Below are 56,153 nucleotides of genomic sequence, written 5' to 3'. Positions count from 1 at the left end.
CAGTCGTCTCCGCCGCCGTCCGGTCCGCCGGTCGACAACCCGTACGCGGGCCAGAACCCGTACGCGGGCCAGCCCGGCCAGCCGCCCGCCCCGCAGGACGCGGCCCAGGCCGGCTTCCCGCAGCAGGGCGCGCCCCAGCCCGGCTTCCCGACGGCCCCGGTCGGCGCGGCCGTTCCGGTGCGCGACAACCTCGGCCTGGGCCTCGTGGCCGCCGTCGTTGCCGCCCTGGTCTCGGCGGGCGTCTACGGCGTCATCATCGGCATCACCAAGCACGAGATCGGCTGGGCCGCCGTCGGCGTCGGCTTCCTGATCGGCATCGCCGCCGGTCGCTTCGGCGGCCGCAACCAGATCCTGCCGATCGTCAGCGTCATCCTGTCGGTGGCCTCGGTCTACCTCGGCCAGCTGGTCGGCGAGGCCATGATCGGCGCCAAGGAAATCGGCGTCAGCTTCAACGAGGTCTTCTTCCAGCACTTCAGCGTGGTCCAGGAGGCCTGGAAGGCCGAGGCCGACCCGCTGACCTTCGTCTTCTTCGCGATCGCCGCGTACGTGGCGTTCTCGAGCACCAGGAAGGCCGGTCAGTAACCGGCAAGCGGCGTACGAAAGGGCCCGTCCACCACGTGGTGGACGGGCCCTTCGCTACGTACGGGCTACGGGTCAGCGCTTGTGCTGGGAGTCCGCGACCGTCACCTCGACGCGCTGGAACTCCTTGAGCTCGCTGTAGCCGGTGGTGGCCATGGCGCGGCGGAGGGCGCCGAAGAAGTTCATGGAGCCGTCGGGGGTGTGGGAGGGGCCCGTGAGGACCTCCTCGATGGTGCCGACGGTGCCGAGGTCGACCTTCTTGCCGCGCGGCAGCTCCTCGTTCACCGCCTCCATGCCCCAGTGGTGGCCCTTGCCGGGCGCGTCGGTGGCGCGGGCCAGCGGGGAGCCCATCATCACGGAGTCGGCGCCGCAGGCGATCGCCTTGGGGAGGTCGCCGGACCAGCCGACGCCGCCGTCGGCGATGACGTGCACATAGCGGCCGCCGGACTCGTCCATGTAGTCGCGGCGGGCGGCCGCGACATCCGCCACCGCCGTGGCCATGGGGACCTGGATGCCCAGGACGTTGCGCGTGGTGTGCGCGGCGCCGCCGCCGAAGCCGACGAGGACACCGGCCGCGCCGGTGCGCATCAGGTGCAGGGCGGCGGTGTACGTGGCGCAGCCGCCGACGATGACCGGCACGTCCAGCTCGTAGATGAACTGCTTCAGGTTCAGCGGCTCGGAGGCGCCCGAGACGTGCTCCGCCGACACCGTCGTACCGCGGATGACGAAGATGTCCACGCCCGCGTCCACGACGGCCTTGGAGAACTGCGCCGTGCGCTGCGGGGACAGGGCCGCGGCGGTGACCACGCCCGAGTCGCGCACCTCCTTGATGCGCTGCCCGATCAGCTCCTCCTTGATGGGAGCCGCGTAGATCTCCTGGAGGCGGCGGGTCGCGCTGTCCGCGTCCAGCTCGGCGATCTCGTCGAGCAGCGGCTGCGGGTCCTCGTACCGCGTCCACAGACCTTCGAGGTTCAGGACGCCCAGGCCGCCCAGCTCGCCGATGCGGATCGCGGTGGCCGGGGAGACGACCGAGTCCATGGGGGCGGCCAGGAACGGCAGCTCGAAGCGGTAGGCGTCGATCTGCCAGGCGATCGAGACCTCCTTCGGGTCTCGCGTACGGCGGCTCGGGACGACGGCGATGTCGTCGAAGGCGTACGCCCGGCGGCCGCGCTTGCCGCGCCCGATCTCGATCTCAGTCACGTGTGTGGCCTTTCCCTCTTCGCTTCTGCGCCTCCCAGTATCCCCGACACCTACGACAAGGGCGGCCCCGGAACCTCCGGGACCGCCCTGAAGCACTCATCCACGTGCGGCACGCGCGCGTGGACCTCGTTCATGGCTACTCGCCACGGCTGTAGTTCGGTGCCTCGACCGTCATCTGGATGTCGTGCGGGTGGCTCTCCTTGAGACCCGCGGAGGTGATCCGCACGAAGCGGCCCTTGGACTCCATCTCGTCGATGGTGGCGGCGCCCACGTAGCCCATGGTCTGGCGCAGACCGCCGACGAGCTGGTGCAGCACGTTGGCCAGCGGGCCGCGGTAGGGCACCTGGCCCTCGATGCCTTCGGGGACCAGCTTGTCGTCGGAGGCCACGTCGGCCTGGAAGTAGCGGTCCTTCGAGTACGACCTGCCCTGGCCGCGGGACTGCATGGCGCCGAGCGAGCCCATGCCGCGGTACGACTTGAACTGCTTGCCGTTGATGAAGAGCAGCTCGCCGGGCGACTCCTCACAGCCCGCGAGGAGGCTGCCCAGCATCACGGTGTCGGCACCGGCGGCCAGCGCCTTGCCGATGTCGCCGGAGTACTGCAGACCACCGTCGCCGATCACCGGGACGCCCGCGGCACGGGCCGCGAGGGCGGCTTCGTAGATGGCGGTGACCTGCGGGACGCCGATGCCGGCGACGACACGGGTGGTACAGATCGAGCCGGGGCCCACGCCGACCTTGACGCCGTCGACACCGGCGTCGATCAGCGCCTGGGCGCCGTCACGCGTCGCGACGTTGCCGCCGATCACGTCGACGCCCACGCTCGACTTGATCTTCGCCATCCAGTTGAGGGCGTTGCTGTTGTGCCCGTGCGAGGTGTCGACGATCAGGAAGTCCACACCGGCCTCGGCCAGCGCCTGGGCCCGCTCCAGCGCCTCGGGGCTGGCTCCGACGGCGGCACCCACCAGCAGGCGGCCCTCGGCGTCCTTCGCGGCGTTCGGGTACTTCTCGGCCTTCACGAAGTCCTTGACCGTGATGAGGCCCTTGAGGACGCCCGCGTCGTCGACCAGCGGAAGCTTCTCGATCTTGTGGCGGCGCAGCAGCTCCATGGCGTCCGTGCCGGAGATGCCGACCTTGCCGGTGACCAGCGGCATCGGCGTCATGACCTCGCGGACCTGGCGCGAGCGGTCGTTCTCGAAGGCCATGTCGCGGTTGGTGACGATGCCGAGCAGCTTGCCGTTGCCGTCGGTGACCGGGACGCCGCTGATGCGGAACTTCGCGCACAGCGCGTCCGCCTCGGCCAGCGTCGCGTCCGGGTGCACGGTGATCGGGTCGGTGACCATGCCGGACTCGGAGCGCTTGACCAGGTCGACCTGGTTGACCTGGTCCTCGATGGAAAGGTTGCGGTGCAGCACACCGACGCCGCCCTGCCGGGCCATGGCGATCGCCATGCGGGACTCGGTCACCTTGTCCATCGCGGCCGAGAGCAGCGGGATGTTCACACGGACGTTGCGGGAGATGCGGGACGAGGTGTCGACCGCGTTGGGCAGCACTTCGGATGCGCCCGGCAGCAGCAGCACGTCGTCGTAGGTCAGCCCGAGTGTCGCGAATTTAGCGGGCACTCCGTCGACGTTGGCAGTCATGACACCTTCCCCAAATGGCCTTGATCGGTGCGGATGTCCATGCTAACGGGAAGCAAGGCTCTCTCATTCCATGGTTTGGGTTGCCCTGCGGCTTCGTAGGTTCGTACGGGGCGGGTGCTCTGCCTGTTCAAGACCCCTGCCGGAGGGCATCCTGAGGCGTCCTCGGGCCGATCCGCCCGGCACGGGCCCGGCCCCTTGCCGTGCGGCCGCTCGACGTCCGGCCCCACGACGTCCGGCTGCACGCCGTCATGGCGGAGAAAAAACAGCCGTCCCGGCTGAGCTGCGCTCGGCACCGCCGGTCTCCGCCGTCTGACTTGATCGCCGTCACGGCGGGAAAGAATTCGCCGCCCCGGCGAGGAAACTGACGCCCGGCCCAAGCGGTACGACTGACACGCGCCCAAGCGGTACGACCGACGCCCGCCCTAAAGGAGACGAGGGCACCCGCCCCAAAGGAGACGAATCGCACCCGACCACAGAGGGCAGCCGGGCACCCGCCCCCGAAGCTCCGCCAGGGCACCCGCCCCGAATCCCCGCTACTGCTCCGCCAGCGCCCGCAACCGGCTCAGCGCCCTGTGCTGAGCCACTCGGACCGCGCCTGGTGACATTCCCAACATCTGGCCCGTCTCCTCCGCGGTGAGGCCCACCGCGATGCGCAGCAACAGCAGCTCGCGTTGGTTCTCGGGGAGGTTGGCCAGGAGTTTCTTGGCCCATTCGGCGTCGCTGCTGAGCAGGGCGCGCTCCTCGGGGCCGAGGGAGTCGTCGGGGCGCTCGGGCATCTCGTCCGAGGGGACGGCCGTGGACCCGGGGTGGCGCATCGCGGCGCGCTGCAGATCGGCGACCTTGTGCGCGGCGATGGCGAAGACGAACGCTTCGAAGGGACGCCCGGTGTCCTTGTAGCGCGGAAGCGCGAGGAGTACCGCGACGCAGACCTCCTGCGCCAGGTCCTCCACGAAGTGCCGCGCGTCACCCGGAAGTCGGGACAGACGGGTGCGGCAGTAGCGCAACGCCAGCGGGTGGACACGGGCGAGCAGGTCGTGCGTGGCCTGCTCGTCGCCCTCGACCGCGCGATGGACGAGCGCACCGATCACCGTCGTCTCGTCGTCGCGCATCGGTCCATGGTGCCTTGGCGTCGTCCTGTCCGTGGCACTGCGTCCGTTGTTGTGCACCGAAGCGTTATGAGTAGGTGCGCCGGAACTCATCTCCTGCGCCCTCCCCTTCCGCTCGATCGACTCGTCCCCGAGGAACTCCACACCTCAAGGATGCGGCATCCGCGGCGAAACGAGCACCGGGCACCCGGAGAGCCCCTTTGCCACCCCCGCCCACCATGCGGTAGGCGGGGATTCTCGAACCCCCGCGGCGGCTCACCTAGCGAACCAGGCCCCACCGGAAACCGAGCGCCACGGCGTGCGCGCGGTCCGAGGCGCCAAGCTTCTTGAAGAGGCGTCGGGCGTGGGTTTTCACGGTGTCCTCGGAGAGGAACAGCTCACGGCCGATCTCCGCGTTCGAGCGGCCGTGGCTCATGCCTTCCAGGACCTGGATCTCACGCGCGGTGAGCGTGGGCGCGGCGCCCATCTCGGCCGACCGCAGTCTGCGCGGGGCGAGCCGCCAGGTGGGGTCGGCGAGCGCCTGGGTCACCGTGGCCCGCAGCTCAGCGCGGGAGGCGTCCTTGTGGAGATAGCCGCGGGCACCGGCGGCGACGGCGAGCGCCACACCGTCCAGGTCCTCGGCGACGGTGAGCATGATGATGCGCGCACCGGGGTCGGCGGACAGCAGCCGCCTGACCGTCTCCACGCCGCCCAGACCGGGCATGCGTACGTCCATCAGAATCAGGTCCGAGCGGTCGGCACCCCAGCGGCGGAGGACTTCCTCGCCGTTGGCCGCCGTCGTCACGCGCTCGACACCGGGCACGGTCGCGACCGCGCGGCGGAGCGCCTCTCGGGCAAGCGGGGAGTCGTCGCAGACGAGGACGGATGTCATGGCCGCCCTCCGCAGCTGATGCGCGTCACCTTGAGCCTCCAGGCTGGTACGAATCGTCACCTGTGCGGTCGACACTCGCCGACGGCTACTGCCGCCTGCCCGAGCGCTTGTTCCTTCAACCGCCTCCGCCCTCTCAACGATGGTCACTCGAAAGAGTTACGGGGCAGTCGGTCGTCTTCGGCACTCTACGTGAGGGTGCGGACACGGTGCAGACATGCACGCGGACCCTCAACGTTTCATCACAAGCTATGCCCCATTTAGCCTGTTTTCTTCCCATTTGTTGGTGTCTGCGGCTAGATTCGCAATGAGTCATATTTTCATCTCCTTAGATCGTAGATGTACGGTCGGTGGGCACAGAGCAGCCCAGAACGGCAACAAGGGGACACGCAATGGCAGATTTTTCTCGCCTTCCCGGTCCGAACGCGGACCTCTGGGACTGGCAGCTCCTCGCGGCCTGCCGCGGGGTCGACAGCTCGCTCTTCTTCCACCCGGAGGGCGAGCGTGGTGCGGCACGGAGCGCTCGCGAGAACTCGGCCAAAGAGGTCTGCATGAGATGCCCGGTACGCGCTGAGTGCGCGGCGCACGCGTTGGCGGTACGTGAGCCTTACGGCGTGTGGGGCGGGCTGACCGAGGACGAGCGCGAAGAGCTCATGGGGCGGGCGCGCAACCGGCTGGTCTCGGCGTCGGCCACCGGAAGCGGTCACGCTTCGAACAACTGAAGGAACGTTTCTGCATGGCGGGCACGCACCGTCGTGCCCCTCCTCTTCCCGACGCTACCGAGCCGCGGCCCGTGCCAGCCGGTCCAGCGTCGCCGCCACCGCCGGCACCTGCGCCAGGTCCGGCAGCGTGAGCGCGACAATCTCCCGCCGCACCGGCGGTTCCACCGTCACCATGCGGGCTCCCTTGGGACGTACGGACTCGATGGCGAGCTCGGGCAGGACCGCGACCCCGAGACCCGCGCCGACGAGGCCGACCACGGCCGGGTAGTCATCGGTGGCGAAGTCGATGCGCGGCTCGAAGCCCGCACCCCGGCAGACCTCGACCAACTGGCCGCGACAGCGCGGGCAGCCCGCGATCCATGGCTCCGCGGCCAGTTCGCCGATCGCGACCGACTCGGCCCTGGCCAGGCGGTGCCCCTCGGGCACGAGCCCGACGAGCCGGTCCCGCAGCAGGGGCCGTACGACCAGGTCGTCCCACTCCTCGACGCCCGCCGCGCCCTCGTACCGGAACGCGAGCGCGATGTCGCAGTCGCCCTCGCGCAGCATCTCCACCGAGCGCGGCGGTTCGGCCTCCTCCAGGGAGACGCGGGTGCCGGGGTGCGCGGCGCGCAGCGCGGCGAGGGCCGTCGGCACGAGGGTGGAGCTGCCGCTGGGGAACGACACGAGCCGGACCCGGCCCGCGCGCAGGCCCGCGATGGCGGCGACCTCCTCCTCGGCGGCCGTGAGCCCGGCGATGATGCCCGCGGCATGCCGGACCAGCGCCTCACCCGCCTGGGTCAGGCGCATCTCGCGGCCGGTGCGGATCAGCAGCGGTGTGCCCACGGACGACTCGAGCGCCTTCATCTGCTGGCTGACGGCGGGCTGGGTGCAGCCCAGCTCACGCCCCGCCGCCGAGAAGGAGCCGGTGGCGGCGACGGCGCGCAGAACGCGGAGATGACGGGCTTCGATCACGTATTGAGCATAAGTGAGTCTTGGGTACGGCGACGAATATCGCGGTGACGCTTTGGCCCTTATCGCCTAGCGTGGTGCCATGAAGCTTCTGTCTCTGAACCTGGGCCGTCCGCAGGACGTCGCGTACACGGACCAGGCCGAAGGCGTGACCGGCATCGACAAGCGGCCGGTGGACGGGCCCGTGCGGGTGACGGCGCCCGGACCCAAGGGGGTCGGCGCGAGCGGTCTCGCCGGGGACGCGGTGTGCGACACGCGCCATCACGGCGGGGACGACCAGGCGGTGTACGCGGTCGCGCGCGAGGATCTGGACGACTGGAAGCGCGAGCTCGGCCGGACGCTGCCCAACGGGGTGTTCGGCGAGAACCTCACGACGCAGGGGCTCGACGTGTCGGGGGCGCGGATCGGCGAGCGCTGGCGCGTCGGCTCCGAGGTGGTGCTGGAGGTCACCTGCGGCCGCATCCCGTGCAGCACGTTCCAGGCGCATGTCGGCGAGAAGAGCTGGGTGAAGCGCTTCACCCAAAAGGGTGCGCCCGGCGCGTATCTCCGTGTGGTCGAGCCCGGTGAGATCCGCTCCGGCGACCCGATCGAGATCGTGCACCGGCCGGACCACGACGTGACGGTGGCGCTCCAGTTCCGGGCGGTCACGACCGAACGGGAGCTGCTGCCACGCCTGTTGGCCGCCCGCGGGGCACTGCACCCGGAGTCGCTGGCGAAAGCGGAGAAGTACGTGTCCGAGCACGGCGCGTAGCAGCGGACGCGCGCGACGCGTAGCACCCTGCGCAGAACTCGTGGAGTGCGCGCAGGTGTTGGGTGGTGCGCGGCGCCGGATCCCTGGTCAGGTCACTAACCTTGCGCCATGACAACGGCTTTGATTACGGGATCGACCGCGGGCATCGGCGCCGCCTTCGCACGACGGCTGGCGGCCGACGGGCACAACCTCGTGCTGGTGGCGCGCGACACCAAGCGGCTGGGCGAGCAGGCGACCGAGCTGCACGACCGGCACGGCATCGAGGCGGAGGTGCTGACGGCGGATCTGGCGACCGACGACGGCATCGAGGCGGTGGCCACGCGGCTGGGCGACCGCAAGAACCCGGTCGACCTGCTGGTCAACAACGCGGGCTTCGGCAACAAGGGCCGCTACCTCGACGTATCGATGGCCGACGAGCTGAAGATGCTCAAGGTGCACTGCGAGGCGGTGCTCCGGCTGACGTCGGCGGCCACCGAGGCCATGCGGGAGCGCGGCCGGGGCGGGGTCGTCAACGTCGCGTCGGTGGCCGCGTTCGTGCCGCGGGGCACGTACGGGGCGTCCAAGGCGTGGGTCGTGCAGTTCACGCAGGGCGCGGCGCGGGACCTGGCGGGCAGCGGCGTACGGCTGATGGCGCTGGCCCCCGGTTTCGTGCGCACCGAGTTCCACCAGCGCGCGGGCATGGGCACCGACAACATCCCCAAGTGGATGTGGCTCGACGCGGACAAGCTGGTCGCGACGGCGCTCGCGGACCTGGCGCGCGGCAAGTCGCTGTCCATCCCCGATCCGCGCTACAAGGCGCTGATGGGCGTGGTGAAGGTGACCCCGCGGGCGTTGCTGGGCGGGATCTCGTCGAAGACGGGGCGGAAGTACGGCCCCCAGTAACGGCCGCCGTTCAGTAGGTGGTGTCGTCCCTCCGGTGGGAAAATGAGGGTGTTCTACCGGACCCAGGGCCGGAGGCGGCGCCATGACATTCGTACAGCTCATCGACTGCAAGACCAGCCGGTTCGACGAGATGAACCTGCTGATGGACACATGGGTCGAACAGACCAGGGGCAAGCGGACCGCGACGCACAATGTGATCGGCAAGGACCGGTCCGACGAGACCCACTTCATAGAGATCGTGGAGTTCCCGTCGTACGAAGAGGCGATGCGGAACTCGAAACTTCCCGAGACGGACAGGATCTTCCGGGAGATGGTGGCGCTCTGCGACGAGATGCCGACGTTCACGGACCTGGACGTGGTCCGCGACGAGCAGTTGTACGCGGCCAACATCCGCAAGTTCTTCGAGACGGTGGCCGCCAAGGGTGAGCTGTCACCGCTCAACGACCTGCTGGCGGAGAACTACCACGACCACGATCCCGCCAACGAGCAGGACACCATCGGGCTCGACGCGATGCGGCGCGAGATCGGGATGTGGCGAGGCGGGTTCGACTTCGCCTTCACCGTCGACGACCAGCTCACCGAGGGCGATCGCGTTTGCACGCGGTGGACCTGGAACGGCACCCACAACGGCGACTTCATGGGCATTCCGGCGACCGGGCAGCAGGTCGCCATGACCGGAGCGACCATCTTCCGCTGCCAGGAGGACGGGAAGATCGTCGAGGGCTGGTGGCAGTACGACCGGCTGGGGCTGATGGCCCAGCTCGGCGCGCTCGACGCGCTGGAGGGCTAGCACTCAAGGGAGAAGCCCCCGTTCCCTGACCGGGAACGAGGGCTTCTTCAAGCTGTCGGGCCTCAGTGGGAGTGCCCGTGGCCGTGGCCGTGACCGGCGTCGGCCTCTTCCTCGGCCGGCTTCTCGACGACCAGGGTCTCGGTCGTGAGGAGCAGGGAGGCGATGGAGGCGGCGTTCTCCAGGGCGGAGCGGGTGACCTTGACCGGGTCGATGACGCCGGCCTTCACCAGGTCGCCGTACTCGCCGGTGGCGGCGTTGAAGCCCTGGCCCTTGTCGAGCTCGGCGACCTTGGAGGTGATGACGTAACCCTCCAGGCCGGCGTTCTCGGCGATCCAGCGCAGCGGCTCGACGGCGGCGCGGCGGACGACCGCGACACCCGTGGCCTCGTCGCCGGTCTTGCCGAGGTTGTCCTCCAGGACCTTCACGGCGTGGACGAGCGCGGAGCCACCACCGGAGACGATGCCCTCCTCGACCGCGGCGCGGGTCGCGGAGATGGCGTCCTCCAGACGGTGCTTCTTCTCCTTGAGCTCGACCTCGGTCGCGGCGCCGACCTTGATCACGCACACGCCGCCGGCCAGCTTCGCGAGGCGCTCCTGGAGCTTCTCGCGGTCCCAGTCGGAGTCGGTGTTCTCGATCTCGGCCTTGATCTGGTTGACGCGGCCCACGACGGCCTCGTGGTCGCCGCCACCGTCGACGACCGTGGTGTCGTCCTTGGTGACGGTCACGCGGCGGGCGGTGCCCAGCACGTCCAGGCCGACCTGGTCGAGCTTGAGGCCGACCTCCTCGGCGATGACCTGACCGCCGGTGAGAGTGGCGAGGTCGCCCAGCATCGCCTTGCGGCGGTCGCCGAAGCCCGGGGCCTTCACCGCGACGGCGTTGAAGGTGCCACGGATCTTGTTCACGACCAGGGTCGACAGGGCCTCGCCCTCGACGTCCTCGGCGATGATCAGCAGCGGCTTGGAGGCGTTGGACTGGATGACCTTCTCCAGCAGCGGCAGCAGGTCCTGGATGGAGCTGATCTTGCCCTGGTGGATGAGGATGTACGGGTCCTCGAGGACGGCCTCCATGCGCTCCTGGTCCGTCACGAAGTACGGCGACAGGTAGCCCTTGTCGAAGGCCATGCCCTCGGTGAAGTCCAGCTCCAGACCGAAGGTGTTGGACTCCTCGACGGTGATGACACCGTCCTTGCCGACCTTGTCCATCGCCTCGGCGATGAGCTCGCCGACCTGCGGGTCCTGGGCGGACAGACCGGCGACGGCGGCGATGTCGGACTTCTCGTCGATCGGGCGGGCGGTCGCGAGGAGCTCCTCGGACACAGCCTTGACCGCGGCGTCGATGCCCTTCTTGAGCAGGGCGGGGGACGCGCCGGCGGCGACGTTGCGCAGGCCCTCGCGCACGAGCGCCTGGGCGAGCACGGTGGCGGTGGTCGTACCGTCACCCGCGATGTCGTTGGTCTTGGTCGCCACCTCCTTCACCAGCTGGGCACCGAGGTTCTCGAACGGGTCGTCGACCTCGACCTCACGGGCGATGGTGACACCGTCGTTGGTGATGGTGGGGGCGCCGAACTTCTTGTCGATGACGACGTTGCGGCCCTTGGGGCCGATCGTCACCTTGACCGTGTCGGCAAGCTTGTTGACGCCGCGCTCAAGGGCGCGACGGGCGTCCTCGTCGAACTTCAGGATCTTCGCCATGGAGCGATTCAGCCCTCTCGGAAAACTTGGGAGAAACGAACTGCGCCCCCAGCGCCCGGCTTTTTCAGGTGGCGGGGGCCAGGGGCGCAGTTCACTGCAAAACTGGGTGAATTACTTCTCGATGATCGCGAGCACGTCGCGAGCCGAGAGGACGAGGTACTCCTCGCCGTTGTACTTCACCTCGGTGCCGCCGTACTTGCTGTACAGCACGACGTCGCCGACAGTGACGTCGAGCGGAAGACGGTTACCGTCCTCGAAGCGGCCCGGGCCCACAGCGAGGACGACGCCCTCCTGGGGCTTCTCCTTCGCGGTGTCCGGGATGACCAGGCCAGAGGCCGTGGTCTGCTCGGCGTCGAGCGGCTGGACCACAATGCGGTCCTCGAGCGGCTTGATGGCAACCTTGGAGCTGGCGGTCGTCACGATCCGACCTCCCCCTTCGGAGATCTCACGGGGTTAACTGTCTGAGGTGGCGACCAGGTCGATCCGTCGTCGCGGGTGCCGGACCTGCCCGTCGCTATTGGCACTCTCCAGGGGGGAGTGCCAGACCTGAGACTATGACTGCGATTAGCACTCGGTCAAGCGGAGTGCCAAAAGCCTCCGGCGTGGCGCAGGGTTCCGGGCACCCGGCGTGGGTGTGAACGTACCTGGGGACTGCCGCCCCCAGCCCCCCGCTTCGGCCTGCACGGCCTCGTCCTCGAACTCCCCCACTCTCGGCTTCTCCCCCACTCTCGACTTCGCTCGAGCGGGGGACCCCCACGACGGGCCGAAACGTCAGAGGTAGTTTTCAAGGCGCGCAGGCGTGAAGCCCTCCGCCTGGATGCGCCTCAGCAGCCTGGTCGTCGCCTCCGTGAGGTTCGGTTCGCCGAAGCCGGTCAGGATGTCGCCCGGTCGCAGCCGGCGCGCGTCAGCCACCCGCCCCAGCACCACGGCCGCGACCCCGCAGTCGGCGGCGGCGCGGAGCGTGGTGCTGTCGTACCTGCCGTACGGGGGCCGCAGCAGCCGGGGCCGGACGCCGAAGCGCTGCTTGAGCTTGTCCTGCTGGCCGCAGATCTCAGCGCGCTGGCCGACGTACGGGAGGCCCCTCAGGGAGGCGTGGTCGAGGGTGTGGTTCTGGACGCTCGCGCCGACCGCCCGCAGCTGCGCGAAGTGCCCGTACCCCGGCCCGACGACACGGTCCGTGAGGAACACGCTGACCGGCAGCCGCAGTTCACGGACCATGTCGACGAACCGCGGATCGCGCTCGGCTCCGTCGTCGTACGTCAGGAAGACCACCCTGTCGCGGGTGCGGACGTGGTCCACGACGGGCGGCAGTCCGGGCCCCGCGGTGCGCGCGGCGGTCCGGGCGGGCGGTCTCGGCGCCGGGGCGAGCGGGGCGGTGAGCCCCCAGCGGCGGTACGCCGACTCATGCGGCCGTACCTTCTGCGCCGCCTTCTTGCCCAGCCGTTCGATCGGGTCGACGGACTGGGCGCAGCCGGTGAGCAGCACGGCCGCGAGCAGCCCGGCGGCCGGCGCGCGCATCCTCACAGGTAGTCCTCCAGGCGTGCCACCGCGTACCCCTTGTCCGTCACCCTCTTCATGAAACGGCGGACCATGTCGCGCATCGTGCCGTTCCAGTCGTTCTTCCCCCGGAAGTGGGTGAGGACGATGTCGCCGGGGTGCAGGTCGCGGTCGTCGTCCCGGTACTCCCAGTGGTCGACGAAGACCTCCTCGTCCCAGATCGGGGCGTACTTGATGCCGCAGCTCCGGGCGGCGCGCAGGGTGTCCTGGTTGTAGTTGCCGTAGGGCGGCCGGAAGACCGTCGGGCGCTTGCCGAACTGCTCCCTCATCACGTCCTGCATGCCGCAGATCTCGTGCCGCTGCTCCTCATAGGAGAGTCCGGGCAGGTAGGGGTGGTGCAGCGTGTGGTTGTTGAGGGTGACGCCCCGGTCGCGCATCCTCCGGAAGTACGCGTAGTCGTCCTCGACCAGGTAGTTGCTGAGGAAGGCGGTGTACGGGATCTTCAGGTCGCTCATCATCCGCAGGAACTTCGGGTCCTTCTCCTCACCGTCGTCGATGGTGAGGAAGACGACCTTGTCCTTGGTGGGGATGGTCGTGAAGACCGGGGGCAACTCCTCCTGGTCCTCGACCTCGAACCCCGCCCTGGCCTCGATCACCGGCTTCCTGACGGGCGGCGGCGGGGGCGTCAGCGGCGTCTCGTCCAGCCCCCAGCGCTTGGCCGCGGCGACCCGCTCGGCGTGCGCGAGACGGAGTTTGGAGGCGTACGAGTCGAGGGCGCGGGCGGGGGGCGCGTGCAGCGCCGGTGCCGCACCGCCGGAGCCGCCGTCGGAGCAGCCGGACGCGAGGGCGGCGACGGCAAGCACGGCGATTCCGCCACGGACGCCGATTGCTCGACGCATCCCCGTCCCCTTCATGCCGTTTTTATAATTTTGTCGCACTAGTCGCATGGCGCCGGATCCTCCCAGGTCATGGCCCGTACGGGGCCCCGACACCGCGGCCGGACGCGCACCGTCCACCGACTGGCCCACAATGGCCCGGTGAACGACGTCTCCTTCGCCTCCCTCCTCACCCCCGAGGGCCGCGCCCTGCTCGACGAGGTCCGCGACACCCAGCCGGCACAGGAACTGGCCGTCGCCACCCGGCTGCGCCGCGAGCACCCGGCCGAGCTGGTCTCGGCGGCCCTCGGGCAGGCGCGGCTGCGGCAGCGGGCGGCGGCGAAGTTCGGGGCCGAGGACGCGGGGCGGATGTTCTTCACCCCCAACGGGGTCGAGCAGTCGACCCGCACGACGGTCGCCACGCACCGCGCCCGGCGATTCGAGGCGATGGGGGTAAGTTCCGTCGCCGACCTCTGCTGCGGCATCGGCGGCGACGCGATCGCGCTCGCCCGCGCCGGGATCCGGGTCCTCGCCGTCGACCGCGACCCGCTGACGGCGGCGGCGGCACGGGCCAACGCCGACGCGCTGGGCCTCGCGGACCTGATCGAGGTGCGCGAGGCGGACGTCACCGAGGTGGACACGGCGGAGTACGACGCCGTCTTCGTGGATCCGGCGCGGCGGGGCGGGCGGGGCCGGATCTTCGACCCCGAGGCGTACTCACCGCCGCTGTCCTGGGCGACCGAAACGGCGCTCAAAGCCCCCCGGGCCGCCCTGAAGATCGCCCCCGGCATCCCCCACGAGGCGATCCCCGCCGAGGCGGAGGCCGAGTGGATCTCGGACGGCGGCGATGTGAAGGAGGCGGTGCTGTGGTTCGGCACGGAGCCCGGCCTGGTGCGGGCCACACTGCTGCCGGGCCCGCGTGAGCTGCGCGGCCGCGGGCTGCCCGACCCGGCGGTGCGGCCGCTCGGGCGTTACCTGTACGAGCCCGACGGCGCCGTCATCCGCGCGCATCTCGTCGCGGAAGTGGCCGAGGAACTCGACGGCGGGCTGATCGACGAGACCATCGCGTACGTCACGGCGGACGAGCTGCGCCCCACTCCGTATGCCTCCGCGTACGAGATCACCGACCAACTCCCCTTCAACGTCAAGAAGTTGAAGGCGCTGCTGCGGGAGCGCGGAGTCGGTGTGCTGACGGTGAAGAAGCGGGGTTCGGCCGTCGAGCCGGAGGAGCTGCGGCGGAAGGTGAAGCCGCAGGGGCCGGCGTCCGCGACGGTGTTTCTCACCCGGGTGGCGGGCGCCCCCACGATGCTGGTGGGGGCACCCGCGTAGCCGCCTACTGGTGGTGGACCGTCTCAGCGGCAGGCCTCGGCCCGGGTGAGCAGCAGCTCGCGTTCGCGGGCGTTGCGGGCGAGTTCCGCGGCGCGTGTGAACTCCGCCCGCGCCTCCGTCCTGCGCCCGAGCCGGGCGAGGAGATCCCCGCGCACGCTGGGCAGCAAGTGGTAGTCGCGCAGGGCGGGTTCGTCGGCGAGGGCGTCGACGATCTCCAGGGCGGGGCCGGGGCCGTCCGCCATCGAGACGGCGACGGCACGGTTCAACTCGACCACGGGGGAAGGGGACCGGACCGCCAGGAGCCCGTACAGGGTGGCGATCCGGCCCCAGTCCGTGTCCTCGTACGCGTACGCCTGCGCATGGCACGCGGCGATGGCGGCCTGGAGGGCGTACGGGCCGGGGCTGCCGGTGGCCACGGCGTTGGAGCGGCCGAGGGCGGCGAAGCCGCGGCGGATCAGCATGCGGTTCCAGCGGCGGCGGTTCTGGTCCTTGAGGAGGACCGGCTCGCCCGACGGGGCGGTGCGGGCTGCCGCGCGTGACTGCTGGAGCTCCAACAGCGCGGCCAGGCCGTGCACTTCGGGTTCCTTGGGCATCAACTCGGCCAGGACGCGGGCGAGCCGGAGGGCGTCCTCGCACAGCGCGGGGCGCAGCAAATCGTCGCCCGCGGTGGCGGCGTACCCCTCGTTGAAAATCAGGTAGATGACTTCGAGCACGGACCCGAGCCGGGCTTCACGCTCCGGGCCGTACGGCACCTCGAAGGCGACGCCCTTCGTCGCGAGCGTCCGTTTGGCGCGCACGATGCGCTGGGCGATCGTCGCCTCGGGGGCGAGGAAGGCGCGGGCGATCTCGGGGGTGGTCAGGCCGCCGAGCAGCCGCAGCGTGAGTGCGATGCGGGCCTCGGCGGAGAGGACGGGGTGGCAGGCCGTGAAGACGAGGCGCAGCAGGTCGTCGTCGATGTCGTCCGGGTCGGAGGGTTCGTCGAGGTGGTGCGGGGCGGTCACCGAAAGGTCCCGCCCCACCTCCTCCAGCTTGCGCGCGTACCGTTCCCGGCGGCGTACGAGGTCGATCGCGCGGTGCTTGGCCGTGGCCGTCAGCCAGGCGCCGGGGTTGTCCGGCACGCCGTCCCGCGGCCACTGCTCCAGGGCGGCGACCAGGGCGTCCTGCGCCAGCTCCTCGGCGATGCCGACGTCCCGGACGATCCGGGCGACGCCGGCGATGATGCGGGGAGACTCGATACGGAAGATCGTCTCGACGGTCTCGCCGGCACCGGACGCGGGGATGGTGGGCTGCTGTTCCACAACCCACCATCAGACACCCACGGCGCGGCCGGGCCAAGTCGCGACTCAGCCCTCCGCGATCTCCCGCACCTCGCAGGTCACCGTCCAGTGCTCCTCGTGCACCTTCAGGAAACGCTTGGTCCACTCCAGGGCCTCGGCCATGTCCTTGCACTGCATGAGCGCATAGCCGCCGACGACCTCCTTGGACTCGGTGAAGGGCCCGTCGGTGACGGACAGCTGCCCGTCCGCCCAGTGCACCCGCTTGCCCTGGGCGGACGGCGTCAGCCCGGCGGTGTCGAGCATGACCCCCGCCTTGGTGATCTCCTCGAGCAGCTCCCCCATCCGCTGCATCAGCTCGGGGCTGGGGCCCTCGGCGGGCGCGGTGCTCTCGTCGATCTGGACCAGCGACAGGTAGCGCGGCATGGTGACTCCTCGGGTCTTTCGAGTTTCGGAGGCGGGGCTTCTCCCTGCCTCTCACCCCTGCGTCGAACGGGAGACGCTGCTTTCGACACTGCCTCCGGAATTCTTCGAGATTTCTTCCGCGGGGGGCGTATTCGCAGGTCGGGGCGGGTTCCCGTGCAGGACCGCAGTCGCCGGCGACGCGGCGGCGAGCAGCCCCGCCGCCACCCAGTAGGCCGCCGAGAAGGCATGGACCAGCCCCGCGGGCCCCGGCCCGCTCGCGGTCGCGGTCCCGGTCGCAGTCGCAGTCGCAGTCGCACTCGCACTCGCACTCGCACTCGCACTCGCACTCGCACTCGCACTCGCGCTCGCGCTTCCGGCGACGGTGACCAGTACCCCGAGCCCCACCGCCCCGCCCACCTGCCGCGAGCTGTTGAGCAGCCCGGACGCCATCCCGGTCTCCTCCGGCGACACCCCCGTCGTGGCCGATGTACCCAGCGGTACGAAGCCCAGTCGGTGAGCAGTCCGCCCACGAGCATTCCGACTTTATGAACCTCGTCGGGGCTAGCACGGGGTCCGAAGCGCGCGTGTTGACCGAAAGGCCTACACGTCCGGGGCGAGGGTCCTGGACGTGTAGCCCTCGCGGAGGCGGACTGTCAGTCGGCGAAGTCCTGCCGAGCGCGCCGCCTCCGACGACGGCGGCTCAGTGACCGGCACCTCCCCCGCGACGAAGGCGTCCCACCACGCGTCGTCGCGCGCGGTGCGCGAGAAGAAGGTGTGCCACACCCAGCGGGGGCAGCCGTCGACGGTGACCGGGCGGCGTACGCGGCGCAGATGGCCCGCTGCGGAGAGGTTGTTGAGCGCTGTGGCGATGGCGCACTGGCCGTACGAGAGGTGTTTCGCCAGCGTCTTGATGGAGAGATCCGACTCGTCGTCCAGGCGGTCGACGTATGTGGCGATCGACGCCTCGCGGACGGGAAATGCGCGAAGTCCCTGCCCCTACGGGGTTCTTGGTCGGGGGCCGACTTCTTTCCGTAGCCAGGATTGGCCAGGGGGTGGGCGGAGGGGCGCGGGGCAGCACTAAGCTGGGCGGTAGCCATGGATCGAGTCCTTTTCGATCTGGTGGTCAGACCCCCGCGTGGTGCTCTAACACCCACGGGGGTCGATGCTTTCCCGGCGCACGCTACACGTTCGCCACGCTCCGCCGCGACCCGATCACGAAAAGTCATCTCCCCTGGCCCAGGCGGCACTTGGGCCGCCCACAAGGGGAGGGTGGGCGGGTTGAACCACCCACCCATTCCTTGCAAAAGAGTCTCGAACCCCGACTCCCGAAGCTCAAGCTCCGACGTGCGCGACGAACTCCGCCCACGCGGCGGCGGGGACGGTCAACTCGGGGGCATCGCCCGTGGGGTTGAGCTTCGAGTCCCGGATGCGGACGGCGCTGGGTCGGAGGGCAATCTCGACGCAGTTGTCGCCTTCGGTGCCGCTGTAACTCGACTTGAACCAAGCGAGTTTCGTGTTCACCACTGGTCCGCCACCTCTCTGATGAGCCGCGCCGATTCCTCCGTACCGAGGGCCTGCATGCGGATCACGCCAAAGCGCTGCGCGAGCTTGCTGACTGTCTCCGAATCGGCGTGCAGCACACTCATCGCCTGACCCTCCTCGTAGGCGCAATGCTCGTGGTCGGGGCTTTCCAGCAGCACCATGGGGCCGTTGATCCCGGTGTGCGTACCCTGACTGATCGGCATCACTTGACTGTCCACATTGGCAATGCGCCGAGCTCCAGCAGGCGTTCTCGCCACATCTTGAACTGATTCCCGCAGTACCTCCGCGCGGTCGGCGACTGCTCACCCACAGAACCCCACCTCCACCTGCGCACACCACGCTGCGCGCACCACTGGTCACTTCGGGATTACTACAGGTCACCGACGTCCCACAGGCGAACGGTTCCATCGCTTCCGGCGGTGGCGAGCCAGCGTCCGTCCGAGCTGAAGTCGGCGCACAGGACAGAGTCGTTGTGGCCGGTCAGCTTCTTTCCCTTTCGCGGGTCGGAGGGCCCGTCGGTGTGCCAGAGCTGTACGTCGCCCCCGTACAACTCGGCGACGGCGAGGAGCGGTCGAGTCGGGTGAAACACCCCGGTCCTTACCGCACCGAGCTTGAACGGCTCGGGCCCCCAGCTGTCGGGGCCGCGCTCGCCGCCACAGTTCTCCTCCCTTGGGACCGAACAGGGCGAAGCTGTTGTCATAGCGGCTGGCGGCGAGACCTGGGCCGTAGTGGTACAAGGGGTTGTCCCTGCCATTCCAGAGATCCGTTTTCAGCACGGGGGACTTGGGGTTCCCGAACCCAGGCGCTGGGCTCCGCCAGATCCTGCCCTTGTCATCCATGAGTGCCAGACTGCCGTCGATGAGGAAGTCCAGCCCCACGACGTGCCTGTCGCCCTGATCGACGTCGTCGAGGCCGGCTGTCGTGACAAATGTGTACGCGCCTTCGCCGGATTCCTTCCACACACCAGCCCATGACGAGACGCTGCAGGCCAAAAAGCGCCGCGCGCGATGGAAGGCAATGAACCTGAACGGGAATTCACCGCTCTTCTGATTCTGGACAAGCTTGGTACCCCGTGGCCGGACGTGGCGGGGATCCCGGATTTCCGCCCCTCCCCGACTGCTCCGGACGCCCGTACGGCCTCCGGAGATGTCGCTGTCCGACGTACGGAGTGCTGCGGCGCGCCTACTGCCTGGGGCGAGCGTGCGCCAACTCCTCTACTGGCGTTATCTGTTGACGTGCCGGGTCACCTGAGCGACGCCCACAGCTCACTCGCCTCCGGCTCGTTCGCCACCACCCGGTTCGGGTCCGACGGGGCCGTGACCACCGGCATCATGACCGTCTTGACGTCGTCGGAGGGCAGGCCCTTCAGGCTCTGGCCGAGCTTCATCAGCTCGCCCAGCGAGTCGAGTCCCGTGTCGGTGGTGAGGCTGCCGGTCACCGCGTCCGCGACCTTGTAGAGCTTGGTGGGGTTGGTGAGGAGGTCCGTCGAGGAGATCTGCTTCAACAGCGCCTTCACCAGCTTCTGTTGCAGACCTATCCGGCCCAGGTCGCTGCCGTCGCCTATGCCGTGGCGGGTGCGGGCGAGGGCGAGGGCCTTGGTGCCGTTCAAGTGATGGGTACCGGCCGCGAGATGCAGATGGCTCTGGTCGTCGTCGATGTCCTCGTCCGTCGTGACGGTGACGCCGCCGAGTGCGTCCACGAGGTCCGCGAAGCCGGAGAAGTCGATCTCGATGTAGTGGTCCATGCGGACGTCAGTCATGGACTCGACCGTCTTCACCGCGCAGACCGGACCGCCGATCGAATACGCGCTGTTGAACATCGCGTTGTACGCCACCGAGGTCGTCCCCCCGGACGAGGTGGGGCACGACGGGCGGGTCACCAGGGTGTCCCGGGGAATGCTCACCACGGTCGCCTTGGTGCGGCCCTCGTCGATGTGGACGACCATCGCGGTGTCCGAGCGGGCACCCGAGCTGCTGCCGCCGCCGAGCTTCGCGTTCGCCGTGCCGCTGCGCGAGTCGGAGCCGAGGACCAGGATGTTCAGGGCGCCGCTGGGCAGCGGGGAGGCGGAGGCCGACGCGGTGGCGGACGCCGTCGGGGTCGACACCACCTTGGCCGGGCGGTCGTCACCGAGCGCGCTGTTGATGTCGACGCTCTTGATGTTGTGGTTCAGATGCCAGTAGGCCCAGCCCGCCCCCGCGGCGGAGAGCACGAGGGCGCCGGCGAGCACGACGCCGGCGGCCTTCAGCAGACCTCGCCGCCGGCCGCCGCGTCTCGCGGCGCCCTCGTTGTCATCCCCGTGCTCGTCTTCAGAAGTCACGCGGAGGAACGTAAGTCCGAATTATTACGAGCAGGAACCTCTTCTCGGGTTTCCTTCGGAAAATCTCAGACTTCTCAGGCACGGCTCAGTTCGGCACCACGAAAACTCAGCCCAGTGTCACCGTGGGCACCGGATTGCTCCCGCTCCACGACGCGTTGAACCCGAACGTCACCGAGCCGCCGTCCGCGACCGTCCCGTTGTAGGAGGCGTTGACGCAACTCACCGCCGCGCCCGTCTGTGTGCAGGTCGCGTTCCAGGCCTGGGTGATCTGCTGACCGGCGCCGTACGTCCAGCTCACCTTCCACGCCGACAGCGCCGCCCCCGAGCAGGCGATCTTCACCTGGCCCGTGAAGCCGGTGTTCCATTGACTGGTGACGCTGTACGTCGTCGTGCACGCGCCCGTGGGAGGCGGCGTCGACGTCCCCCCGAGCGAGGTCGCGATCGCGTAGTACGCCGGTTTCGGCGCGTAGTTCTCGTCGTACGGGGTCGCCGCGCCGTACCCCGAGAAGACGTCCGGGATCCAGGAGTCGGAGTCGGTGAAGCCCCAGACGGTGACGCCGTAGCACCTGGACACGGCCACACACGCGTCGAACACGGCCTTGTAGTCGGCGGCCTGCTGCGCCAGCTTCGTGCTGTCGGAGGGGAGTTGCATCCGGATGTCCAGCTCGGTGATCGCGACGTCGACGCCGAGGTCGGCGAAGCGCTGGATGTTCTGCTGGAGTGTGGACGGGACCTGGCCGAGAATCAGGTGGGCCTGGAGTCCCACGCCGTCGATCGGGACGCCCCGGTCCTTCAGCGACTTGACCAGGTTGTAGAGGGCGGTGCTCTTCGCGTTGACGCCCTCGACGTTGTAGTCGTTGATGTAGAGCTTGGCGCTCGGGTCGGCCGCGTGCGCCCAGGTCAGGGCCTGGGCGATGTAGTCGGCGCCGAGGCCGTTGTACCAGAGGGTCGAGCGGTAGGTGCCGTCCTCGTTGAAGGGCTCATTCACCACGTCCCAGGCCGCCAGCTTGCCTTTGTAGCGGGTGACTTCGGTGGTGATGTGGTCCTGGAGCAGCGTGCTCAGCTCGGCGGACGTCCAGGTGCCGTTCGTCAGCCAGCTCGGGTTCTGGCTGTGCCAGACCAGGGTGTGGCCGCGCACCTGCTGGTTGTGGGCCTGCGCGAAGGCGACGATCTGGTCGGCCTCGGTCCAGTTGAAGCTGCCCCGGGTGGGCTCGACCGAGCCCCACTTCATGGCGTTTCCGGGGGTCAGCGAGTTGAACTGGGCGCCGGCGATGTCGCCGTACGTGCCGGTGAGCTTGGAGCCGGTGACGGCGGTGCCGATGACCTTGCCCTGGGCGGCGGCGAGGTCGCGGAGAGGGGTGTCCGCCGCGTGGGCCGTCGTACCGGCGGCGAGCAGGGCGCCCACGGCCACGACGCCCGCGAACAGGGCGGACACGCGGGTGCGTAAGGAGGTTCGGGAGGATCTGGAGGTTCTCATTGCGGGTGCCTCCGAAAGTTTCGGTCGTGCAACCGATTGACTTCGGAGGAGTGTGGAGCGGGATGCCCCACTCGTCAATCCCACGCGTCAGTACAGGAACACCAATCCGTCGCGGCACACACGGCGACTCGCCACTACGGGAACACCCATCGGTCGCGACACAGACGGCGACTCGCCACTACGGGAGCACCGATCCGTGCCCTACGCCGGAGGGGCCCCCGTACTGCTGCGCACCACCAGACTCGTGGCCAGCTCCACCCGGGTCGCTGCCGACGCCCCCTCCGCACGCCCCAGTTCGAGCACCAGCTTCGCCGCCGCCTCGGCCATCTCCGTCAGCGGCTGCCGTACGGTCGTCAGCGGCGGCCCGACCCACCGCGCCACCGGCAGATCGTCGAACCCGACGACGCTCAGGTCCTCCGGGATGCGCAGCCCCAGCTCGCGGGCGGCCTCGTACAGGCCGAGGGCCTGGAGGTCGTTGCCCGCGAAGACGGCCGTCGGGCGGTCCGGCGATCGCAACAGTTCGAGCCCCGCCCGGTACCCGCTGTCGTGGTGGAAGTTCCCCGGCCGGATCAGCTCCGGATCGACCGGCAGCCCCGCCGTCTCCAGCGCGGCACGATAGCCGTCGACCCGCGCGCGGCTGCACATCATGCGCGACGGGCCGCTGATCGCACCGATCCGGGTGTGCCCGAGCTCGACGAGATGGCGCGTCGCGGCCAGCCCGCCATGCCAGTTGGTGGCGCCGATGGACGGCACGTCGTCGCCCGGGTCGCCGGCCGGGTCCATCACCACGAAGGGGATGGACCTGCTGGTCAGCAACGCCCGCCCGGACTCGTCGAGCCCGGAGAGCACGAGGATCACGCCGTGCGGGCGGCGGGCGGCGACCTGGTCGGCCCAGGTGCGCCCGGGGGTGAGGCGCCCCGCGCTCTCGGAGAGGACGACGCTCAGGCCCTCGTCCCTGGCGACGTTCTCGACACCTCGGATGACCTCCATCGCCCAGGCGCTCTCCAACTCGTGGAAGACCAGGTCGATGAGGGGGGAACGGGTCGCCTCGGCCCGGCGGCGCCGGTAGCCGTACGAGCGCAGCAGCCCCTCGACGCGGGTGCGGGTCCCCGGGGCGACGTCGGCGCGGCCGTTGAGCACCTTCGAAACAGTCGGTGCCGACACTCCGGCCTCGCGGGCGATCTCGGCGAGCGTCGCGGTCTGCGTCGAGCGCGCTGTCGCCCGCGTTTCCACGGGCGTTGACGGCTTCCTTTCCACGGGCTTGAACGGCTTCGCGGGATTCATGGGCGGGATCGTATCCCCGCTCCCCCTCATACCGGACCCTCTCTGATCCACACGATTCCCAGAACATTCGACATCCGGCGCGAAACATTCGGTGCGCGCTGCCCTCCCCGCCTCCCGGAGGGCAACGCCGGTCTCACTTCACCCGCACCTCGCACCGCATCCGCCGCCCCGGCCCCACCACCCGCTCCGGTCCCGTCAGCGTCACCGGCACCACATGCCGTACGTCCCCTTCGGCGCTGGACACCGCCAGCCGCAGCTCCAGCTCCCCCGGTTCGACGATCCGCTCGCCGTCTGGGCCGGTGTACGCGGCAACGTCCGCCGGGAAGGTGAAGTGGACCTCCGCCGACGCGCCCGCATCCAGCGGCAGCCGCGCGTAGCCCACCAGCCGGGCCACCGGCCGCGCCACCTTGCCCACGGGGTCGTGGAGATAGAGCTGGACGACCTCCGTGCCGGCCCGCTCCCCCGTGTTGCGGACGGTCAGGCGCAGCGTCGTCTCGCCGTCCGTCGGGAACGTGTCGGCGTCGACCGCGGGCGCCTGCCAGTCGTACGTCGTGAAGGACAGCCCGTGCCCGAACGGGAACAGCGGGGTGGGGTCGAGGTTGCTCGCCTCGCCGCGCTGTCCGAGGGGCGGGGCGAGGTACGTCCACGGCTGCCCGGCGGGATCGCGCGGCACGCTGACCGGGAGCCGCCCCGACGGGTTCACCCGCCCCGACAGGACCCCGGCGACCGCGGGGCCGCCTGCCTGGCCCGCGAAGAACGCCTGCACCACCGCCGCGCACCGGTCCGCCCAGCGCCCGAGCGCGTACGGGCGGCCGGAGAGCACGACCAGCACGACCGGCGTCCCGGACGCCAGCGCCTTGTCCACCGACTCGCCCTGCCCCTCGGGGAGTTCTAGATCGGCCGCGTCGCACCCCTCGCCCGAGGTGCCGCGCCCGAACAGCCCCGAGCGGTCGCCGACCACGACCACGCACACCTGGGCCGCCACGGGATCCTCCGTGAACTCCACGTCCGGCAGCTCGGCGTGCAGCGATTCGAGCAGCGTCGGGACGGCGACCCCCATCGGGACCTCCGGGTGGTCCAGGAGGACATGGCGGGGGAAGGTGTAGCAGCCGAGCATCGCGGCCGGGTCGTCGGCGAGCGGGCCGAGTACGGCGATCCGGCGCACCTCGGGCGCGAGCGGAAGCATGCCCCCGTTGGACAGCAGCACGACCGACTCCTCGGCCAGCTGCCGTGCCAGCACCCGCATATGGGGCGGATCGAGGTCGGCCGGGGCCCCGGCGGCGGGCGGCGCCCAGTCGGGATCCAGCAGCCCCAGCTCGCACTTCTGCGTCAGCACCCGCAGCGCCGCCCGGTCCACGAAGTCCGCGTCAAGGGACCCGGCGCCGAAGCACCGCACCGCGGGCAGCTCCACGTCCACGCCCGCCGCGAGCGCGAGCGCCGCCGCCCCGGCCGGGGAGTCGGTGAGCCCGTGTGCCGATTCCAGGAAGGACACGCCGAAGTAGTCGGCGACGACCGTGCCGGTGAACTGCCATTCCTCGCGCAGGAGTTGGGTGAGCAGCCGGTGGTGCGCGTGGGCGGGCAGCCCGTCCAGGTCGTTGTACGCCGCCATCACCGACCGCGCGCCGCCCTCCCGTACGGCCATCTCGAACGGCGGCAGGATGACGTCCGCCAGTTCGCGCGGGCCGATCGAGGCGGGCGCGTGGTTGCGGGCGCCGCGCGAGGCCGAGTACCCGGCGAAGTGTTTGAGCGTGGCGACGACGCCCGCCGACTCCAGGCCCTGGACGTAGGCGGTGCCGACCGTCGCCACGAGGTAGGGGTCCTCGCCGATCGACTCCTCCGTGCGGCCCCAGCGGGGGTCCCGTACGACATCGAGGACGGGGGCGAGGCCCTGGTGCACGCCGACCGAGCGCATCGAGGCGCCGATCGCCGACGCCGTCTCCTGCACCAGGGCGGGGTCGAAGGTCGCACCCCAGGCGAGCGGCGTCGGGAACACCGTGGCCTGCCAGGCCGTGAAGCCGGTGAGGCACTCCTCGTGGGCGAGGGCGGGCAGCCGGAAGCGGTTGGCCGAGCGGATGCGTTCCTGGAGGGAGGCCAGGCGGGCGGCTCCCTCGGCCGGATCGACCGGCGCCGTGCCGAAGGGGCGGGTCAACTGGCCCAGGCCGTGCGGGAGCAGTTCCGACAGGTCGACGTCCTCGGACAGGGCGTGCTGCAGCGGCGCCATGTCCCCGCCCGGCGTCTCGTTCGAGCCGGGCCAGACGCTGTAGAGCTGGGCGATCTTCTCCTGGGGGGTCATACGGGCGAGCAGGTCGGCGGCGCGGACGGCGGCGGGTAGAGCGGGGTCCTGCCAGGGGTGGGTCATGTAACTCCTCACGTGGAGAGGGGGATGGGGCCCCTGAGATGGGTCAGCCCTTCGTCGCGCCGAGCGTGATGCCGCCGATCAGCTGCCGCTCGGCGACCGCGTAGAAGGCGAGGGCGGGCACCATGGCGAGCACCAGATAGGCGAAGATGCGGGCCACGTCGGAGGCGTACTGGCCCTGGAACTGCTGGATGCCGACCGGGATCGTCCACCAGGTGGGTTCGCTGAAGACGAGCAGCGGCAGCAGGAACTGGTTCCAGCTGCTCACGATGGCGAGCACGGAGACGGTACCCAGCGCGGGCCGGGCCAGCGGCAGCAGGATGCGCCAGAAGAACCCGAGGCGGGTGCAGCCGTCGAGCGTCGCCGCCTCCTCCAACTCCCCCGGGATCTCCCGGAAGAAGCCGCGCAGGATGATGATCGTCACCGGCAGTCCGAAGGCCGCCTCGGGCAGGATCACACCCCACGGGTTGTCCAGCAGTCCGAAGGTGCGCAGCAGGATGAACAGCGGCAGGATCGCCACCGCGAAGGGGAACATCAGCCCCATCGTGAACAGGGTGAACATCAACTCCCGCCCACGGAAGGCGAACCGGGCGAGCGCGAACGCCGCCAGGGCCGCCACCGACACCGTGAGCAGGGTGGCACCCACCGCGATCACCGTGCTGCTGCCGATGGACCGCCAGAACGTGCCCGAGCCGAGCAGCGAGGTGTAGTTCGAGGTCACCCACGGCGAGGGCAGCCCGAACGGGTTGGAGGAGAGCTGGTCGGTGGACTTGAAGCCGGAGATCAGGGCGTAGAGGAGTGGGGTGACCATGAAGACGCCGACCACCCAGAGGGTCACGTACACGGGCAGGGTGCGCAGCCGCCGGCGCCGCCTCGCGCGGTTGCGTGTCTCCGTCTCGGCACTCATCGGTTTCCTCGCATGGTGGTGATGGCTCCTTCGGTGTCCCGGCGCAGCACGAAGCGTTGGTAGGCGAGGGCGAAGACCAGGCTGATCAGGAACATCACGACGCTGAGGGCGCTGGCGTAGCCCATCTGATAGCGCTTGAAGCCGTACTGGACCATGCTGATCGCCATGGTCTCGGAGGCGTGGTCGGGGCCGCCGGTGGTGATGACCCAGACCAGGTCGAAGAGCTGGATGGAGTAGACGACGGAGAGGAACGCGCTGATCCGGAGGGTCGGCGCGAGCAGCGGCAGCGTGATGTGCCAGAAGCGCTGCCAGGTGCCGGCGCCGTCGATGCGCGCCGCCTCCTGCAGTTCGGCCGGGATGCCCTGCAGGCCCGCCAGGTAGAGCATCATGTGGAAGCCGAAGTACTTCCAGGTCATGACGATGAAGAGGGTGGGCATGACGCTGTGCTGACCGGCGAACCAGTCGCCGCCCAGCCCGGCGAGCCCGACCTTGTCGAGGACCTTGTCGGCGAGCCCCTCCCCCGGCGCGAAGATCATGCTGAACAGCACGCCGGTGATGACCTCGGACAGGATGTACGGGGCGAAGAACAACATCCGGTACACGGCCCGGCCGCGCAGCTTCTGGTTGAGCAGCACGGCCATGGCGAGCGCGAACGGCAGCTGCACGAGAATGGAGAAGCCGATGAGCAGCGCGCCGCGCCCCAAGTCCCCCAGGAACACCGGGTCCTTGAAGAGCCGCGTGTAGTTGTCGAGGCCGACGCTGTCCGAAGGCGAGCCGAATCCGCCCCAGTTGAAGAAGCTGACGTAGATCGCGTAGCCCATCGGCACCAGCACGAGCAGGCCGAACAGGGCCAGGGCGGGGACCGTGAACACAACGGCCGACAGCCAGTCGCGCACCCGGCGCAGCGGCGACCCGCGGCGCGCCGGGCCGGGGGCGGCCGAGTCCGGACCGTCGTACTTGCCGACATCGGTCACGTACGGCGTCGAACCCGCCGAGGAGGTCGCGGAGGTCGAAGTCGAGTGGGTCATCGGCGGCGCTAGCTCTTCTCGCTCTTGGCGACCTGGGTGACCGAACGTGTCACCTTCTCGGGCGACTTGGAGCCCGCTATGAGCGCGGCGACGCTGTCGTTGATCTCCTGGCCGACGGCGGGGGCGTACGCCTGGTCGAGGTAGAGCTGGAAGCCGGTTGCCTTGTTCAGCATGTCGGAGACGGCGATGAGGTTGGGGTCGGTGAGCGCGCCGGCGGCGTCCTTGGAGACGGGGATCAGGCCGGTCTCCTTGATGAGCTTCTCGGCGAACTCCTTCTCGCCGAAGAACTTCAGGAAGTCCAGGGCCTCCTGCGGCGCGCCCTTGCGCACCGCGTGGCCGCCGCCTCCGCCGAACACCTCGGTGAGCGCACCCTTTCCGCCCTCGACCGTGGGGAAGGAGAAGAAGCCGAGGTCCTTGCCGATGCCCTTGCCGGAGTCGGCCTCGACGATCGGCGCCCACTGGCCCATCAGCTCCATGGCCGCCTTGCCGTTGCCCATCAGGGCGGCCTCGCCGTTGGGGTCGGAGTAGGCCCCGCCGAGGAACCCCTTCTGGAAGGGCTGCAGCGCGACGAGGTCCTTGAGGTGCTGGCCGGCCTTGACGAAGTCGTCGCCGGTGAAGTCGGCGTCGTCGGAGGCCTTCTGCATGGCGTCGAGACCGGCGACGCGCATCGAGAGGTACGCCCAGAAGTACATGCCGGGCCACTTCTCCTTGCCGGCCAGGGCGATGGGCGTGATGCCCTTGCTCTTCAGGGCGCGGATGGCGTCGAGGTAGCCGGACCAGGTGGTGGGCGGGGTGGTGATGCCGGCCTTCTTGAAGAGCGCCTTGTTGTACCAGAAGCCGACGGCGCCGATGTCGAAGGGGACGGCGTACAGCTTGTCGTCGAACTTGTAGGCCGTCATCGAGGCGGGTACGTAGTTTCCGGTCCAGGAGGCGACCTGGTCCGTCAAGTCCTCGACCAGGCCCGCGTCGATCTGCTGCTTGAGGACGCCGCCGCCCCAGGTGTGGAAGATGTCCGGCAGCTTGCCCGAGGCGATCTGCGCGGTCATCTTCGACTTGTACGCCTCGTTCTCCATCGTGACGACCTTGATCTTCACATCCGGGTGCGCGGCCTCGAACTCCTTGGCGCGCTGGGCCCACAGCTTCTTCGCGGGCTGGGTCGTGGTGATGTTCCACCACTCGATCGTCTTCTTGCCCGAGCCGCTGTCGCTGTCCGAGGAGCCGCACGCGCTCAGCCCGGCCGCGCCGAGGCCGGTCGCCGCGGAGGCCGCCAGGAACCCACGGCGAGAGAAGTTGGAGGTCGTACCGAACGGTCGCATCGCACGCCTTCCGGAAGGGAGCCGAAAATTATCGGTCAAGTGCGCACGGAAGCTACGGCCCGACGACAGGTATGTCAACGCTCCTGACAAATACGGGAGTCGACGAGATCCACGAGACGGCGGCCCGGTGGCGAAAGGGCAGGTGGGGCGCGTGAAGCGCACCCGGGCGTCAGACGAGCGGAGCCGTACTCGCCCGCACCACCAGCTCGGTGGCAAGCTCGATCCGGGGGGAGGCGGGCTCCTCGCCGAGCGCGAGCCGCAGCACCGTACGCGTGGCCAGTTTGCCCATGTCCGCCAGGGGCTGGCGCACGGTCGTCAGCGGCGGGGCCGACCAGCGGACCTCGGGCAGGTCGTCGAAGCCGACGACGCTCAGGTCCTCCGGCACCCTGAGGCCCCGGCGGCGCAGCGCCTCGATCGCCCCCAGCGCCATCTGGTCGCTGGCGGCGAACAGCGCGGTCGGCGGTTCGGCCAGGTCGAGCAGGGTGTTGCAGCCGTCGAAGCCGGCGGAGTGGTAGAAGTCGCCGGGCACGATCAGCGCGTCGTCGACGGCGATGCCCGCGCCCTCCAGCGCCGCCCGGTAGCCGTCGAGCCGCGCCCGGGAGCAGAGCAGCCGGGGCGGCCCCGCGATGAACCCGATCCGCCGGTGCCCGAGGCCGAGCAGGTGCTCCGTCGCGGCCATGCCGCCGGCCCAGTTGGTGGCGCCGACGGTCGGCATGTCCAGGGAGGGCGAGCCCGCCGGGTCGACGACGACGAGCGGCACACCGAGCCGCCGCAACTCGTCGTGCAGCCGCGGTTCGAGCACCGAGGTCACCAGGATCACGCCGTCCGAGGCCCGCGCCCGCAGGTTGGTCATCCACTGCCGGGCCGACCCCGACGCCCCGTGGATGGCCGAAACCACCGTGCCCACCCCGGAGGCGTGCGCGACCTCCTCGACCCCGCGGATGATCTCCACGGCCCAGGGGCTGTCGAGATCGTTGAAGACCAGGTCGATGAGGGCGGCCCGGTCGCCCGGGGCGTTCGCCTTGCGCTGGTAGCCGTGGTGGCGCAGCAGGTCCTCGATCCGGGCCCGGGTCTCCGGCGACACGTCGGAGCGGCCGTTGACGACACGGGACACGGTGGGCACCGAGACCCCGGCCTGCCGGGCGATCTCGGTGATCGTCACCTTGTTCCTGATGCTCTCCCGGGCCACACGCCCACCTCCGTTGCCGAAACCTTGCAGGGGCCTTCCGGAATTCCGGGGTCGGCGTGAAGGCTACAGGCAGGGCGCGGGGTCGGCTTCAGCGCGCTCGCGTGCAGGCTTGCGCGACGAACGCGGTCCAGGGGGCAAGGCCGAGGTGGCGGCGGGCGGCGCCTCAGCGCCTCAGCGCGACGAAACGACCTGCCTGAAGAGGCGTACCGGACCGACTGTCCCGCCGCCCAATCTCCCTACGGGCGTACCCAGGGGCAGAGCGACACCGTCCCCGAGCGCACAGCCGAACAGGGCCAGGCCCACCCCCAGCGCGCTGACGCCGGGCAGGACTCCCGTCTGCAGAGAGAAGACGAGAATCGGCAGACAGTTGGAGAGGGCGGCCAGAGTGAGGCTCTTGCGCGAAAGCCTGAAAGACCACACGTAAAGCATTACCGCGAAGGAAATCATCTGCAGGGCGATCACTACGCCGCTGAAGTCGTTCGAGGTGCCGTATCCGAGCTCGTCCCGCGGAGTGAAAACACCGGCCAGGACGAGCACTGAGGCCGCGAGGTAGGACGCGTCGCCGTAACCGATCCTACTGATGCACACTGTCCCCAAAATTGCTCCACAGAGCGAGATCGCCAGCGAGTACGGGAGAATCGGCAGATCCTCGCTGCTAATCGCGACAATTACCGGCACGACGAACAGGAAGGCGATCACATCGCGTACGACGCGTACGCGTCGAGCATAAGGACGACTCAGCATTTCGAGGAATTCCCTGCGCGACTGTGCCGTCCGGGCGCACTTCTGCGCGACGAGAAGCTCCCCTGTCGACGCCACGGCCAGCAACACAGAAAAGAAAAGCAGCACCGCACAGTACAGAAGGAACAAATCCGAATCCATCAGAGGTTCATGGTAGGGGTCGTAATATTCGTATTCCCCATAGAGTAGGTGGTCCTCGTTGGTGGCCATGAACAGCGCCAACAATGCGATCGCCACGGACACGACGAAGTACATCAGCCCCAGGATGATGTCCCCGTACGAGTAGTCCTTCCGACGTCGTGGGGCGAGATTGGCAAGCTGAGCGCCCAGAGTGAGCCGTTCCGCGTCCGGCTTCCAGGGAGTGCCGGCGGGCACGTCGTCCACCATCCGACCCTGAGGGTCCGCACTCTGCGGATCACCGCCCTGCGGCCCCGCTTGCCCAGGGCGAACGCGTTTCGCGAAGGCCAGATCGCCGGATCCGTCGAACTTGCGCCGCGGCACGGGGTGTTCACCCGAAAGACGGGTGGTCATGCGCCTGAACACCTCGTCCAGGCTGACGTCGCCCGAATCATCGAGACTCTCCGCCCCCGCCTCAAGTGCATCCGCCAAGGCCTGCGTGAAGGGGCTGGCCGCTCCCGGGGATTTCGCGTCGGGAGCCACGTCGACCGCACTGGACGCGGTGATGACGTATCTCCCCTTTCCCGCGAGGGAATCCGGGGTGACCTGGGCTCTTCCCTTGAAGGCCCCGCTGTGACAGCAGTCGAGGACAACGACCACGGTGCCTGCCCGAGTCTTCTTCATGATCTTGTTCAGCGAGTCCGCCGAGACCGCGGTGGAGACCATCCGGCTCTGCACCGAGTCCCTGCCGCAGAGAAAGAGCTCCTGCTGCTCTCGAAACCCGTGCCCGCTGTAGTAGAAGAGCAGGGTGTCCCCCGTCTTTCCCTCGGCGAAGAAGTCCTCGGCCAGCTCCATGATCTCTTTCGAGGACCGTTCATAGAAGACTTCCACGTCTTCCGAACGGAACTTTCCCGTTCGCGGGTTCGTGAGCGACGACCAGAGAATCAACCCGTCTTTCCGTGGCCCCTCCAGCCGAGGGAAACGGGAAGGGTCCTCAGGGAAGACGGAGTTGCAGATCACCAATGCGCGGTACACCGCCACCCCCGTTCCGCTATGTTGCCCGTCAAGCAACAAGTAGATCGCCCGCATCGTACTCGGCGATCTCCGCAGGGGAGGTTGGGATGACTGAATCGGTGAAGATCAGAATCCAGACGGGGGTCGCCGGGCTGGCAGCGGATCACCCGGTCGCGCAAGAGGCACTCGACGACTTCGCGAGTGACGCCCGGGAGGTGCCGGGCCTCGCAGTGGAGGAGGGAGGCGCGCCCCGCTCGGGCGAGAAGGGAACTGTTTCCGAACTCCTCCTTGTGCCCGAAGCGTCGTCCGCCGCATGGGCCGTGCTCAAACTCGTCGAACTCTGGCTGCGGCGCGACCGCTCACGCTCCATGACGATCACGGTCCAACGAGACGGCAGCGACGAACTCACCGTGACCGTCTCCGGTGAGAACATCTCCACCCAAGCGCTGGAGGCGGGCGTCGCCAAGGCCTTCGGGGAAACCGAGGACGAAGAGGCCGCCGCGGACACGGAGACCTCCGAGGACACGGACGAGACGTAGACGAGCCCCGGCGACGGAAGAACCCCGTCAGTCTCCGTCCACCGACTCGAACCGCCACCGGTGCACCGACCGGGTCACCAACTCCCCGTCCGGCTCGGGGAGTTCGGAGAGTTCGGCGTCGTAGGGCGCGTCCCACCAGGTGATGACGAGGACGCGGTCCTGGGGGGCCCGCAGGGTCTCCCGGCGCAGCGGGCGCTCGGGGAGGTCCTGCTTCCGTACCCAGGCCAGCAGGTCCGCGCCGCGGCCCTCCCTGGCCCGGGCCTCCCACATCAGCGCGACGGTCACGAGTACAGGTTCTCCTTGCTGACCTCGTGCACATGGTCGTGGGAGTGGCCCGGCACGTGCGGGTCCGTCACCGGGAGCGAGGAGTCGGCCGAGAGGTCCCAGTCCGAGGCGGACCGGTTGCGGGCCACCATCTCGGCGCCCAGCGCGGCGACCATCGCCCCGTTGTCCGTGCACAGCTTGGGGCGCGGTACCCGAAGCCGGATACCGGCGGCCTCGCAGCGCTCCTGGGCGAGCACCCGCAGCCGCGAGTTGGCGGCCACACCGCCGCCGATCATGAGGTGGTCGACACCCTCGTCCTTGCAGGCCCGGACGGCCTTGCGGGTCAGCACGTCCACCACGGCCTCCTGGAAGGACGCGGCCACATCGCGCACCGGCACCTCCTCCCCCGCCGCCCGCTTGGCCTCGATCCAGCGGGCCACGGCGGTCTTGAGACCGGAGAAGGAGAAGTCGTACGCCGGGTCGCGCGGGCCGGTCAGACCGCGCGGGAACGCGATCGCCTTCGGGTCGCCCTCCTTGGCGTACCGGTCGATGACCGGGCCGCCGGGGAAGCCGAGGTTCAGCACGCGCGCGATCTTGTCGAAGGCCTCGCCCGCCGCGTCGTCGATGGTCGCGCCCATGGGACGTACGTCGGAGGTGATGTCGCTCGAAAGGAGCAGGGACGAGTGGCCGCCGGACACCAGCAGCGCCATCGTCGGCTCCGGGAGCGCGCCGTGCTCCAGCTGGTCCACACAGATGTGCGAGGCGAGGTGGTTGACGCCGTACAGCGGCTTGCCCAGCGCGTACGCGTACGCCTTCGCCGCCGAGACGCCGACCAGCAGCGCACCGGCGAGACCGGGCCCGGCGGTGACCGCGATCCCGTCCAGGTCCTTCGCGCTCACCCCCGCCTCCTTCAGCGCCCGGTCGATGGTCGGCACCATCGCCTCCAGGTGCGCGCGGGAGGCGACCTCCGGGACGACCCCGCCGAAGCGGGCGTGCTCGTCGACGCTCGACGCGATCGCGTCCGCGAGCAGGGTGGTGCCGCGGACGATGCCGACGCCGGTCTCGTCGCAGGAGGTCTCGATGCCGAGGACGAGGGGTTCGTCAGCCATTGATCTCGGTTCCTTGTACGGATGTGGAAGGGTCGGTCAGTCGCATCACCAGGGCGTCGACGTTCCCCGGCTGGTAGTAGCCGCGTCTGAAACCGATGGGCTCGAAGCCGAAGCGCTCGTACAGCTTCTGCGCGCGGACGTTGTCCACGCGGCACTCGAGCATCACCTCGGCGCACTCGAACGCGGTCGCGGCCCGCAGCAGCTCGGTGAGCAGCAGCGCCCCGAGCCCGGTGCCCCACTGCTCACGGCGCACGGCGATGGTCTGTACGTCGCCCAGGTCGCCGGAGGCGGCGAGCCCCGCGTACCCGACCAGCCGGTCGCCGTCCAAGGCGACGACGAACCGCCGCGTCGCCTCAGGCCCTCTCGAATGGGCCAGCTCGGACCAGAACATGCCCCGTGACCAGGCGTCCTCGGGGAAGAGGTCCTTCTCCAGCTTCAGTACGGGATCGATGTCCCACCAGCGCATCTCGCGCAGCACGGGGGTCACTTGGGGGTGACCACCTTGTAGTTCTTGGGCACCTGGGCGTCCGGGCGGCGCAGGTAGAGCGGCCGGGGCGCCTCCAGTTCCGCGCCCGCGGCGAGCTTCTCCGCGGCCAGGGCGGCCATTGCGGCGGCCGAGACGTGCTCGGGCGCGCGGGCGTCCGGGAAGGTGTCCGGGTAGAGCAGCGCGCCCGCGCCGACGGCGGGCAGGCCCGCGACGTCTTCGGCGATCTCGGCGGGCCGGTCCACGGCGGGCTCGGACACGCGGGTACGGGGGTCGGCGTACCGCGCCCAGTAGACCTCCTTGCGGCGCGCGTCCGTGGCCACGACGAACGGCCCCTCGATGTCGGCGCCGTCGGCCGCGTACGCGAGCGCGTCGAGGGTGCACAGGCCGTACACGGGCACGCCGAGCGCGAGCCCGAAGGTGTCGGCGGTCATGAGGCCGACGCGCAGCCCGGTGTACGGGCCGGGGCCGACGCCGACCACGATGCCGGTGACGGCGTCGAGCCGCAGATCTGCTGCGGCGAGCACCCGGTCGACGGCCGGCAGCAGCAGCTCTCCGTGCCGGCGCGCGTCCACCTGGCTCGACGAGGCAATGACGGACGTGCCGTCGTGCAGGGCGACGGTCACGGCGGGGGTGGCGGTATCCAGAGCGAGCAAGAGCACGCAAACAGCCTACGGCGCCCGAGGCCGGGGCACGGTCGCCCGGGAGTCCCGCTCCCCTGCTGCTACCGTCACAGCAAAGACGTACGAAGTACGAGAGGTGGGCACACAAGGTGGCTAGGAGCAGCTCGGGATTCGTGGCCGGGCTCACCGTGGCGGCGGTCGCCGCGGTCAGCTTCCTCGCCTACCAGGCGTCCGCGAACGTGCCGGACAATCTCGGCAAACCGCACACGAACGCGTCGCCCAAGGCCTCCGCCTCGAAGGCCCCCCGGAACAAGAAGAACCCGGCGGCGCTGCCCGCCCAGTCCGGCGCCGGTGAGCGGGTCGTCTACTCGATCGACGACGACCGCGTCTGGCTGGTCGCCGCGAACAACAAGGTCCAGCGCACCTTCAAGGTCACGCCGGGCACGGTGGACCCGGCCGTCGGCCCCTACGCCGTCACGACGCGTGCCAACGCGGTCACCGGGTCCGACGGGGTGCAGATCGAGCACGTCGTACGGTTCACGCTGGTCGACGGCGTCGCGATCGGCTTCAGCGCGGCGCTGAACGGCTCGACGGCCGCCCCGGACTCCTCGATGAAGCTCGGCGGCATCCGCGAGTCCCGCGCGGACGGCAGGGCGATGTGGGAGTTCGCGACGATCGGCGTGAAGGTCGTCGTCATCCAGTAGCCCGGCAGGCGGCGCTACGCGGCCTTGCGGGGCTGCTCGGCCGCGGGCGCGGGCGCCTCGGGCAGGGGCTCGCGCGGCGGCCTGGAAACCTCGGCGGCCGCGGCGCACGACGCCAGCAGGTCTCGCATCGACACCCCGGCAACTCCGCACGGCTGCGCCGGCACGTCACGTTCTGAAGCCGACATGGACGCCTCCTGGGGCTTCGGGGGCAAGCGTGGTTAGGTACACCTAACTACGGACTGATATCCATGTGACCACGGCGGGGACGCCGGGCGCAATATCTTGCCGACGTCTTGTCGGAACGTTCATTGAATCTGCGGCCCGAAGGGCCTCGTCGAGGAGTGGTGGTCGGGCGACGGGCGGGCATACGAACGGTGGGTGCGGCTGGGCTGCGAAAAGCAGCCTGGTCAGGCCGCGAGCACACTCAGATCCACCGTCGCCCAGCGCTCTCCCAGCCCGGTGACCGTCACGTGCCGTACCTCGTCGGTCGTGTCGCCGACGGCCCGGTGGATGACGACGTGCAGGCGGTCGTCGGTCAGCTCCTCGACCTTGCCCTCGCCCCACTCCACGACGATCACCGAGTCGGACAGCGAGACGTCGAGGTCGAGGTCCTCCATCTCGTCGAGCCCGCCGCCGAGGCGGTACGCGTCCACGTGCACGAGCGGCGGGCCGTCCCCGAGGGAGGGATGCACGCGCGCGATGACGAAGGTCGGGGAGGTGACCGCGCCCCTCACCCCGAGCCCCTCGCCGAGCCCGCGGGTCAGCGTCGTCTTGCCCGCACCGAGCTCGCCGTTCAGCATCGCGAGGTCGCCCGCGCGCAGCAGTTTGGCCAGGCGTCGGCCCAACTCCCGCATCTGTTCGGGGGAGGTGACGGTGATCTGCGCGCTGACGCCGGCCACGGTGGGCTCAGCCGGGTTGTGCGGTGCTGCTGGTGCTTCCATAGCCACCCACGGTAGCCCCTGCCGGGACGGCTCCCGCGCGCATGAGGAGGTCGGCGAGGCGGTCTATGACGACCTCGGGGTGCTCCAGCATGACGAGGTGTCCGGCGTCGGGGACGAGCACCAGCTCGGCGTCCGGCAGCAGGTCCGCGATGGCCTCGCTGTGCTCGCTCGGCGTCACCAGGTCCTTGACCCCGGCGAGGACGAGGACGGGCAGGTCGGCGAAGTGGGCGAGCGCCGTGGTCTTGTCGTGCTCGGTGAACGCCGGGTAGAACTCGGCGACCACGTCGATCGGTGTGCCCTCGATCATCCGCTCGGCGAACCGCTCGACCGCGGGGTCGACGTCCCGGGTCGCGAACGAGTACCGCTTGATGACCCCGGCGAACAGATCGGCCGTGGCCCGCCGCCCCCGCTCCACCAGGTCGGCCTGCTGCCCGAGCGCCTTCAGCACACCGGGCAGCACCCGCCGCACGGCGTTGACGCCTGCGACGGGCAGCCCGAAGTTGACCTCACCGAGCCGCCCGGACGACGTACCGACGAAGGCGACGGCGACGACCCGGTCGCGGATCAGCTCGGGGTAGTGGTCGGCGAGGGCCATGACGGTCATGCCGCCCATGGAGTGTCCGACGAGCACGATCGGCCCCTCGGGCACGGCCGCGTCGATGACGGCCTTCAGGTCACGGCCGAGCTGGTCGATGGTGACCGGCGTCCCGTCCTCGTGCTGGGCCACGCCCCGTCCGGACCGTCCGTGGCTGCGCTGGTCCCAGTGCACGGTCCGTACGACACCCCGCAGCGCGGCCCGCTGGAAGTGCCAGGAGTCCTGGTTGAGGCAGTAGCCGTGGCTGAAGACGAGGGTGACGGGGGCCGGGGCCTTGCGGCCGAAGAGCCGGCGGCGGCGCGGGGCGAGCGGGGCCTCCGGCTCGGCGTCGTCGACCTCGTAGTACAACTCGGTGCCGTCGTCGGCGTACGCCTTGCCCGGGGTGCCGCGCAGTGAGCCGTAGGGTCCCGCAGAGTCGAGCGCGAGGCGGGCCTTCTGGCGCATGCCGCGGCCGACCGTGAGCCGCTCTATGGCGACTCCGGCGGCGGCGCCCGCGGCCACGACGCCTATCGCGGCGCCCACGACTCCGGCCTTGCGCCAGTTCCCGGCGGAGGCGGCGACCGCCGAGGCCGCACTCGCGACGGCCTCCGCGCTGCTCTCGCTCACGTCCCGCTCCTCTTCGCCGGATGCTGCTCTGTTCGGGTGGTGGTACTGGCTTACCGGGGTCGCACACTCCTGCGTATGCGGTGTTACCCGTCTTGTTCCTCATTCACCTTCACGTAGACGCGGGGGACGCGGGTTCCGATCCGGGTGACGATTTCGTACGCGATCGTGCCCGCCGCCCGCGCCCAGTCCTCGGCGGTCGGCTCACCGCGGTCGCCGGGGCCGAACAGCACCGCCTCCGCGCCGGGCTCCGGCTCGTCCCCGCCCAGGTCGACGACGAACTGGTCCATCGCGACCCGGCCCGCGACCGTGCGCCACTTGCCGCCGATCAGGACGGGGCCGGTGCCGGAGGCGTGGCGCGGTATGCCGTCCGCGTAGCCGACCGGCACGAGGCCGAGGGTCGTGTCGCCGGGGGTGGTGTAGTGATGCCCGTAACTGACACCGTGCCCCTCCGGAACGTGCTTCACCAGCGCGAGGGACGCGCTCAGCGTCATCACCGGGCGCAGCCCGAAGTCGGCGGAGGTGCCCAGCTCGGGGCTCGGCGAGATGCCGTAGACCGCTATCCCGGTGCGGACGAGGTCGAAGTGGCTCTCGGGGACGGTCAGCGTGGCGGGCGAGTTGGCGATGTGCCGCACCTCGGGGCGGACGCCCTGCTCCTCGGCGTACGTCACCATCTCGCGGAAACGGATGAGTTGGGCCTGGATGGAGGGGTGGCCGGGCTCGTCGGCGCAGGCGAAGTGCGACCAGAGACCGGTGACGGTGATCAGCCCCTCCGTCTCGGCGCGCAGGGCCTCGGTGACGAGCTCGGGCCAGTCCGCGGGCTGGCACCCGTTGCGCCCGAGGCCGGTGTCGGCCTTGAGCTGGACGCGGGCGGCGGTGCCGGTGTCCCTTGCCGCCCGGACGACCTCCCGCAGGGCCCACATCCCGCTCACCGACACGTCGAGGTCGGCCTCGATGGCCTGGGCCCAGGGGCCGCCGGGGGTCCACAGCCAGCACATGATCCGCCCCGGCAGGCCCGCCGCGCGCAGGGCGAGGGCCTCCTCGGGGGTGGCGGTGCCGAGCCAGGTGGCACCCGCCTCGCGCGCCGCGCGGGCACATGGCACCGCCCCGTGGCCGTACGCGTCGGACTTGACCACGGCCATCACGGCGGCGGTCGGCGCGTGGGCGCGCAGGGTCCGCACATTGGCCCGCAGGGCGGACAGATCGATCTCGGCGCGGGCGCGCAGGGGTGCTGTCTCAGTCATGGCGTCCCCAGTGTCTCAGAGGGGTAGGACAGCCCCCCGGGCGCCGGTCCCTGTAGGGCCATCTGCCATCGGGCTGTCTGTCATCGGGCCGATATCCGGTATCGGGCCGATGCCGCATCAGGTCCCGGCCCTGCGTCCCCACACGTACACCCGGTCGCCCGTCTTGAGGACGTTCCACAGCTTGCGGGCGTCGGCGAGGCGCAGATTGACGCAGCCCCACGAGCCGTTGGGGTCGTAGATGCTGCCGTAGATGGCGTGGAAGGCCTCTCCGCCGTCGAAGAACTGGCTGTACGGCATGGGGCTGTTGTACAGCGTCGACCAGTGGTTCTTGTGCTTCCAGTAGATCGCGTGCCACCCGGTCCTGGTCCGGTACCCGGCCCGGCCGCTGCGCATGGGCACCGGGCCCCAGAGCACCTTCTTGCCCTTCTGCACCCAGCTGAGCTGGCGGGTCAGATCTACGCAGGCGACGCGGTACGAGCGGACGGGGCACTTCCCGGCCGCGTTCGGATTCTTCTTCGCCGACAGCAACTGCATGTGGGCCCAGGTGACGGGTCCGGCGAAGCCGGTGTCCGGCTTGATGCCCTGCCGCGTCTGGAACTGGCGGATGGCGAGGCAGTCGGCGGCCGACTGCTTCCCGTCCACCGTCAGCTTCAACCACCGCTCGACCTGCCGCTGGTAGGGACCCGTCAGCTTGCTGCACGCCACGAAGGTGCCGGCGGCGGCGTCGCTGAGCGGGACGTACTCGATGAGCGCGTCCGTTCCCAGGTGCGCGTCCCTCGGCTCCACCACGTCCTCTGCGGCGGTGGGCGTGTACACCTTCGGCGCGAGAACCTGGTCCGGCGTGTCGAACTGCCACGGCTGATGCGGTCCCGGTGCCACACCGGGGACCAGTTCGCTCCTCGGGCCGGGGGCGCGGGCGGGTACGGGTACGGGGGCGCGGGCGGGTACGGGTACGGGGGCGCGGACGGGTACGGGTACGGGGGCGCGGACGGGTACGGGTACGGGGGCGCGGACGGGTACGGGCGGCCATGGTGCGGCCACCCCGCTCCCCACCGGCATCGCGGCCGTCATCGCGAGCACGACCGCGATACCGCGGCACGTCATTCGTCTGCTCATCATGCAATCAGCCATACGCAACGGGGGCGCAGGAGCGGGGGCGCCGCGCGGGGCGGGTCGCCCGTTATGGGCAGTTTTTCGCCCCCGCCGCCCCCAGACCCCACTCCTCGAACGCCGGAGGGGCTGATTCTCAGCCCCTCCGGCGTTCGAGGACGAGGCCGTTCAGGCCGAAGCGGGGGTCTGGGGGCGGCAGCCCCCGGGGACGGGAAGGGCAGGGGCGGCGGGAGCGAAAACCCTTCAGTCCCGCACGTCCCGCCACGCGTCCGGAATCGCGGCAGCGACATCGTGGGCCCCCGCAGGCGCCCCGCCCGCGGCAAAGCGCCCAGCGAGCCCATGGAGATACGCGGCCACACTCCCGGCATCCAGGGCGGACAGCCCCGCCGCAAGCAGCGACCCCGCAAGCCCCGACAGCACATCACCACTCCCGGCGGTGGCCAGCCATGACGTCCCCGTCGGATTCACCCGCACCACCCCACCCCCCGCATCGGCAACCAAGGTCGTCGACCCCTTGAGCAACACCGTCGCCCCATACCGCGCCGCAAGCTCCCGCACGGAAGAAAGCCGAGCCCCCTCGACGGACTCCCGCGAAACCCCGAGCAACGCGGCGGCCTCCCCGGCGTGCGGGGTCATCAACGTGGGCGCGGTACGGGCCCGTACCGCGGACCGGTCGGCAAGCCTCAACCCGTCCGCGTCCACCAGCACCGGCACATCCGCCCGCACCACCTCCGCGACCGCCGACGCGTCGTCCCCGGCCCCGGGCCCCACGACCCACGCCTGGACCCGCCCGGCCCGCGCGGGCCCCCGCTCCGACACGAGCGTCTCGGGAAAGCGGGCGATGACGGCGTCCGCGGCGGGGCCGACGTACCGCACCGCCCCCGCCCCGCCCCGCAGCGCACCGGACACGGCGAGCACGGCGGCCCCGGGATAGCGCGCGGACCCGGCCGCGATCCCGACGACACCGCGCCGGTACTTGTCGCTCTCCGCCCCGGGCACCGGCAGCCGCGCCGCCACATCGGCGTGCTGGAGCGCCTCCAGTTCGGGCTCGTCCGGCAGCTGCAGCCCGATGTCGACGAGCCGTACGGAACCGGCGTACCCACGCGCCGGATCGATGAGCAGCCCCGGCTTGTGCGTCCCGAAGGTCACCGTCAGATCGGCGCGGACCGCGGCCCCGCGCACCTCGCCGGTGTCCGCCTCGACGCCGCTCGGCAGGTCGACGGCGACCACGGCGGCCCGGGACTCGGCGGCGAGCACGGCCAGCGGCACGGCGTCGGGCCGCAGCCCGCCCTTGCCACCGATCCCGACGATGCCGTCGACGACGAGATCGGCCCGCCGGATCACCCGCTCGGCGACACCGTCGAAGTCCGCCCGCCCACTCCCGACACCACCACCACGCGCCACCACACTCCCCCCCGCCCGCCGCAGCGCGGCCAGCCCCCCGGCATGGGTCCGTTCGGGGGCGAGCAGCACCGCGGTGACCCCCGCCCCGCGCCGGGCGAGGCGCGCCCCCGCGTACAGGGCGTCCCCGCCGTTGTCCCCGCTCCCGACCAGCAGCACGACCCGGGCGCCGTACACCCGGCCCAGCAACTCCGCGCAGGCCGCGGCCAGTCCGGCGGCCGCGCGCTGCATCAACGCCCCCTCGGGAAGCCGCGCCATCAGCTCCCGCTCAGCAGTCCTTACGGTCTCCACGCTGTACGCAGTACGCATGGGTCGAGTCTCCCGTACCCGCGCCTGCCGTGCCGCCCGTGACGCCACGCCCGCCCACAGCTACGCCTGGCACCACAGCTACGCCGGCCACCACCGCACCCGGCGCCGCCGCCGAACTACCCCTCCGCCACCACCACCGCCGAAGCCACCCCCGCGTCATGGCTCAGCGACACATGCCACGACCGCACCCCCAACTCGGCCGCCCGGGCCGCGACCGTCCCCTTCACCCGCAGCCGCGGCTGGCCGCTGTCCTCGACGTAGACCTCGGCGTCGGTCCAGTGCAGACCCGCCGGGGCACCCAGCGCCTTGGCCAGCGCCTCCTTCGCGGCGAAGCGGGCGGCCAGGGACGCGATCCCCCTCCGCTCACCGCTCGGCAGGATCAACTCCCGCTCCACAAAGACCCGTTCGGCCAGTCCGGGGGTGCGCTCCAGCGACACCCGGAACCGGTCGATCTCGGCCACGTCGATACCGACCCCGATGATGCTCATGCTCCGCACCCTAAGGGGCCGGGCACCGGCGGCGGTCCGCACGTCCGGCATGTCTCAGCCCCCTGCTAGCCTGCGGCGACTTCACATCGGGCGCACAGGCACGGGGGGCCTGCCGGTGCGCGACACATCCGAGTACGCCATGGGGGCGGAGGCATGACCAGCACGACTGGCGGCGCGGGCGGGATATCGGCGCCGCCCCGTTTCGACCCGTTCGACACCCTGCCCGAGCTCGTCCCGCTGCGCACCGCGGCGACGTACGGCGACTGGCCCGCCACCGCCGCGTTCTTCGCGGGCCTCGGCACGGAGGAGCAACGGTCCTTCGCGTCGGGCCTGCTGGCCGGAATCGACGGCGTGGAGCGGTATCTGGAGCAGGCCGCGACCGCCCTGCCCGGTGACCCGCTGCCCCGTACGCTGCTCGCCGACCGGTATCTCCACATCGGCTGGGACATCCGCAGCGGCGCCCGCGCGCAGCATGTCTCGCGGGACCAGTTCGACCAGTTCCACGCATGGCTGCGGCGGGCCGAGCAGCTGCTGATCGAGGTGTGCGCGGAGCACCCCTCGTATGCCCACGCCTGGACGGTGCGCGTGGTGACCGCGCGCGGTCTGGAGCTCGGGCAGTCCGAGGCACGGCGCCGCTACGACCGGCTCGCCGCCCACCATCCGCACCACTACCCGGCCCAGACGCAGCTGCTCCAGAGCCTGTGCCCCAAGTGGAGCGGCTCCTGGGAGGCGGCGCACGGTTTCGCCCGCGAGTGCGCGGCCGCCGCCCCGGTCGGTTCCCACTCCGGCGCCCTGGTCGCCCTCGCCCACCTGGAGCACTGGCTGGAGCTGGAGAGCATGGAGCGCGCCGCGTACATGCGCGGTCTGACGGTCCGTGACGACCTGCGCTTCGCCGCCCAGGTGTCCGTGCTGCACCCGGACTACCGGCCCGGCTTCCACGGGATCGGCGCGCACAGCGCGTTCGCGCTGGCCTTCTCGCTGGGCGGCCACCACGACGACGCGATCCCCCACTTCCTCGAACTCGAGGACCGGGCCTCGGAGTTCCCGTGGCAGTACATGCCCGACCCGACGGCCGCCTTCATCAAGTACCGCAAGGCCGCGCTGTCGGCAGCCTGGGGGGAGTCGCGATGACCACCGAACTGACCGGCACGGCAGACCTCGCCAAGCTGTCGCACCTCATCGGGCACACCACGACGCAGGGCATCCCCACCCTCTACGCGCCCCGCCAGGGCGAGATCACCGCCGGGCTGTTCTTCCGCGTGGGGCGCGCCGACGAGACCCTGGCCACGGCCGGCATCACCCATCTCGTCGAGCACCTCGCCCTGCACCGCCTGGGCCTGTCCGACCTGCACTACAACGGCGCGACGGCGAACACGTACACCCTCTTCCACGCCACGGGCAGCGAGGAGGAGGTCGTCGCGTACCTCAACAGCGTCTGCGCCGCGCTGCGCGACCTGCCGCTCGACCGGCTGGAGACCGAGAAGGAGATCCTGCGGACGGAGGCGGCGGGCCGCGGGCACGGCCCGCACCACCAGATGCCGCTGTGGCGTTACGGCGCCCAGGGCTACGGCCTGTCCGGCTACAGCGAGCTGGGCACCTGGCGGCTGACCCCGGACGAGGTGCGCCACTGGGCGGGGACCCGGTTCACCCGGGACAACGCGGTGCTGTGGATCACCAGCGACACCGTGCCGACGGGACTCGACCTGACGCTGCCCGCGGGCAGCCGCCTTCCGGCGCCCGTCGCGTCGAACGCGCTCCCCGTCACCCCGGCCTACATCCACGGCGACGACGGCCATGTCGTCTTCAACGCGGTGCTGCGCCGCTCCACCGCCGGCGCCGTCTTCGCCGAGGTCCTGGGCCGCGCCCTCTTCCAGGACCTGCGCCAGGAAGGCGGCTACTCCTACACCGCCGAGTGCGACTACTCACCGCGCGACGCCCACCACGCCACCCTCACCGCGTACGCCGACGCGCTGGCGCAGAAGCAGGACGCGGTGGTCGGCGGCTTCGTGGACGTCCTCGCCCGGCTGCGCGCTGGCCGCATCGAGCAGGCCGAACTGGACTCCGCGCGCGCCAAGGCCCTGAAGATGTACGACACTCCGGAGCTCGGCGCCGCCTCGCTGCCCTCGTACGCCCTCAGCCTGCTCCTCGGCCATCGCATCCTGAGCCCCGAGGAGCACCGGGCCGAGCTGGACGCGCTGACCGTCGAGGATCTGCGCGAGGTCGCCCGCGAGATGTGGTCCACCGGGCTGCTCCAGGTGCCGGGCCGGGGCGCCGACTGGGCGGGCTTCTTCCTCGCCCCGCAGTACTCGACGCACGCGCTGACCGGTACCCGGCACCGCTCCCTGGAGGACGAGCGCGTCACGCTGACGATCGCGGCGGAAGGCGTGTCCCTGACGACTCCGGACGGGCCCGTCACCGTCCGGTACGACTCCTGCGCGGCGATGACCGCCCGTCCCGACGGGGCCCGCACGCTGACCGGCCTTGACGGCTTCTCGGTCACCATCGAGCCGACCCTCTACCAGGGCGTCACGCCCGAGCGGATCGCCGCGGTGGACGCGGCCGTGCCCGCCGCGGCGGTGGTGCGGATGCCGCAGCGCGACCCGTCACGGATCCCGCGGCCCGAGGCGCGCGCGTCGACCGCTCAGCGTTCCCAGGGCGGTGGCGGGAAGGCGGCCTGGGGCTGGACCGCCGCGCTCTGGCTGGTCGGCGTGGTGGCCGCGCTGTTCGGGCTGATCTGCGCGGTCGCCACCGCGCAGGAGGCCGGCAAGGCGAACCCGGATGCCGCGGTCATCATCGCCCTGTGGGTCCTGGAGGTGCCGCTGCTGGCCCTGACCTGGACGCTGCACCGGCTGCGGAAACGCTCCCGCTGAGCCGCCGGGTGTGCCGTCGCCGCACCTCGGGCGACGGCACACCCGCTCACTCCACGGTCACGGACTTGGCCAGATTCCGCGGCTGGTCCACTTCGTTGCCCCGGGCCGTGGCCAGCTCGCAGGCGAACACCTGCAAGGGGACCGTGGACACCAGCGGCTGGAGCAGCGTGGGCGTCGCGGGGATGCGGATCAGATGGTCCGCGTACGGGACCACCGCCTCGTCCCCCTCCTCCGCGATCACGATCGTCCGCGCGCCCCTGGCCCGGATCTCCTGGATGTTGGACACGATCTTGTCGTGCAGGACGGAACGGCCGCGCGGGGACGGCACGACGACCACCACCGGCAGGTCCTCCTCGATCAGCGCGATCGGGCCGTGCTTCAGCTCGCCCGCCGCGAAGCCCTCGGCGTGCATGTACGCCAGTTCCTTCAGCTTCAGGGCGCCTTCGAGCGCCACCGGATAGCCCACGTGCCGTCCCAGGAACAGCACCGTGTTCTTGTCGGCGAGCGAACGCGCCAGCTCCCGGACCGGCTCCATGGTCTCCAGGACCCGCTCGACCTCGCGGGAGATCCGGGACAGCTCGCGGATGACGGCCTGGATCTCGTCGCCCCACTTGGTGCCGCGCACCTGGCCCAGGTACAGCGCCACCAGGTAGCAGGCCACGAGCTGGGTGAGGAACGCCTTCGTCGAGGCGACCGCGACCTCGGGCCCCGCGTGCGTGTACAGCACCGCGTCCGACTCGCGCGGGATCGTCGAGCCGTTCGTGTTGCAGATCGCCAGCACCTTGGAGCCCTGCTCGCGGGCGTGCCGCAGGGCCATCAGCGTGTCCATGGTCTCGCCGGACTGGGAGATCGCGATCACGAGCGTGCGCGGGTCGAGAATCGGATCCCGGTAGCGGAACTCGCTGGCCAGCTCCACCTCGCACGGGATCCGCGTCCAGTGCTCGATGGCGTACTTGGCGATCAGCCCGGCGTGGAAGGCTGTCCCGCACGCCACGATGACGACCTTGTCGACCTCACGGAGGACGGCGGCCGGGATCCGGACCTCGTCGAGCGTCAGCGAGCCGGACGCGTCGATGCGCCCCAGCAGCGTATCGGCGACCGCCTTGGGCTGCTCGGCGATCTCCTTGAGCATGAAGTAGTCATAGCCCCCCTTTTCGGCCGCCGAGACGTCCCAGTCCACATGGAACGAGCGCACGTCGGCGGGTCGGCCGTCGAAGCCGGTGACCGTCACCCCGTCCCGGCGCAGCTCCACCACCTGGTCCTGACCCAGCTCGATCGCCGACCGCGTGTGGGCGATGAACGCGGCGACGTCCGAGGCGAGAAAGGCCTCGCCCTCTCCAACGCCCACCACGAGCGGCGAGTTCCGCCGCGCCCCCACGACCACGTCCGGCTCATCGGCATGCACCGCGACCAGCGTGAACGCGCCCTCCAGGCGCCGGCACACCAGCCGCATCGCCTCCGCCAGGTCCGCACAGGCCGAGAACTCCTCGGCGAGCAGATGCGCGACCACCTCGGTGTCGGTCTCGGAGGCCAGTTCGTGCCCCCGCCCGGCCAACTCGGCGCGCAGGACCGCGAAGTTCTCGATGATGCCGTTGTGAACGACGGCGACCCGGCCCGCGTTGTCCAGGTGCGGATGCGCGTTCGCGTCCGTGGGGCCCCCGTGGGTGGCCCAGCGGGTATGCCCGATCCCGGTCGATCCCGTCGGCAGCGGCCGGCCGACCAGCTCCTTCTCCAGGTTGAGCAGCTTCCCGGCCTTCTTCGCGGCGGCGAGCCCGCCGTCCGCCAGCACGGCGACACCCGCCGAGTCGTATCCCCGGTACTCCAGCCGCTTCAGTCCGGCCATCACCACGTCAAGCGCCGACTGCGACCCCACGTATCCCACGATTCCGCACATGCGCCGCAGCCTACGGGCCGACTCCCGCCCGAACCCGGCACCGCGTGCCCGATATCGGAAATTCCCACCGGCGAACGAAGGCCGCCGCCGGGCTCCCGCCGGGCCGGCACGAAGGCCGCTCACAGGGTCGCGTGACGGACCCCACCTCCCATCCCGTCCATACTCCCGTAACAATGGACTGTGATCTCTCCGGTCTCCTCGTTGCCGCGGAGCGCCCACCGGTCCAAGCCGGAGGCGACTCCCTACGTCGACCTCACCCGTGCCGAGTGGAGCGCGCTGCGCGAAAAGACGCCGCTCCCGCTGAACGCCGAGGAGGTCGAGAAGCTGCGCGGTCTGGGCGATGTCATCGACCTCGACGAGGTGCGGGACATCTATCTACCGCTGTCCCGGCTGCTCAATCTGTACGTCGGCGCCACGGACGGGCTGCGGAGCGCGCTGAACACCTTCCTCGGTGAGAAGGGCTCCCAGTCCGGCACCCCGTTCGTCATAGGGGTCGCCGGGTCCGTGGCCGTCGGCAAGTCCACCGTCGCCCGGCTGCTCCAGGCCCTGCTCTCCCGCTGGCCCGAGCACCCGCGCGTCGAGCTGGTCACCACGGACGGCTTCCTGCTCCCCACCAAGGATCTCGAGGCCCGCGGCCTGATGTCGCGGAAAGGTTTCCCCGAGTCGTACGACCGGCGCGCCCTCACCCGGTTCGTCGCCGACATCAAGGCGGGCAAGGACGAGGTGACGGCCCCCGTCTACTCGCACCTCATCTACGACATCGTCCCCGGCCAGAAGCTCACGGTCCGCCGCCCGGACATCCTCATCGTCGAGGGCCTGAACGTGCTGCAGCCCGCCCTCCCCGGCAAGGACGGCCGCACCCGCGTCGGCCTCGCGGACTACTTCGACTTCAGCGTGTACGTCGACGCCCGCCCCGAGGACATCGAGGCCTGGTATCTCAACCGCTTCCGCAAGCTGCGCGCGACCGCCTTCCAGAACCCCTCCTCGTACTTCCGCAGGTACACCCAGGTCTCCGAGGAGGAGGCGCTCGACTACGCCCGCACGACCTGGCGGACCATCAACAAGGTGAACCTGCTGGAGAATGTGGCCCCCACGCGCGGCCGCGCGACCCTCGTCGTACGCAAGGGCCCCGACCACAAAGTGCAGCGGCTGAGCCTGCGCAAACTGTAGAAAGGCCCGCATGCTGCATCTGCGTCTGATCACTCCGGCGGACCGCACCGATGACGCCGTACGCCTGATCGAGAAGACGGTCGGCACCGCCCATCTCGTGGTCCTCCCGGGCGCCGCCCGCAACCCCGCCGGGGACGTCGTGATGTGCGACGTCGCGCGCGAGGCGGGCGACGAACTGATCGGCGGCCTACGGCAGTTGGGGCTCGACAGGACGGGCTCGATCGCCGTCGAGAACATCGACCTGTCGCTCTCGAAGCGCGCCGACAAGGCGGAGGACGAGGCGCCGGGCGAGGGCGCGGACGCGGTGCTGTGGGAGCACCTGGCGGACGCCTCGCACGAGGAGTCGACGCTCAGCGTCACCTATGTGGCGCTGCTGACGGTCGCGACGATGCTCGCGGCCTGCGGTGTGATGCTCGACAACGCGATCCTGATCGTGGGCGCGATGGCCGTGGGCCCGGAGTTCGGGCCGCTCGCGGGGATCTCCACGGCGCTGGTGCGGCGCGCCCCGCACCTGGTGTGGCGGTCACTGTGGGCGCTGCTCGCCGGGTTCGCGGTGGCGATGGTGCTGACCGCGGGCTTCAGCTGGTTGATGGACGCCTTCGGGCTCTTCGAGAAGTCGATGGTGGAGGCTGCCCGGCCCAACACGGCCTTCATCTGGAAGCCCGACTGGATGTCCTTCGTCGTGGCGTTCCTGGCCGGCATCGCCGGCACCCTGTCGCTCACGTCCGCCAAGTCGGGCGCCCTGATCGGCGTCGCGATCTCGGTGACGACGGTCCCGGCGGCCGCCAACGCCGCCGTGGCCCTCAGCTACACGGAGTACTCCCAGACATGGGGCTCCACTTGGCAGCTGCTGGCCAACCTCGGCGGCATCGTCCTGTCGGGCACGCTCACCCTGCTCGCCCAGAAGTGGTTCTGGGCGAGGCAGCGCGGGCGTACACCCGAACTCGTCTAGCCGAGCGCGGACTTCACGGCGTCCGCGAGGCGTGCGGCCACCGACCGGGCGTGGTCGATGTCGGCGGCCTCGACCATGACGCGGACGAGCGGCTCGGTGCCCGACGGACGGAGCAACACCCGCCCGGTGGAACCGAGTTCGCGCTCGGCGTCGGCCACGGCGGCGGCCAGCTCGGCGGAGGTCTTCACCCGCGACTTGTCGACGTCCGGCACATTGATGAGCACCTGCGGCAGCCGCTCCATGACGGACGCGAGGTCCTGGAGCGTACGACCCGTCTGGGCGACCCGGGCCGCGAGGAGCAGCCCGGTCAGCGTGCCGTCGCCGGTGGTGGCGTGGTCGAGGATGATCACGTGCCCGGACTGCTCGCCGCCGAGCGCGTAGCCGTGCTGCTTCATCTCCTCCAGCACATAGCGGTCACCGACCGCCGTCTGCACCAGTTTCAGCCCCTCGCGCTCCATGGCGAGCTTGAAGCCGAGGTTGGACATGACCGTCGCGACAACGGTGTCGGAGCGCAGCGCGGAACGCTCCCGCATCGCCAGCGCGAGTACGGCCAGGATCTGGTCGCCGTCCACCTCGGCACCCGTGTGGTCCACGGCGAGGCAGCGGTCGGCGTCGCCGTCGTGCGCGATGCCGAGGTCGGCGCCGTGCTCGATGACGGCGGCCTTCAGGAGGTCCAGGTGGGTGGAGCCGCAGCCGTCGTTGATGTTCAGCCCGTCCGGCTCCGCGCCGATCGTGATGATCTCGGCACCGGCACGGGTGAAAGCCTCGGGCGACACCCGGGCGGCGGCACCGTGCGCCTCGTCGAGGACGATCTTCAGGCCGTCGAGACGGTTCGGGAGCACACCGACGAGGTGGGCGACGTACTGGTCGAACCCTTCGTCGTACGAACGCACCCGGCCGACCCCGGCACCGGTGGGCCGGTCCCAGGGAGCGCCGGTGCGGTGCTCCTCGTAGACGGCCTCGATCTTCTCCTCCAGCTCGTCGTCGAGCTTGTGCCCGCCGCGCGCGAGGAACTTGACGCCGTTGTCAGGCATGGCGTTGTGGCTGGCCGAGAGCATCACACCGAGGTCGGCACCCAGCGCACCGGTGAGGTACGCCACCGCGGGGGTGGGCAGCACACCGACGAGCAGGACGTCCACGCCCGCGCTGGCCAGGCCCGCGACCACGGCGGCCTCCAGGAACTCCCCGGACGCGCGCGGGTCCCGCCCGACCACCGCGACTGGCCGGTGACCGGCGAACGTGCCCGCCTCGGCCAGTACGTGCGCCGCCGCCACGGAGAGTCCGAGCGCGAGCTCGGCCGTCAGATCCGCGTTGGCGACACCGCGCACGCCGTCCGTGCCGAAGAGTCGTCCCACTGGTGTCCTCCTGAATGAAGCTCAGTATTCGGAAGTCATCCGATCATGCAAGCCTTTGAGCGCCTTGTGCCGTTATACGCCCTGAGCTGTGATAAACGAACGCCCCGGCGGCACACAGCGTGCCGCCGGGGCGAACGGTCGTACGAATGCGCAGCAGCGAGTGATTAACGCTTGCTGTACTGCGGGGCCTTACGGGCCTTCTTGAGACCGGCCTTCTTGCGCTCGACCGCACGGTCGTCGCGCTTGAGGAAGCCGGCCTTCTTGAGGGCGCCGCGGTTGTTGTCCACGTCGGCCTCGTTCAGCGCACGGGCGACACCGAGACGGAGCGCACCGGCCTGACCGGAGACGCCGCCACCCGAGATGCGGGCGATGACGTCGTAGCGGCCGTCGAGCTCGAGCACCTTGAAGGGCTCGTTGACTTCCTGCTGGTGCACCTTGTTGGGGAAGTAGTCCTCAAGGGTGCGACCGTTGATCTTCCACTTGCCGGTGCCCGGGACGATCCGGACGCGGGCGATGGCGTTCTTGCGACGGCCCAGGCCGGCGGCCGGCTGCGGGTCGCCGAAGCGGCCGGCGAGGGACTCCGAGGTGTACTCGCCCTCGACGGGGACCTCGGACTCGGTGGTGTAGTTCTCGATGTCGACGAGCTCGGTCTCTTCGACCGGCTGCTCAACGGTGGTCTCGGCCACGATTCTCCTCAGATTCTTTTTCGTCTTAGGGGGTGGCCGGAACTACTGCGCGACCTGGGTGATCTCGAACGGCACCGGCTGCTGGGCAGCGTGCGGGTGCTGGTCGCCCGAGTAGACCTTCAGCTTCGAGAGCACCTGACGGCCCAGGGTGTTCTTGGGAACCATGCCCTTGATGGCCTTCTCGACGGCCTTCTCGGGGTTCTTCGCCAGCAGCTCGTCGTAGCGGACGGAGCGCAGACCACCCGGGTAACCGGAGTGGCGGTACGCCAGCTTCTGGGTCTTCTTGTTGCCGGAGAGGTGCACCTTGTCGGCGTTGATGATGATGACGAAGTCACCAGCATCGACGTGGGGCGCATAGATCGGCTTGTGCTTGCCCCGCAGGATGTTCGCGGCAGTGGTCGCCAGACGACCCAGGACGACATCCTGGGCGTCGATGACGTACCACTGGCGAGTGATGTCGCCGGGCTTGGGGCTGTACGTACGCACGGTCGTAGCCTTCGCTTCTTCAGTGAGTGGGTCCTGACATGGCCACCACGGACGATCACGACAGCCCTGACCGCACTGCGGTGACGCATACCGCGTGCTGGTCGCTGGTCATCGGCCCCGGTGGACCGGTGTAAGGGCCCCTCACGTGAGAATGAGCAAGCCAATACACATAACGAGCCGCTATCTTACCTGCGGCGCGTCGGATGGGTCAAAACGCGGGTGGTTGCACCCCGCTCGCCCGTCGTTCTCCTCGCGGAGCGACGAAGCGACCGGGGCCACGGTTCGGCTGGTGCCGGGTGCGGCGCAGAGCCACCGCGGCAGCCATCACACACAGGGTAAGGCAGTCCCGGAAGGCCCGCCGGGTCGCCGGTTCCAGATAGGGCCAGGGGAGGCCGGGCACCTTCGGCACCAGGGCGAGCCAGAACCAGGGGCCGCGGGCCACCGAGTCCGGGTACGGCAGCCCGGCGAGCAGCAGCGGCATCACGACCAGCGGGTAGTGGTCGTACGACGGCCGGGACACCAGGAACGCCGAGAGCATCAGCAGCACCGCGGTCTCGACGAGCCGCAGCGGCCCGGGATCGGCCCGGCACCAGCGCCGGTACGCACACCAGGTGCCGCACCCCGCGGCGGCCAGGGACAGCAGGACCGCCGCCGATGACGGCACCCCGAGCCGAGGCAGCACCGCGACCGGCGATGCTTCGTACAGGCGTACGAAATGGTCCCGTCCCCGGAGCAGATACGGCAGCGTCCGTGTGACGAACCCCGCAGGCTCGGGCATCAGCAGCGCCGCCCCGCCGGAGGCCACCGCGGGCACCAGCAGCACCGCCGCCAGCCCCCGCCAGCGCCGCGCGAAGAGGAAGAGCAGCGCCACCGGCGCGAGCAGCGGCTTCAGGGCGACAGCGGCGCCGATCACCACGCCCGCGGCAACCCACCGCCCCCGCGAGGCCAGCAGCAGCGCCAGCGGCAGGGCGGCCGCGGCCGTCACGGTCCAGTTGCCGAGCACCACCAGATGCCCGAAGGGCGCGAAGCCCAGCGCGAGCCCGGTGAGACCGAGCGCGGCGAGGCGGCTGCGCCACGGGATGTCATGGATCCGCAGGGCGCAACCCCAGGCGACCACCATCAGCCCGGTCACCGTCAGCGGGACGAGCACCCGCAGCACGTACAGCGGGAGCAGCGTCTGCGGCGCCGCCGCGAGCACCGCGCTCGGCAGATAGAGGAAGTGCGGGTCGTCGTAGGGCGAGCCGCCGTCCAGCCAGGTGCGTGCGGCCCGCACCACGATCGCGTTGTCCATCCCGCCGTCGGAGGTCTCCCGCGCGACGCGCACCACCGGGAGACACAGCACCACGCTCAGCGCCGCCCACGCATGCCAGGACGCCCGACGTACCAACCACCCGGAGATGTCACTTTTGCCCATGTCCACTCAGATCACGCTAGGGGCTCAAGTGCCCGGTGATGCGGAACGGCACCCCCCGCGCCCCGTCTAAGATGCGGCGCATGAGTTATGGGCAGGGTGGGCAGGGGCAGCCCCCGTGGGATCCCTGGAAGCCGGGATCTCAGCAGCCCCAGTGGGGGAACCAGAACAGCGACCAGTCTCCGGACTGGGCGGCACTCGCCGAGGCGTCCGAGTCGCGCAACAAGCGCCGCAGGCTGCTGCTGATCGTCGGCGGGGCGCTCGCCACGGTCGCGGTCGGCGCGGCCGTCGCCGTGGCCGTCGTCTCCGCGAACGGCGACAGTCAGGCTTCCAACTCCCCCAGCAATCTCCCCGCCACCGCGGACATCCCGAGCGACACCACCGCGCCGGCCCCGTCGTTCGAGCCGACCTCGGCCCCTCCCCCGCTGGATCCGAAGGACTTCATATCCAGCGCGAAGAAGGACACGGCGCCGCTCAGCCCGGACATCCTCTTCCCCGGTTCGCAGCTGACGATGGGTGACCGCGTCTACCGCAAGGGCCCGACGGCCGACACCAAGAACTGCGCCTCGGCCGTGAAGGGCACGCTCGCGTCGGTGCTCACCAAGAACGACTGCAGGCGCGTCCTGCGCGTCACCTACACCAAGGACGGCATCGCGGTGACGGTCGGCGTGGCCGTCTTCGACACCGAGGCCCAGGCCACACAGGCCAAGGGCCAGGCGGACAGCAAGAGCATCATCAATGCGCTGGCCGGCAACGGCGTCAAGGCCTTCTGCGACTCGGCGGTCTGCCGCTCGACCACCAACTCCTACGGCCGTTACGCCTACTTCACCCTCGCCGGTTTCACCAACGGCAAGGACGTGACGACAAAGGACACCAAGGTCTTCACGACCGGCGACGACCTCGCCGAGTTCGCCTTCCGCCAGATCCGCCGCCGCGGCGAGGCCCAGGCGTCGACGGCGGCCAACGAGTAGGCCGCCGCCCGGACTTCGGCCCGCAGAGCATGTGACGCTCTCCCCCCAATGACGATCAGCCGACCGGCACAGCGATCGGCACAGCGGTTGGCATCACCATCAGCCGGCCGGTGACAGGCCCTTGGGGGGACCAGTCCATGACCACGCAGCACACGCAGCGCACCTTCAGACGCGACCCGAAGCCGTCGCTCCGCTCAGCAACACCCCGCCGACGGCAGCGTCCGCTTGTTCCGCGCCTCCTTGTTGCGCGCGGCGAGCAACTCGTCGGCGGGGTAACCGACTTCCTCCAGGGTCAGCCCGTGCGGCCGTACGACATGCACGGCCGAGTCGCGTACGCCCACGGCCAGCACCTTGCCCGGCCAATCGGGCCCGCGGTGGCCGTCCCCCACGAACAGCAGCGCCCCGATGAGCGAGCGCACCATGTTGTGGCAGAAGGCGTCGGCGCGGACGGTCGCGGTGATGATCCCGTCGTCGCCGCGCACGAGGCTCAGCTCCTGCAAGGTACGAATGGTCGTGGCGCCCTCGCGCTTCTTGCAGTACGCGGCGAAGTCGTGCTCCCCGACGAGGCGCCCGGCCGCTTCGTTCATGGCGTCGACGTCGAGCGGCCAGTCGTGCCACAGGACGTGGCTGCGCAGCAGCGGATCGACGCCACCGGGGTTGTCGGTGACGCGATAGGCGTACCGCCGCCAGATCGCGGAGAACCGGGCGTTGAACCCGCTCGGCGCCTCCGTCAGGGACCACACCCGTACGTCCTTGGACAGCCGTCCGGCCAGCCGCTTCAGCAGCTTCTCCTGATGCTCGGCCCAGAGCTCTGTGGGCAGATCGACATGCGCCACCTGCCCCCGTGCGTGCACCCCGGCATCGGTCCGTCCGGCGACGGTCAGCTCGTACGTGTCCTTCGACCGCGTCACCGTACGGAGGGCATCCTCGATCTCGCCCTGCACGGTCCGCCGCCCCGAGGCCTGCTTGGCCCACCCGGAGAACTGGGCCCCGTCGTACGACAGGTCGAGCCGCACCCGCACGAAGCCGGGCTGTACCTCGTCACTCACACCTAGATCCTCTCAGCGCCAGATCCTCTTCAAAAACGCGAGAGCGGGCCCGCCCCCGAAGGGACGGACCCGCTCACAGCCAGGCAGTGCCTCAGGCGTCCTTCGACTCCTCGGCGGGAGCCTCGGCGGCGTCCTCGACCTTGGCGTCCTCGACGACCTCGGCCGGAGCCTCAGCCTTGACCTCGGCGTTCTTGGCGGCACGCTTGGTGGCCGCCTCGGCCTCACCGGTGGCCTGCTGGGCCACGGTCAGGGCCTCCACCAGCTCGATGACAGCCATGGGCGCGTTGTCGCCACGGCGGTTACCGATCTTGGTGATACGGGTGTAGCCACCCGGGCGGTTCTCGTAGCGGGGGCCGATCTCGGTGAAGAGCGTGTGCACGATGCTCTTGTCCGTGATCACCGCGAGCACCTGACGGCGGTTGTGAAGGTCACCCTTCTTCGCCTTGGTGACCAGACGCTCCGCGTACGGGCGCAGGCGACGGGCCTTCGCCTCGGTGGTGGTGATGCGGCCGTGCTCGAAGAGCGACTTCGCGAGGTTCGCGAGGAGCAGCTTCTCGTGCGCGGCGCTGCCGCCCATACGGGCACCCTTGGTGGGCTTCGGCATGGTGTTTCTCCTAGGTGTCTGCCCCGGCCGTATCAGGTACCGAAGTCAGTGTCCGAGCGGGCGATTGCCCGTCGGAGATCCGGGACCCCGAAGGGTCCCGGAGGAGTGGCTCCCGATCAGTACTGGTCGGTCAGTACTGCTCGGTCTCCACGAAGCCCGCGTCCGCGTCGTCGTCGGCGCCGAAGGCGTCAGCGGCGGCGGTCGGGTCGAATCCGGGCGGGCTGTCCTTGAGGGCCAGGCCCATGCCGGCCAGCTTCGCCTTGACCTCGTCGATCGACTTCGCACCGAAGTTGCGGATGTCGAGCAGGTCGGCCTCGGAGCGGGCAACGAGCTCACCCACCGAGTGGATGCCCTCACGCTTGAGGCAGTTGTACGACCGAACGGTGAGCTCGAGCTCCTCGATCGGCAGGGCGAGATCAGCGGCGAGGGCGGCGTCCGTGGGGG

General features: G+C 70.3%; 56 protein-coding genes and 1 pseudogene (1 of these 57 running past the window's edge). 13 read left to right on the top strand and 44 right to left on the bottom strand.

Annotated elements, in window-relative coordinates:
* Positions 1-582 carry the 3' portion of a hypothetical protein gene (locus ACZ4WS_RS05130; protein WP_467977306.1) on the top strand. Its footprint begins 6 nt before the window's first position, so only the last 582 of its 588 coding nucleotides appear in the window; its start codon lies beyond the left edge, outside the window; it ends in the stop codon at positions 580-582.
* Between the two features lie 72 nt (positions 583-654).
* On the opposite strand, the gene ACZ4WS_RS05125 is transcribed toward ACZ4WS_RS05130, so the two are convergent.
* From ACZ4WS_RS05125 to ACZ4WS_RS05110, 4 genes are all read right to left on the bottom strand, one after another.
* Entirely contained in the window at positions 655-1,779 is a 1,125-nt protein-coding gene (locus ACZ4WS_RS05125) for a GuaB3 family IMP dehydrogenase-related protein (protein WP_467977305.1), read from the bottom strand.
* Between the two features lie 136 nt (positions 1,780-1,915).
* Positions 1,916-3,421 carry an IMP dehydrogenase gene (gene guaB / locus ACZ4WS_RS05120; RefSeq protein ID WP_467977303.1) on the bottom strand — a complete coding sequence of 502 codons (1,506 nt, stop codon included), beginning with the start codon at positions 3,419-3,421 and terminating at the stop codon, positions 1,916-1,918.
* A 533-nt stretch (positions 3,422-3,954) separates the two neighbouring features.
* Complete coding sequence (locus ACZ4WS_RS05115) at positions 3,955-4,530, bottom strand: sigma-70 family RNA polymerase sigma factor (protein ID WP_450464020.1); 576 nt, start codon at positions 4,528-4,530, stop codon at positions 3,955-3,957.
* Positions 4,531-4,786: 256 nt separating this feature from the next.
* A complete protein-coding gene (locus tag ACZ4WS_RS05110; RefSeq protein WP_003948568.1) occupies positions 4,787-5,398 on the bottom strand; it encodes a response regulator transcription factor in 612 nt (203 codons plus the stop codon).
* Between the two features lie 389 nt (positions 5,399-5,787).
* Between ACZ4WS_RS05110 and ACZ4WS_RS05105 the strand changes: the two genes are divergently transcribed.
* Positions 5,788-6,117, top strand: a complete 330-nt coding sequence (locus ACZ4WS_RS05105; protein WP_467977301.1) for a WhiB family transcriptional regulator — start codon at positions 5,788-5,790, stop codon at positions 6,115-6,117.
* A 54-nt stretch (positions 6,118-6,171) separates the two neighbouring features.
* Here ACZ4WS_RS05105 and ACZ4WS_RS05100 read toward each other — a convergent pair whose 3' ends face one another.
* The gene (locus ACZ4WS_RS05100; RefSeq protein ID WP_467977299.1) at positions 6,172-7,068 is read right to left on the bottom strand and encodes a LysR family transcriptional regulator; all 897 of its coding nucleotides are present in this window, start codon (positions 7,066-7,068) and stop codon (positions 6,172-6,174) included.
* Between the two features lie 79 nt (positions 7,069-7,147).
* On the opposite strand from ACZ4WS_RS05100, the gene ACZ4WS_RS05095 reads away from it, so the two are divergent.
* The 3 genes from ACZ4WS_RS05095 (at position 7,148) to ACZ4WS_RS05085 (ending at position 9,488) form a co-directional block, all read left to right on the top strand.
* Positions 7,148-7,816: an MOSC domain-containing protein gene (locus tag ACZ4WS_RS05095; protein ID WP_467977297.1), complete on the top strand. Its 669-nt coding sequence runs from the start codon at positions 7,148-7,150 to the stop codon at positions 7,814-7,816.
* Positions 7,817-7,924: 108 nt separating this feature from the next.
* Entirely contained in the window at positions 7,925-8,698 is a 774-nt protein-coding gene (locus ACZ4WS_RS05090) for an SDR family NAD(P)-dependent oxidoreductase (RefSeq protein WP_467977296.1), read from the top strand.
* An 82-nt stretch (positions 8,699-8,780) separates the two neighbouring features.
* Positions 8,781-9,488: an ester cyclase gene (locus ACZ4WS_RS05085; RefSeq protein ID WP_467977294.1), complete on the top strand. Its 708-nt coding sequence runs from the start codon at positions 8,781-8,783 to the stop codon at positions 9,486-9,488.
* Between the two features lie 62 nt (positions 9,489-9,550).
* Here the strand turns inward: ACZ4WS_RS05085 and groL are convergent, their stop codons facing one another.
* The 4 genes from groL to ACZ4WS_RS05065 all read right to left on the bottom strand — a co-directional run bounded on the left by groL (position 9,551) and on the right by ACZ4WS_RS05065 (position 13,623).
* A complete protein-coding gene (gene groL, locus ACZ4WS_RS05080) occupies positions 9,551-11,179 on the bottom strand; it encodes a chaperonin GroEL (RefSeq protein ID WP_467977292.1) in 1,629 nt (542 codons plus the stop codon).
* 111 nt (positions 11,180-11,290) lie between these two features.
* A complete protein-coding gene (groES, locus tag ACZ4WS_RS05075) occupies positions 11,291-11,599 on the bottom strand; it encodes a co-chaperone GroES (protein WP_077796719.1) in 309 nt (102 codons plus the stop codon).
* Positions 11,600-11,950: 351 nt separating this feature from the next.
* Positions 11,951-12,697 carry a polysaccharide deacetylase family protein gene (locus ACZ4WS_RS05070; protein WP_467977290.1) on the bottom strand — a complete coding sequence of 249 codons (747 nt, stop codon included), beginning with the start codon at positions 12,695-12,697 and terminating at the stop codon, positions 11,951-11,953.
* A 2-nt stretch (positions 12,698-12,699) separates the two neighbouring features.
* Positions 12,700-13,623 (bottom strand): polysaccharide deacetylase family protein, encoded by a 924-nt coding sequence (locus ACZ4WS_RS05065; protein WP_467977288.1) that lies wholly within the window; start codon positions 13,621-13,623, stop codon positions 12,700-12,702.
* A 90-nt stretch (positions 13,624-13,713) separates the two neighbouring features.
* Between ACZ4WS_RS05065 and ACZ4WS_RS05060 the strand changes: the two genes are divergently transcribed.
* Positions 13,714-14,880, top strand: a complete 1,167-nt coding sequence (locus tag ACZ4WS_RS05060) for a THUMP-like domain-containing protein (protein ID WP_467977286.1) — start codon at positions 13,714-13,716, stop codon at positions 14,878-14,880.
* A 23-nt stretch (positions 14,881-14,903) separates the two neighbouring features.
* Here ACZ4WS_RS05060 and ACZ4WS_RS05055 read toward each other — a convergent pair whose 3' ends face one another.
* The 16 genes and pseudogenes from ACZ4WS_RS05055 to ACZ4WS_RS04980 form a co-directional block, all read right to left on the bottom strand.
* Complete coding sequence (locus ACZ4WS_RS05055; RefSeq protein WP_467977284.1) at positions 14,904-16,178, bottom strand: RNA polymerase sigma factor; 1,275 nt, start codon at positions 16,176-16,178, stop codon at positions 14,904-14,906.
* A 45-nt stretch (positions 16,179-16,223) separates the two neighbouring features.
* Positions 16,224-16,580, bottom strand: coding sequence for a YciI family protein (locus ACZ4WS_RS05050; RefSeq protein WP_467977282.1), 357 nt, complete (start codon positions 16,578-16,580; stop codon positions 16,224-16,226).
* Between the two features lie 51 nt (positions 16,581-16,631).
* A pseudogene (locus tag ACZ4WS_RS05045) lies at positions 16,632-17,069 on the bottom strand (hypothetical protein); the annotation flags it as partial.
* Positions 17,070-17,159: 90 nt separating this feature from the next.
* Positions 17,160-17,342 (bottom strand): hypothetical protein, encoded by a 183-nt coding sequence (locus tag ACZ4WS_RS05040; protein ID WP_467977280.1) that lies wholly within the window; start codon positions 17,340-17,342, stop codon positions 17,160-17,162.
* A gap of 549 nt (positions 17,343-17,891) precedes the next feature.
* Positions 17,892-18,080: a DUF397 domain-containing protein gene (locus ACZ4WS_RS05035; RefSeq protein WP_467977278.1), complete on the bottom strand. Its 189-nt coding sequence runs from the start codon at positions 18,078-18,080 to the stop codon at positions 17,892-17,894.
* Positions 18,077-18,304: a Scr1 family TA system antitoxin-like transcriptional regulator gene (locus tag ACZ4WS_RS05030; protein ID WP_467977277.1), complete on the bottom strand. Its 228-nt coding sequence runs from the start codon at positions 18,302-18,304 to the stop codon at positions 18,077-18,079. The genes ACZ4WS_RS05035 and ACZ4WS_RS05030 overlap by 4 nt, the downstream gene beginning before the upstream one ends.
* Positions 18,305-18,471: 167 nt before the next feature.
* Complete coding sequence (locus tag ACZ4WS_RS05025; protein WP_467977275.1) at positions 18,472-18,690, bottom strand: WD40 repeat domain-containing protein; 219 nt, start codon at positions 18,688-18,690, stop codon at positions 18,472-18,474.
* Between the two features lie 654 nt (positions 18,691-19,344).
* Positions 19,345-20,418 (bottom strand): LCP family protein, encoded by a 1,074-nt coding sequence (locus ACZ4WS_RS05020; RefSeq protein ID WP_467977273.1) that lies wholly within the window; start codon positions 20,416-20,418, stop codon positions 19,345-19,347.
* Between the two features lie 106 nt (positions 20,419-20,524).
* A complete protein-coding gene (locus ACZ4WS_RS05015; protein WP_467977272.1) occupies positions 20,525-21,895 on the bottom strand; it encodes an endo-1,4-beta-xylanase in 1,371 nt (456 codons plus the stop codon).
* 201 nt (positions 21,896-22,096) lie between these two features.
* The gene (locus tag ACZ4WS_RS05010) at positions 22,097-23,179 is read right to left on the bottom strand and encodes a LacI family DNA-binding transcriptional regulator (RefSeq protein WP_467977270.1); all 1,083 of its coding nucleotides are present in this window, start codon (positions 23,177-23,179) and stop codon (positions 22,097-22,099) included.
* A gap of 133 nt (positions 23,180-23,312) precedes the next feature.
* The gene (locus ACZ4WS_RS05005; RefSeq protein WP_467977269.1) at positions 23,313-25,538 is read right to left on the bottom strand and encodes a beta-xylosidase/alpha-l-arabinosidase; all 2,226 of its coding nucleotides are present in this window, start codon (positions 25,536-25,538) and stop codon (positions 23,313-23,315) included.
* A gap of 43 nt (positions 25,539-25,581) precedes the next feature.
* A complete protein-coding gene (locus ACZ4WS_RS05000) occupies positions 25,582-26,442 on the bottom strand; it encodes a carbohydrate ABC transporter permease (RefSeq protein WP_467977267.1) in 861 nt (286 codons plus the stop codon).
* The gene (locus tag ACZ4WS_RS04995; RefSeq protein ID WP_467977265.1) at positions 26,439-27,470 is read right to left on the bottom strand and encodes a carbohydrate ABC transporter permease; all 1,032 of its coding nucleotides are present in this window, start codon (positions 27,468-27,470) and stop codon (positions 26,439-26,441) included. Before ACZ4WS_RS04995 ends, ACZ4WS_RS05000 begins: the two co-directional genes overlap by 4 nt.
* An 8-nt stretch (positions 27,471-27,478) precedes the next feature.
* Complete coding sequence (locus ACZ4WS_RS04990) at positions 27,479-28,786, bottom strand: extracellular solute-binding protein (protein WP_467977263.1); 1,308 nt, start codon at positions 28,784-28,786, stop codon at positions 27,479-27,481.
* A gap of 169 nt (positions 28,787-28,955) precedes the next feature.
* Positions 28,956-29,975, bottom strand: a complete 1,020-nt coding sequence (locus tag ACZ4WS_RS04985) for a LacI family DNA-binding transcriptional regulator (protein WP_467977261.1) — start codon at positions 29,973-29,975, stop codon at positions 28,956-28,958.
* A 171-nt stretch (positions 29,976-30,146) separates the two neighbouring features.
* The gene (locus ACZ4WS_RS04980) at positions 30,147-31,874 is read right to left on the bottom strand and encodes a caspase family protein (protein ID WP_467977260.1); all 1,728 of its coding nucleotides are present in this window, start codon (positions 31,872-31,874) and stop codon (positions 30,147-30,149) included.
* An 80-nt stretch (positions 31,875-31,954) separates the two neighbouring features.
* Between ACZ4WS_RS04980 and ACZ4WS_RS04975 the strand changes: the two genes are divergently transcribed.
* Complete coding sequence (locus ACZ4WS_RS04975; RefSeq protein WP_467977258.1) at positions 31,955-32,386, top strand: effector-associated constant component EACC1; 432 nt, start codon at positions 31,955-31,957, stop codon at positions 32,384-32,386.
* Between the two features lie 27 nt (positions 32,387-32,413).
* Here the strand turns inward: ACZ4WS_RS04975 and ACZ4WS_RS04970 are convergent, their stop codons facing one another.
* The 4 genes from ACZ4WS_RS04970 to tsaB are packed head-to-tail and all read right to left on the bottom strand — an operon-like array spanning position 32,414 to position 34,905.
* Positions 32,414-32,671 (bottom strand): hypothetical protein, encoded by a 258-nt coding sequence (locus tag ACZ4WS_RS04970; protein ID WP_467977256.1) that lies wholly within the window; start codon positions 32,669-32,671, stop codon positions 32,414-32,416.
* On the bottom strand, positions 32,668-33,759 hold the full coding sequence (gene tsaD, locus ACZ4WS_RS04965) for a tRNA (adenosine(37)-N6)-threonylcarbamoyltransferase complex transferase subunit TsaD (protein ID WP_467977255.1): 1,092 nt from the start codon (positions 33,757-33,759) through the stop codon (positions 32,668-32,670). The genes ACZ4WS_RS04970 and tsaD overlap by 4 nt, the downstream gene beginning before the upstream one ends.
* The gene (gene rimI, locus ACZ4WS_RS04960; protein WP_467978281.1) at positions 33,752-34,225 is read right to left on the bottom strand and encodes a ribosomal protein S18-alanine N-acetyltransferase; all 474 of its coding nucleotides are present in this window, start codon (positions 34,223-34,225) and stop codon (positions 33,752-33,754) included. The genes tsaD and rimI overlap by 8 nt, the downstream gene beginning before the upstream one ends.
* Before the next feature lie 17 nt (positions 34,226-34,242).
* Positions 34,243-34,905 (bottom strand): tRNA (adenosine(37)-N6)-threonylcarbamoyltransferase complex dimerization subunit type 1 TsaB, encoded by a 663-nt coding sequence (tsaB, locus tag ACZ4WS_RS04955; protein ID WP_467977253.1) that lies wholly within the window; start codon positions 34,903-34,905, stop codon positions 34,243-34,245.
* 110 nt (positions 34,906-35,015) lie between these two features.
* Here tsaB and ACZ4WS_RS04950 point away from each other — a divergent pair, with 110 nt between their 5' ends.
* A complete protein-coding gene (locus ACZ4WS_RS04950) occupies positions 35,016-35,570 on the top strand; it encodes a hypothetical protein (RefSeq protein WP_467977251.1) in 555 nt (184 codons plus the stop codon).
* A gap of 14 nt (positions 35,571-35,584) precedes the next feature.
* On the opposite strand, the gene ACZ4WS_RS04945 is transcribed toward ACZ4WS_RS04950, so the two are convergent.
* The 7 genes from ACZ4WS_RS04945 to ACZ4WS_RS04915 all read right to left on the bottom strand — a co-directional run bounded on the left by ACZ4WS_RS04945 (position 35,585) and on the right by ACZ4WS_RS04915 (position 42,261).
* A complete protein-coding gene (locus tag ACZ4WS_RS04945) occupies positions 35,585-35,755 on the bottom strand; it encodes a hypothetical protein (protein WP_467977249.1) in 171 nt (56 codons plus the stop codon).
* A 222-nt stretch (positions 35,756-35,977) separates the two neighbouring features.
* A complete protein-coding gene (gene tsaE, locus ACZ4WS_RS04940) occupies positions 35,978-36,511 on the bottom strand; it encodes a tRNA (adenosine(37)-N6)-threonylcarbamoyltransferase complex ATPase subunit type 1 TsaE (RefSeq protein WP_467977247.1) in 534 nt (177 codons plus the stop codon).
* Complete coding sequence (locus tag ACZ4WS_RS04935; RefSeq protein WP_467977245.1) at positions 36,477-37,712, bottom strand: alpha/beta fold hydrolase; 1,236 nt, start codon at positions 37,710-37,712, stop codon at positions 36,477-36,479. Before ACZ4WS_RS04935 ends, tsaE begins: the two co-directional genes overlap by 35 nt.
* 83 nt (positions 37,713-37,795) lie before the next feature.
* Positions 37,796-38,953: an alanine racemase gene (alr, locus tag ACZ4WS_RS04930; RefSeq protein ID WP_467977244.1), complete on the bottom strand. Its 1,158-nt coding sequence runs from the start codon at positions 38,951-38,953 to the stop codon at positions 37,796-37,798.
* A 117-nt stretch (positions 38,954-39,070) separates the two neighbouring features.
* Positions 39,071-40,072: a L,D-transpeptidase family protein gene (locus ACZ4WS_RS04925; RefSeq protein WP_467977242.1), complete on the bottom strand. Its 1,002-nt coding sequence runs from the start codon at positions 40,070-40,072 to the stop codon at positions 39,071-39,073.
* A 234-nt stretch (positions 40,073-40,306) separates the two neighbouring features.
* Positions 40,307-41,773 carry an NAD(P)H-hydrate dehydratase gene (locus ACZ4WS_RS04920; protein WP_467977240.1) on the bottom strand — a complete coding sequence of 489 codons (1,467 nt, stop codon included), beginning with the start codon at positions 41,771-41,773 and terminating at the stop codon, positions 40,307-40,309.
* 116 nt (positions 41,774-41,889) lie between these two features.
* Positions 41,890-42,261, bottom strand: a complete 372-nt coding sequence (locus tag ACZ4WS_RS04915; protein ID WP_467977238.1) for a holo-ACP synthase — start codon at positions 42,259-42,261, stop codon at positions 41,890-41,892.
* 153 nt (positions 42,262-42,414) lie between these two features.
* Between ACZ4WS_RS04915 and ACZ4WS_RS04910 the strand changes: the two genes are divergently transcribed.
* A complete protein-coding gene (locus ACZ4WS_RS04910) occupies positions 42,415-43,392 on the top strand; it encodes a hypothetical protein (protein ID WP_467977237.1) in 978 nt (325 codons plus the stop codon).
* Positions 43,389-45,131, top strand: a complete 1,743-nt coding sequence (locus ACZ4WS_RS04905) for a M16 family metallopeptidase (protein WP_467977235.1) — start codon at positions 43,389-43,391, stop codon at positions 45,129-45,131. Before ACZ4WS_RS04910 ends, ACZ4WS_RS04905 begins: the two co-directional genes overlap by 4 nt.
* Positions 45,132-45,177: 46 nt before the next feature.
* Here the strand turns inward: ACZ4WS_RS04905 and glmS are convergent, their stop codons facing one another.
* Positions 45,178-47,025, bottom strand: a complete 1,848-nt coding sequence (glmS, locus tag ACZ4WS_RS04900) for a glutamine--fructose-6-phosphate transaminase (isomerizing) (protein ID WP_467977233.1) — start codon at positions 47,023-47,025, stop codon at positions 45,178-45,180.
* A 180-nt stretch (positions 47,026-47,205) separates the two neighbouring features.
* On the opposite strand from glmS, the gene coaA reads away from it, so the two are divergent.
* Positions 47,206-48,195 (top strand): type I pantothenate kinase, encoded by a 990-nt coding sequence (coaA, locus tag ACZ4WS_RS04895; protein ID WP_467977231.1) that lies wholly within the window; start codon positions 47,206-47,208, stop codon positions 48,193-48,195.
* Positions 48,196-48,205: 10 nt separating this feature from the next.
* On the top strand, positions 48,206-49,147 hold the full coding sequence (locus ACZ4WS_RS04890) for a DUF389 domain-containing protein (protein WP_467977229.1): 942 nt from the start codon (positions 48,206-48,208) through the stop codon (positions 49,145-49,147).
* On the opposite strand, the gene glmM is transcribed toward ACZ4WS_RS04890, so the two are convergent.
* The 4 genes from glmM to ACZ4WS_RS04870 form a co-directional block, all read right to left on the bottom strand.
* On the bottom strand, positions 49,144-50,502 hold the full coding sequence (gene glmM, locus ACZ4WS_RS04885) for a phosphoglucosamine mutase (RefSeq protein ID WP_467977227.1): 1,359 nt from the start codon (positions 50,500-50,502) through the stop codon (positions 49,144-49,146). The genes ACZ4WS_RS04890 and glmM overlap by 4 nt on opposite strands.
* Before the next feature lie 164 nt (positions 50,503-50,666).
* Complete coding sequence (gene rpsI / locus ACZ4WS_RS04880; RefSeq protein WP_362022012.1) at positions 50,667-51,188, bottom strand: 30S ribosomal protein S9; 522 nt, start codon at positions 51,186-51,188, stop codon at positions 50,667-50,669.
* 42 nt (positions 51,189-51,230) lie between these two features.
* On the bottom strand, positions 51,231-51,674 hold the full coding sequence (gene rplM, locus ACZ4WS_RS04875; RefSeq protein ID WP_467977224.1) for a 50S ribosomal protein L13: 444 nt from the start codon (positions 51,672-51,674) through the stop codon (positions 51,231-51,233).
* A gap of 208 nt (positions 51,675-51,882) precedes the next feature.
* The gene (locus tag ACZ4WS_RS04870; RefSeq protein ID WP_467977222.1) at positions 51,883-53,088 is read right to left on the bottom strand and encodes a glycosyltransferase family 87 protein; all 1,206 of its coding nucleotides are present in this window, start codon (positions 53,086-53,088) and stop codon (positions 51,883-51,885) included.
* Positions 53,089-53,168: 80 nt separating this feature from the next.
* Here ACZ4WS_RS04870 and ACZ4WS_RS04865 point away from each other — a divergent pair, with 80 nt between their 5' ends.
* Positions 53,169-54,056 carry a hypothetical protein gene (locus ACZ4WS_RS04865; protein WP_467977220.1) on the top strand — a complete coding sequence of 296 codons (888 nt, stop codon included), beginning with the start codon at positions 53,169-53,171 and terminating at the stop codon, positions 54,054-54,056.
* Between the two features lie 194 nt (positions 54,057-54,250).
* Here the strand turns inward: ACZ4WS_RS04865 and truA are convergent, their stop codons facing one another.
* From truA to ACZ4WS_RS04850, 3 genes are all read right to left on the bottom strand, one after another.
* Complete coding sequence (gene truA / locus ACZ4WS_RS04860) at positions 54,251-55,105, bottom strand: tRNA pseudouridine(38-40) synthase TruA (protein WP_467977218.1); 855 nt, start codon at positions 55,103-55,105, stop codon at positions 54,251-54,253.
* Positions 55,106-55,196: 91 nt separating this feature from the next.
* Complete coding sequence (gene rplQ / locus ACZ4WS_RS04855; RefSeq protein ID WP_467977216.1) at positions 55,197-55,709, bottom strand: 50S ribosomal protein L17; 513 nt, start codon at positions 55,707-55,709, stop codon at positions 55,197-55,199.
* A gap of 130 nt (positions 55,710-55,839) precedes the next feature.
* On the bottom strand, positions 55,840-56,153 hold a 314-nt coding region (locus ACZ4WS_RS04850), incomplete at its 5' end, for a DNA-directed RNA polymerase subunit alpha C-terminal domain-containing protein (RefSeq protein ID WP_308812713.1).

The sequence above is a fragment of the Streptomyces sp. NPDC029292 genome (assembly GCF_055569295.1).
This window is presented reverse-complemented; position numbering and strand designations above follow the sequence as displayed.

Excerpts from the sequence above, each read along its gene's own strand:
- tsaE (WP_467977247.1), bottom strand. The coding sequence starts at position 36,511 with ATGGAAGCACCAGCAGCACCGCACAACCCGGCTGAGCCCACCGTGGCC.
- ACZ4WS_RS04865 (WP_467977220.1), top strand. The coding sequence starts at position 53,169 with ATGAGTTATGGGCAGGGTGGGCAGGGGCAGCCCCCGTGGGATCCCTGG.
- ACZ4WS_RS05095 (WP_467977297.1), top strand. The coding sequence starts at position 7,148 with ATGAAGCTTCTGTCTCTGAACCTGGGCCGTCCGCAGGACGTCGCGTAC.
- ACZ4WS_RS05115 (WP_450464020.1), bottom strand. The coding sequence starts at position 4,530 with ATGCGCGACGACGAGACGACGGTGATCGGTGCGCTCGTCCATCGCGCG.
- tsaD (WP_467977255.1), bottom strand. The coding sequence starts at position 33,759 with ATGGCTGACGAACCCCTCGTCCTCGGCATCGAGACCTCCTGCGACGAG.
- glmS (WP_467977233.1), bottom strand. The coding sequence starts at position 47,025 with ATGTGCGGAATCGTGGGATACGTGGGGTCGCAGTCGGCGCTTGACGTG.
- ACZ4WS_RS05005 (WP_467977269.1), bottom strand. The coding sequence starts at position 25,538 with ATGACCCACCCCTGGCAGGACCCCGCTCTACCCGCCGCCGTCCGCGCC.
- guaB (WP_467977303.1), bottom strand. The coding sequence starts at position 3,421 with ATGACTGCCAACGTCGACGGAGTGCCCGCTAAATTCGCGACACTCGGG.
- ACZ4WS_RS05010 (WP_467977270.1), bottom strand. The coding sequence starts at position 23,179 with ATGAATCCCGCGAAGCCGTTCAAGCCCGTGGAAAGGAAGCCGTCAACG.
- groL (WP_467977292.1), bottom strand. The coding sequence starts at position 11,179 with ATGGCGAAGATCCTGAAGTTCGACGAGGACGCCCGTCGCGCCCTTGAG.
- ACZ4WS_RS05030 (WP_467977277.1), bottom strand. The coding sequence starts at position 18,304 with ATGCCGATCAGTCAGGGTACGCACACCGGGATCAACGGCCCCATGGTG.
- ACZ4WS_RS05050 (WP_467977282.1), bottom strand. The coding sequence starts at position 16,580 with ATGCCGCGCTACCTGTCGCTGGTCCAGATCGACGAGAGCACCGCGCCC.
- rimI (WP_467978281.1), bottom strand. The coding sequence starts at position 34,225 with ATGCGCTGGTGGGACATCGATCCCGTACTGAAGCTGGAGAAGGACCTC.
- ACZ4WS_RS05090 (WP_467977296.1), top strand. The coding sequence starts at position 7,925 with ATGACAACGGCTTTGATTACGGGATCGACCGCGGGCATCGGCGCCGCC.
- ACZ4WS_RS04920 (WP_467977240.1), bottom strand. The coding sequence starts at position 41,773 with ATGCGTACTGCGTACAGCGTGGAGACCGTAAGGACTGCTGAGCGGGAG.
- ACZ4WS_RS04995 (WP_467977265.1), bottom strand. The coding sequence starts at position 27,470 with ATGACCCACTCGACTTCGACCTCCGCGACCTCCTCGGCGGGTTCGACG.
- ACZ4WS_RS04905 (WP_467977235.1), top strand. The coding sequence starts at position 43,389 with ATGACCACCGAACTGACCGGCACGGCAGACCTCGCCAAGCTGTCGCAC.
- ACZ4WS_RS04990 (WP_467977263.1), bottom strand. The coding sequence starts at position 28,786 with ATGCGACCGTTCGGTACGACCTCCAACTTCTCTCGCCGTGGGTTCCTG.
- alr (WP_467977244.1), bottom strand. The coding sequence starts at position 38,953 with ATGACTGAGACAGCACCCCTGCGCGCCCGCGCCGAGATCGATCTGTCC.
- ACZ4WS_RS04925 (WP_467977242.1), bottom strand. The coding sequence starts at position 40,072 with ATGATGAGCAGACGAATGACGTGCCGCGGTATCGCGGTCGTGCTCGCG.
- ACZ4WS_RS05085 (WP_467977294.1), top strand. The coding sequence starts at position 8,781 with ATGACATTCGTACAGCTCATCGACTGCAAGACCAGCCGGTTCGACGAG.
- ACZ4WS_RS04915 (WP_467977238.1), bottom strand. The coding sequence starts at position 42,261 with ATGAGCATCATCGGGGTCGGTATCGACGTGGCCGAGATCGACCGGTTC.
- ACZ4WS_RS04975 (WP_467977258.1), top strand. The coding sequence starts at position 31,955 with ATGACTGAATCGGTGAAGATCAGAATCCAGACGGGGGTCGCCGGGCTG.
- ACZ4WS_RS05105 (WP_467977301.1), top strand. The coding sequence starts at position 5,788 with ATGGCAGATTTTTCTCGCCTTCCCGGTCCGAACGCGGACCTCTGGGAC.
- ACZ4WS_RS05110 (WP_003948568.1), bottom strand. The coding sequence starts at position 5,398 with ATGACATCCGTCCTCGTCTGCGACGACTCCCCGCTTGCCCGAGAGGCG.
- ACZ4WS_RS04890 (WP_467977229.1), top strand. The coding sequence starts at position 48,206 with ATGCTGCATCTGCGTCTGATCACTCCGGCGGACCGCACCGATGACGCC.
- rplQ (WP_467977216.1), bottom strand. The coding sequence starts at position 55,709 with ATGCCGAAGCCCACCAAGGGTGCCCGTATGGGCGGCAGCGCCGCGCAC.
- ACZ4WS_RS05000 (WP_467977267.1), bottom strand. The coding sequence starts at position 26,442 with ATGAGTGCCGAGACGGAGACACGCAACCGCGCGAGGCGGCGCCGGCGG.
- ACZ4WS_RS04945 (WP_467977249.1), bottom strand. The coding sequence starts at position 35,755 with ATGTCGGCTTCAGAACGTGACGTGCCGGCGCAGCCGTGCGGAGTTGCC.
- ACZ4WS_RS04910 (WP_467977237.1), top strand. The coding sequence starts at position 42,415 with ATGACCAGCACGACTGGCGGCGCGGGCGGGATATCGGCGCCGCCCCGT.
- ACZ4WS_RS04870 (WP_467977222.1), bottom strand. The coding sequence starts at position 53,088 with ATGGGCAAAAGTGACATCTCCGGGTGGTTGGTACGTCGGGCGTCCTGG.
- ACZ4WS_RS05015 (WP_467977272.1), bottom strand. The coding sequence starts at position 21,895 with ATGAGAACCTCCAGATCCTCCCGAACCTCCTTACGCACCCGCGTGTCC.
- ACZ4WS_RS05065 (WP_467977288.1), bottom strand. The coding sequence starts at position 13,623 with ATGCGACTAGTGCGACAAAATTATAAAAACGGCATGAAGGGGACGGGG.
- ACZ4WS_RS05070 (WP_467977290.1), bottom strand. The coding sequence starts at position 12,697 with ATGCGCGCGCCGGCCGCCGGGCTGCTCGCGGCCGTGCTGCTCACCGGC.